Here is a 55,834-nt window from a genome sequence, read left to right as displayed (position 1 = left end):
GGCTCTCGCCGATCTTGCAGTTCCTGCAGCGGCATAGGGGATGAATGCGGACAAAGCGACGACCGAAAGTGCAAGATCGGCGAGAGCCCGGGGCTTGGGGGCTCGTGAGGGGCTGTGGGTTAGGCGGCGGAGAGCAGGACGCCGTCTCGGCCTTGGCGTTTTACCGCGTAGAGGGCCTGGTCGGCTCTTTTCAGCGTGCGGTCTGGGGTTTCGCCGGGGCGGGGGAGGGCGATGCCCACGCTGATCGTGCGGCCGATGCGTCGGGCCGCCTCGGTCAGCCGTTCGGCGATCCGGACCGCCTCCTCCGGGCGGCTCACCTCGATCACCGCGACGAACTCGTCGCCACCGATCCGGTACAACTCGTCGCCGTGCCGCAGCGCCTCCTCCAGCGCCCGGGCCAACCCGACCAGCACCCGGTCGCCGGCCTGGTGGCCGTACGTGTCGTTCACGGTCTTGAAGCCGTCCACGTCGATCGCCAGCAGGGCCGTACGGCCGGGGGTGGCCGCCGCGATCCGCTGCCCGAACGGGCCGGTGTGCCGTAACCCGGTCAGCGGGTCGGAGCTGGCCTGCTCCCGCAGCCGGGCCAGCGTGCGTAGCCGGTCCACGCTCGTCCAGGCCTGCCCGGCGAGCAGTTCCATCAGGCTGACAGTGGTCGGGTCCGGACGCAGCGCGCGTTCGTCGGCGACCAGCAACACCCCGCCGGCGTCCGTCGGCCCGACCGGTACGGCGACCAGGGTGCGTACCCCCGCCCGGGTCAGCGGACGGTAGTCCTCGGTCGGGGGATGCCCGGCCTCGCCCAGCGTGTACCCGGCGCCGTACCTGTGTGCCCGCTCGACCATCCGGTCCAGGGCTGCCGGACCCGCCCCGGCCAGTTCGGCGCGAATCCGGGTTTCCAGGTCGTTCGGCATCGCCGGGGACGGGCCGAGCTGAGCGCCGATCAGGAGCAGCGCGGTGGAGAGCGTGGAGACCTCCCGGGCGGCGCGGGCGGCCACCCCTATCACCTCCCCCTCGGTCGGAGCGGAGGAGAGCGCTGCGGCGTGCCGGAGCAACTTCTCGCTGCGGCTCTCCGCTGGTGGGCCACCGAGGGCGACGATCCGCGCGCCGAGCCCGTCGGCGAGCCGCTGCGCGGTCTCCCGCCACGGCTCCAGGTCGGTCGGCTCACTCCACTGCAGGTCGAGTACGCCGATCGCCCGACCGGTCGGGTCCAGTACCGGTACGCACAGCTCGGCGGTCACGTCCGGGCGTACCGGCAGGTAGTCCGGGTCGACCGTGACGTCCGGGACGACGGCGGGAGCGCCGGTGGCGTACACCCGGCCGACGATGCCGGTGCGTGCCGGCACGGTGGCGAAGACCTGCCAGGCTCCGGTCGCCGCCACGCAGCGCAGGCGGTCGTGGACCGCGAGCAGCACGGAGATGGTCGCCGGGGTGTGGCGGGACAGCGCGGTGACCGTCCACCGACACGCCTCCGGCGTGCTCGACGCCATCGGCAGGCGGGCGGTGACGTCACGGATGACTCGCTGATGATCCACTCGCACGTCGTTCCAGGTAGGGGAGGGGTCCGGCCGACGCCGAACCGCTCGATCAAGCGTACTCACGGTGGCTGGAACAGTCGGGTTTCGTACACACGTGCTATCCACAGGCTGTGGACGCAGCCTGTGGACGCACGCCCCCCGGGATGCCGCGCCTGGCGATAGCGTGGAGCATCCCGGCGCCGAGGAGGCGAGCCCATGCTCATCGCCCAGCTCAGTGACCCGCACCTGACCACCGGCCTGCTCGCCGCCGAACCGGCCGCCGGGTTGCACCGAGCGCTCGGCCGGGTGCTGGCGTTGCGACCCCGACCGGCCTGCGTGGTGATCACCGGCGATCTGGTCGACCACGGCCAGCCCGACGAGTACGCGGGCCTGCGCGAGGTGATCGGCCGGTTCCCGCTGCCGGTGCACCTGGCCACCGGCAACCATGACGACCGGGAGTCCCTGCTCGACGCGTTCGGGGGCACTCCGTGGCTCGGTGGCGGCTTCTCGGCCTACTACCACGTCGACCACGAGGCGGCGTCGGTCGTGGTGCTCGACTCGCTCGTCCCCGGCAGCGACGGCGGCCAACTCGGCGAGGAGCAACTCGGCTGGCTCGACGGGGTGCTGGCCGGGCGGCCCGAGGTGCCCGCCGTGCTCTTCCTGCACCATCCGCCGGTCGCGGTCGGCATCCCCGCGGCGGACTCCATCCGGCTCGCCGACGGTGACGCGCTCGCCGAGGTGATCGGCCGGCACCCCCACGTCGTACGGGTCGCCGCCGGCCACCTGCACCGCCCGGTCACCACGGCGTACGCGGGCACGGTCCTCACCGTGGCGCCCAGCACGTGGAAGCAGAGCACCCTCACCATGAGCGCCGACGAGCAGATCGGTTGGGTCAACGAGCCCACCGCCTTCCTGCTGCACTCGGTCGAGGCCGGCGGCTGCGTGACCCACACCGTGCAGGTGAGCCACTCCGCCGGGCAGACCTGCGGCTTCTGAGGGCGTCACCATGCTGGCCTGGTACGTCTCGTACGGCTCGAACATGCACGCGGCCCGACTGGGCTGGTACATCGGCGGCGGCTGCCCACCCGGCGGAAAACGGACGTACCCGGGCTGCCGCGACCGGCGGCCACCGAGCCGGTCGACGCCCGTGTCGCTGCCCGGAGGCATCTACTTCGCCGGCGAGTCCGGTGCCTGGACCGGCGGCATGGCCTTCTACGACCCGCACCTGCCGGGCGAGGCCGCGGCCCGCGCCTACCTCGTCACCCTGGAGCAGTTCACCGACATCGCGGCACAGGAGATGTACCGCCCGCCGGACGACACGACCGCACTCATCCCGGCGACCGGCACGGCCATCGACGCCGCCGTCGCCAACGGACGAGCCACGCTCGGCCCGGGACGGTACGAGACGCTGATCTGCCCGGGCAGCCGCGACGGCGTTCCGCTGCTCACCTTCACCGCCCCCGAGGGGGCGTCAGCCGTGCCGTGCCGACCACCAGCGCCGATCTATCTCGGCATGATCGCCCGGGGCCTACGCGAGTCGCACGGCTGGCCGGCCGAGCGGATCGCCACCTACCTGGCGGCCCGGCCCGGCGTGGCGGGCGCCTGGCCGCCTGACGCCGTAGCGGCTTTGGTCGAGAAGGCGCTGGTCATCAGCTGACCTGCCCAGGGCCGCCGCCCGCCGGCCGGGTGGTGCGCTGGTGGCGTCAACCGAGGAGGAACTCGCGCAGCGCGGGGGCCAGCGTCGTCGGCGGCACATCGTGGTAGCCGCCGTCGAGGCTGACGGACCGGCCACCCGGAACCGCCTCGGCCGCCGCCAGGCTCGCGTCCCGCAACCACTGTGGACTGCCGGTGCTGTCCACCGCGAGGGTCGGTGTGGTGATGGCCGCCAGCTGGCCCTCGGGGAGTCTTCCTCCGGCGGTGATGATCGCGTCGTACACCAGGGTGTGCGCGACCGCCGTCAACCCACCCCACATCGGTTGCGACCTCATCGCGGTGATCTGCTCGGCCGGCAGCCCCACCGAGGCGCTGAGGAAGGTCTCCACCGCGCCGTCCCGGTCGTCGGCGGCGATCAGCTCGATGAGCTGTGGGGTGATGTTCTTGCGGACGCCCACGTGCGAACCAACCTGGAACGGCGGCTCGAACAGGACCAGCCCGGTCACCGGCAACCCCTCAGCGGTGGCGAGGGCGGCCAGGACGGCGCCGGAGGAGATGCCGTAGACGGCGGCGGAACCACCTGCCGCCGCGATCAGGGCAGCCAGATCGTCGATCTCGCGGCCGATCTCGTACGGCGTGGTGTCGCCGCTGTGGCCCCGACCCCGACGGTCATAGCCGAAGACTGTGAAATCCGGTGCCAACGCCGCACCCAGGTCGCGGGTCGCGTTGCGATCACTGAACGCGCCGCCGACCAGGACGACCGCCGGCCCGGCACCGGACCGTTCGAACGCGATGGGTGTGCCGTCCGCCGATCGCACCTGCTCCACCACCGGAGTCGATCCGCTCACGATGCCTCCTGCCCGCGTTGGCTGTCCCGTCCTTTCTAGACCCTGGGTCCGACACTGTCCGGCAGACCGCGTCAAACGCCGATCGATTCGGGCCTCGGCGTACGCGCTGCTCCGATGTGCTGCCCGGGTCGACCGGTCGGCATCCGGATGAGAGGCTGTCGGGGCGGGGGCCATGCTCAACCGCCGCCATCCGCGACCCTTTCGACGGCGTCCGTCGGCGGCCCCGGTCGACCCACAGGCCGGGCACCGTACGCGCCGATTCTCACGAGGAGATCCATGTTCATACCCGGGATGCGTCGGGCCGCTGTCGGCCTGACCGCGCTCGCGGTGGCCGCCCTCGGCGCGGTCGCCACCAGCCCTGAGCAAGCCGACGCGCGGCCGAAGCCGGTCGACGTCACACTGCTGGCCCTCAACGACTTCCACGGCAACCTCGAACCGCCGACCGGATCCAGCGGCACCATCGCCGGGCAGCCCGCGGGTGGTGTCGAGTTCCTGGCCACCCACCTGGCCGAGCTGCGCGCCGCAGCCAAGAAGAAGAACACCATCACGGTCGCCGCCGGTGACCTGATCGGCGCGTCCCCGCTGCTCTCGGCCGCGTTCCACGACGAGCCGACCATCGAGGCGCTGAGCATGGCCGGGCTCGACTACGCCAGCGTCGGCAACCACGAGTTCGACGAAGGCGCCGCCGAGCTGCTGCGAATCCAGAACGGCGGCTGCCACCCGGTGGACGGCTGCGTCGACGGCACCCCGTACCGCGGGGCCGGCTTCCAGTACCTGTCCGCGAACGCCTTCAAGACCGCGACCGGCAAGCCGCTGATGGCCCCGTACGCGATCCACAAGGTGCAGGGCGTCAAGGTCGGCTTCATCGGCATGACCCTGGAGGGCACCCCACAGATCGTCAGCCAGCAGGGCGTCGCGGGCCTCAGCTTCGCCGACGAGGCGGACACCGCCAACCGGTACGCTCGCGAGCTGCGCCGCAAGGGCGTACAGGCGATCGTTGTCCTGCTGCACGAGGGCGGCACCCAGGCCGCGACCGGTGGGATCAACGACTGCGTCGGCATGACCGGCCCCATCGTGGACATCACCAACCGGATGGACCCGTCGATCGACGTGGTGGTCAGCGGGCACACCCACCAGGCGTACAACTGCGACATCAACGGCAAGCTGGTCACCAGCGCCAGCTCGTTCGGTCGCCTGGTCACCGACATCGACCTCAAGATCGATCGTCGGAGCGGGGACGTGCTATCCGCCGCCGCGAACAACGTCGTGGTCACCCGTGACGTCGCCAAGGACCCGCGGCAGACCGCGCTGATCAACCGGTACAAGACGGTGCTCGGCCCGGTCGCCGGACGCCAGGTCGGCGTGACCAGCCAGGCGATCACCCGGAGCCAGGAAACCCTCTTCGGTACGAGTCTGGGCGAATCGCCACTGGGCAACCTGATCGCCGACGCGCAACTCGCCGCCACCGACAACGAACAGAACGCAGTCGCCGCCCTCATGAACCCGGGCGGGGTCCGGGCCGACCTCGACGCCGGCCCGGTCACCTACGAGGAGGCGTTCACGGTGCAGCCGTTCGCCAACAACCTGGTGACACTGGACCTCACCGGCGCGCAGCTCTACTGCGTCCTGGAACAGCAGTTCGTCACCGGTCGGACCCTGTACCCGTCCGCCACCGTGGGCTACGTGGTCGACCCGAACGGCACCACCGGCACGGTCGCCGACCCGTGCGCCGGCACCCGCGTGGTCCGGGGCAGCCTCACCCTCGGCGGCACCGCCGTCGACACCGCCGCCACCTACCGGGTGACTGTGAACAACTTCCTGGCCGGCGGCGGTGACGGCTTCAGCGCCCTCACCGGCGGCACGAACCTGGTCACCGGCCAGATCGACCTGGACGCCTTCGTGGACTACCTGACCGCCCAGTCGCCGGTCTCCGCACCGACGCTGGACCGGATCCGCACCACCGCCGAGGTCCCCGCCGCCTGACGGCCGACCCCGCGATCATCGGGCCCCGGAGCACCAGCTCCGGGGCCCGACCCGTCCCAGACACCGCACCACCCGTGCCCGTGTGCGTGTGCGCGCCCGCGCCCGTGTGCGCGCCCGCGCCCGTGTGCGCGCCCGCGCCCGTGTGCGCGCCCGCGCCCGTGTGCGCGCCCGCGCCCGCACTCGCGCCGCTCCGGGCAAGATCAATGAGGAAGATCCGCGCAACATCAGGGTTGTTGGTGCCTCCCGCGCGCCCGAGGCACCAACATCCGGGAAGTTGCTCGGATCTTGGCGCGGGTCGCGGGTCGCGGGTCGCGGGTCGCGGATCGCGGGGTGTTCGAGGTCAGACGGCGGGGGCGGGCGCGGGGTTGGGGGACGCCGCGATGGTCGTCGCCAGGCCGTCCTGCTCGGTGGTGAGCAGCCGGCGCAGGGACAGCGCTACCAGCGAGGCGAGCAGGCAGCCGCCGACCACTGTCGCAACCCAGACCATGCCGTTGGCGGCGGCGAGGAGCGGGCCGGCGGTCACCGGGCCGATCACACCGCTGATGCCGAAGATCATCGAACTCATCGCGTTGTACCGGCCGCGCAGCTCGTCGGTGGCCAGCGCGTTGGTCAGAGCGGGCATCACCGGGGACAGCATCGTCTCGCCGAAGCCGAAGATCGCCGAGCAGAGCACCACGCACAGGGCGGCCAGCACAGCGTTCTCACCGCTGACCAGGCCGGCAGCGCCGAGGACCAGCCAGGCGGCGGCGAACACCGCACCCACCACGGCCAACGCCCGGGTGCGGCTGCGCCCTTCGATTCGGCGGATCACCAGCAGTTGCGCGAGCACGATCATCACGGTGTTGGCCGCGAGCGCCCAGGCAACGACCCGGGGGTTCACCTCGGCCACCCGCACCGCGTACGCGGCGAAGCCCACCTCCACTTGCGCGTACCCGCAGGTGGTCAGGATCAGCCCGAAGATCACCAGTCGCCGGAACGGGCGGTCACGGAGCACCGTCAGGTAGCCGCCGGGCGACGGTTCGTCGGCGCCTCGACGTTTGCCTAGTCGGTGGCCCACGCCGGGCAGGGTGAGCAGGATCAGCGCCGGCATCAGGTAGGTCACCGCGTCCAGCAGGTAGATCGTGTGGAAGGTGCCGGGCCGGGCGGTGTCGACGATCGCGCCCGAGGTCATCCCACCGATGCCGATGCCGAGGTTGAGCAGGGCGAAGTTCAACCCGAAGACGCGTTGCCGCTCGTCGTCGTCGGTCAACGACGCGAGGATGGTGTTCTGCCCGGACCAGATCGCCGAGCTGCCGATGGCGATCACCGTCATCACCAGCAGGGCCGAGCCGGTCGAGTGGACCAGCGCCAACGAGCCGGTGCCGATCGCCTCGATGAGCAGGCAGGGCACCACCACCCGGCGGGCGCCGATCCGGTCGATCAGCGTCCCGCCCAGCGGCGACAGGGCCAGGGTGACCACGCCGTACCAGCCGATGACGAGCCCGGCCCGGGTGTCGGTGAGCCCGCGTACGTCGGTCAGGTAGATGAACAGGAACGGCAGGGTCAGACCCCGCCCGATCGCCGACAGCAGAGTGCCGAGGAGGATCCGGCGAGCTTCCGAACGGCGGGGCAGGGCACGACGCAACATGCCCGCATTCTGTTCGGTGGGTCTGACGCCACGCGAACCGTTTTGGCCACGTCTCGCGGTCACCGGGGCCGCCGGGTGACCAACCCCACGTTGATCCACCCGCCTTGATCGCGGTCGGGCGGTGTCCGCCGGGTCTGCGATGCTGGCTCGATGACCGGCACCTGGCGACATCTGCCCGCTACCGCCCGCGCCATCGCGGTGACCGCAACGACTGCCGTCGCCGCCGCCCAGGCACGCGACGGTCAGGCGTACGACGAGGCGGTCGGCGGTCTCGCCGCGGACGAGCGTTCCGGCCTGGTGCTCGGCGCGGTGGTCCGGTTGCTGTTGGAGGAGAGCCATCCGGACGGGTTGACCGGCGACGACATCCGCCAGGTGTTGACCCGCTGCGTGCAGGAGTCGACGCGGTGGCGAACGGACGTCGACCCGCACGTGGTGCTCGTCCTGCTGGCCGGCGCGTTGGGGGTGTACGACCCCGACGGCGACGAGTCACCGCCGGACGCCTCGGCGCTGGCCCGACACGCCCCGCTGCTCGTGGCCGACCTGTTGGCGGCGACCAGCGTGCCGTTGGACGACTACCTGGCCGCCGCGTTCACGGAGATCGAGCGCACCGAGCGGCAGGACTGAGATCGCGCGTACCGACCGGCAGGACTGACCGGTTCGCGTCACCTCGAAGGGCGTGGCGCGGACGTGCGTCAGGCCGGGTCGGGGGCCCGCCGCGCCACGACCTCCAGGTATCCCGCCGGGATGCGGACCGTGGCGTCGGTGGCGCGGTTGTGGGTGCGGGCCAGCTCCACCAGATCGGCGTGCAGGTCCGGGCGTCGTTCCTCGGGCAGTGCCTCGAACGCCTTCAACGTCGGCCCGTAGTTGACCCGGAAGAAGTCGGCGAACTCCTCGGGTGTGCCGAAGCGGAAGACGAACTCCCGGCGTACCGCCCGCAGTTCACTGACGGCCGCGCCGAGCAGCTCGCGGACCCGGCCCTCGTCGCCCCACTCGGCCGGCGGGCGCAGCCCCGCCGGTGGCGGCACGTGCCGCCCCACCGTGCGGAACAGGTCGCCGATGAAGCCCTGCGGCGTCCACGCCGCCAGCGCCACCGTGCCGCCGGGCCGGCAGACCCGGACCAGCTCGGTCGCCGCCCGCTCCTGGTCCGGCGCGAACATCACGCCGACGACGGAGAGCACCGCGTCGAAGGACCCGTCGGCGTACGCCAGGCGCTCCGCGTCGCCGGTCACGAACGTGATCGGGAGTCGTTCCGCAGCGGCGCGGGCCTTGCCGCGTTCCAACAGTTCGGGTACGTAGTCGACGCCGGTCACGATGCAGCCGCAGCGGGCGGCGGCGATGGCGGCGTTGCCGGACCCTGTCGCCACGTCGAGGACGCGGGCGCCGGCCGACAGGTCGGCGGCGGTCACCAGAAGCTCGGAGATCGGGTGGATGAGCGCGGCGACCGCGCCGTAGTCACCGCTGGCCCACGTCACCTGCTGGCGTGCCTTCACGGCGATGAGATCGGGTGCGATGGTCATCGGTGGTCCCCCTCGGACATTGTGGTGTGCCGCTGACGTTAGGGGCGGCCGCCCCTCGGGGGATCGGTAGAAACACCTATATTCGCAGCTGAAGGCCGGTCGGCCTGACGTCCCTGGTCCTGCCATCGCCGAGCTTCGCGTCGATGCTCGCTACGAGCCGGCATTCGCGGTCGTCGAAACCCAGATCAGGAACACGATCGTCGCGACAACCCCGGCGACCGCGGCCAGCCCGGCCACCAGGGCCGCACGAGGCGAGTTGCGCCCGCGCAGCTCCGAAGCGGCGGTGATGGTAAACAGCAACGCGAACACTTCAAACCCAGCGAGCCCGAGCAGTCCGACGAAGCTCAGCAGACCCTCGACCATGTCGCGGCCAAGAAAGATCACCTGGGCGCTGTACGCCGCTCCCGCCCAACACACCGTCGCCAGGCCCGCCAACACGTACACGGCCAGAAAGGAGATGGCGGTGGCGCGGCCGGCCCCCGGGGTCACAAGGGGTGCCCCTGCCGGGCCGTCGGGCGGGATGAACGGTTGAGGCGTCTGAGGGTGGGTCATACGCGGACGCTAGCCACGCGGCCGTGGCACCGGAATCGGTCGACAGGGCTTGCCGCGGCAGACAAAAAGGCCAGGTGAGAGAAGATCTCACCTGGCCTTTTACCTCTGGTCGGGGTGGCCGGATTCGAACCGACGACCTCTTCGTCCCGAACGAAGCGCGCTACCAAGCTGCGCCACACCCCGAGGCGTGCCGACAAATAGTAGCCCACCCGCCCCGATGGTCAAACTCGGTACCCCTGCCGCCCGACCCCGTCCGGCGTGGCCAAGATCCGCGCAACTCCCGGGATGTTGCTGCCTCACGACACGCCGAGGCAGCAACATCCCTGATGCTGCCCGGATCTTGAAGCAGGCGGCGTGAAAGCGCGCGGCGGGGCGGTCAGCGGGGGATGAGGGTGAGGATGCTGGCCTCCGGGGGGCAGGCGAAGCGGATCGGGGCGGTCGGGTGGGTGCCGAGGCCGGCGGAGACGTGCAGCCAGGAGTCCGACCCCGGCCACCGGTGCAGGCCGCGCGCCATCGAGCGGGGCAGGCCGCAGTTGGTCACCAGCGCCCCGAAGCCCGGTACGCAGACCTGACCACCGTGGGTGTGCCCGGCCAGCAGCAGCCCGAAGCCGTCCGCCGCCATCTGGTCGAGGACCCGTGGTTCGGGTGAGTGCGTCAGCGCGATGGAGAGGTCCGCCGAGGACGACACCGCGCCGGCGACGGCAGGGTAGTCGTCCCGGCCGATGTGCGGGTCGTCGACGCCGACCAGGTCGAGCTGTCGGCCACCGGCCTTCAGCGTGGTCCGGGCGTTGTTGAGGTCCGCCCAGCCGGCGCCGGTGAACACCTCACGCAGCTCCTCGTAGGGCAGCTCGACGCCCTCGGTGTACTCCCGGTCGGGCAGGAAGTAGGTGAAGGGGTTCTTCAACACCGGCCCGGTGTAGTCGTTGGAGCCGAACACGAAGGCGCCCGGGTAGTCCAGCAGCGGTTGCAGGGCCCGCAGCACCCCGGGCACCGCGCCCGGGTGTGCCATGTTGTCGCCGGTCACCACCACCAGGTCGGGGTCGAGGGCGGCCAGCGACGCCACCCAGCGCTGCTTGCGCGCCTGGTCGGGCATCATGTGCAGGTCCGACAGGTGCAGCACGCGCAGCGGCTCCGCGTCGGCCGGGAGCACCGGCACGTCGTACCGCCGCAGGGTGAACATGTTGCGCTCGACGAGCGACGCGTACGCGAGGGTGGCCGCGCCGATCGTGGCGGTTCCGGCGGCGAGCCGGAATAGTGTGCGCTTTCGCATGGCGTTCAGGGTAGTTTGACCGTCCATGAGCACGCTGAAGGACCGCCTCACTGCCGACATGCGTTCCGCGCTCAAGGCGCGCGACGAGCTGACCACCTCCACGCTGCGGATGGCCCTGGCCGCCGTCGGCACCGCCGAGGTCGCCGGCAAGGCCAAGCGCGAGCTCACCGATGACGAGGTGCTCGCGGTGCTGACCAAGGAAGCCAAGAAGCGTCGGGAGGCGGCCACCGCCTTCGCCGACGCCGGCCGCGCCGAGCAGGCCGCGAAGGAGAGCGCCGAGGGTGAGGTGTTGGACCGCTACCTGCCCAGGCAGCTCTCGGACGCCGACCTGACCGAGCTGGTGTCGGGGGCGCTCGCCGCGGGCGGCTTCACCGGCAAGGCCCAGATGGGCCCGGCGATGAAGGCAGCCCAGGCCGCGGTGGCGGGCCAGGCCGAGGGTGGCCGGGTGGCCGCCGAGGTACGCCGACAGCTCGGTCTCTGACCCGCCAGGGCCGGCGGGGCGGCGCGACGGTTGTCGCAGCCGCTCGCCGGTCCGGACAGACGAAACGGGCGGGCACCCGAGGAGGGTGCCCGCCCGTCGTGTCCTACTCGTCGGCTCAGCCGCCGGGGCGACCACCGGGTCGACCCCCGGGCGGGCCGCCCGGAGTGCCGTCGGTGTTGCCCGGCGTGCCGCCGCCGCTGCTGACCTCGATGGTGACCACGCCATTCTTGATCGTGCGTCCGTCTGGGCTGGTGCCAGCCGCGTCACCCGCCTTGCAGGAGGACGGCACCTTCGCGCTGGAGACGACCGGCTCGAAGCCGGCGCCCTTGAGCCGGGACTTCGCGGTGTCCACCGAAACGCACTTCACGTCGGGGATGCTGCGCTGGTCACCCTGGGAGATCTTCTGACCCGGCTCCTCAAACTGGATCCGCGGTTTGCCCTTCATGGCATCCCGCAGGGTCTCGTACACCGGCGGGTTGATGCCGTCCTTCTGGGAGTGCTTCATCTTCACGTTGGTCTGCGGCCAGTCCGGGTCGGCCATGATGCCGGCCACCGAGTACTGCTTGGTCATGGCGACCAGGGCGGCCGTCTTCTCCGAGTCGGTGGTGCCGGACTTACCGGCCACCGGCGCGTCGACGATGCCCTTCACGACGGCGGCCGTACGGCTACCACCGCACTTGCTGGTGCTGGAGTTGTCGCCGACCGGGCAGCGGGCGGCATCCACGGCGGCCCGGGCCACCTCGGTGCTGAACCGCTTCTCACAGCGCGGGTTGGCGATGTCCAGCTTGTTGCCCTCCGGGTCCCGGATTTCCTGCACCGGGATCGGCTCGCAGTACTTGCCGTCCGCCGCGAGAGTCGCGTACGCGTTGGCCAGGTCGAGCGGCGTGGTGGAGGAGACACCCAGGGTGAAGGCGCCCCACTGGTGGGCGGCGTCCTTGGTCGCGGCGAACTTGGCGTCGTTGCTCGCCCGGAACTGGATGCCAGCCCGCCGGGCGGCGTCGACCACGTTCTCCGCGCCGACCTGCTGCTGGAGCGGGACGAAGTAGGTGTTGATCGACGCGCTGAACGCGCTCCACATGCTCTGCACGCCGCCGGCCTTGAGGCCGGAGTTGGTCGGGCAGTAAAAGTGGGTGCCCTTGCAGGCCGCCGGGCTGCTGCTGTCGATGATGTATTCCGACTTGAACTGCTGCGGCGCGTTCATCGTGTAGCTGAGCGGGATGCCCTTCTCCAGCGCGGCGACGATGCTGAAGATCTTGAAGGTCGAGCCGGCCTGGTATCCGGTGATGCCGTTGCCGCCGGTGAGCAGCGGGTTGACAGTCGCCGGGTAGTTGCCCCGGATCTTCTTCTTGCTCTTCGCGGGATCGCTGGAGATCTTGTTCTTCGGGTTCTTCGGGTCGTCGAGCTTGAACTGCCGGTTGACCGCGAGCGCCCGCACCCGGCCGGTGCCCGGCTCGACGACCGCGACCATTGCCGCTTCCTTGCTGTTCACGCTCTTGGCCTTACGGACCGCCTTGTCCGCGCCACGCTGCGCCTGGATGTCGATCGAGGTCACGACGGTGTAGCCGCCGCTCTTCAGCCGGCGCTCCCGGTCGTACGTGGTCGAGCCGAACGTCTCCTGATCCATCCACCAGCGGTAGAAGTAGTCGCAGAAGAAGCCCCACTCGTTGACGTTGGCGGCGACGCAGCCGTTCGGGGTGCGCTTGTCCTTCACCACCAGCTTGGCCGCCTTGGCGACGTCCGCCTCCTGCTGGGTGATGGCCTTGATGTCGACCATGTTCTGGATGACGTAGTTGCGCCGATCCAGCGCGAGCGGGTAGCCGGCCTCGGTGGTCGGGTCGTTCGTCGTCGGCGCCTTGACCATGCCGGCCAGCAACGCCGCCTCTTCGATCTTCAGCTTGCTCGGCGGCTTACCGAAGTAGACCTGGCTGGCGGCGAAGATGCCGTACGCGCCGTTGCCGAACGAGGCCAGGTTGAGGTAGCGGGTGAGGACCTCGTCCTTGGAGAACTCCTTGTCGACCTGGAGGGCCAGCTTCATCTCGCGCAGCTTGCGGGCGCTGGTGTCCTCGGTCGCCGCGACCACGTCGGCCGGGTGGGTGGCCGAGTAGGCGATGGCCAGCCGGACGTACTGCATGGTCAGCGTCGAGGCGCCCTGCTGGCCGGAGCCATCGGTCTGGTTGTTGACGAACGCGCGGGCGACGCCGTTGATGTCGACGCCGTTGTGCTTGTAGAAGTCATGGTCCTCGGCCGCGATGATGGCCTTCTGCATGAACGGCGAGATGTCGGCGAGCTTCACGTCCCGTCGGTTCTCGTCGTACATCGTCGCGAGCGGGGTCTTGCCGTCCGACGCCAGCAGGTAGCTGATCTGTGGCGCGCGGGCCACCGTCAGCTCCGTGGGCAGGGCACCGAATGTCTCGGCGCCGGCCTTCGCGGCCAGGCCGGACATCGCTACCGCGGGGAAGGCCGCCGCAGCGACCACCACGCCGGCCAGCAGGCCGCACACGAGTAGCGATGCGGCGTTGGTCAGCACATTGTGGTCACGTTTCCGCATCCAGGTCACCTCGGCATGGTACGCGAGTAGGGAACGAGGGGCGCTGGGGCGTTCTTTCCCCATTTCCTGCGCGCGCTGCCCTCGTTGTGCTAAACGCACGACCCCCGGTGCTTGGTTGCGTGTGACCTGGCGTGAGTCTCCTCCGATTCATTGAGGCGGCCCAGCGTTATCGCTGACCTCGGCGGGGTAACCGGCGGTCGAAGGCCCGGGAAGCCGGGACTGTCCGAAATGATGGATTTCGTCGACAACGTTGCGTAATCAGTCGACTACAGAGCATGATGGGGGCGGCGACAGCGCCACATGTCGTCCGTGCCGCCTTGGGGAAGGCAGGCCGGGCGATCGGGGGGAATTGCCGGCTGACGTGCATCGACGAGGTCGGTAGGTACTGCAAGGGGGGACGTGTACACATGGGCATGATCACTGACTGGCCGTCGCTGGCGGCGTGTCAGAACGGGGACCCGGACGCGTTGTTCGTACAGGGCGCCGAACAGAACGTGGCGAAGCGGATCTGCCGGAGCTGCCCAGTTCGGTACGAGTGCCTGGCCGACGCGCTGGACAACCGGATCGAGTTCGGTGTGTGGGGCGGCATGACCGAACGCGAACGGCGGGCGCTACTGCGTCGTCACCCTCAGGTGACGAGCTGGCGCAAGATGTTCGAGGCCGCGATGAAGAAGAACAGCAAGGACAAGGCCGGCAAGGACAAGATTCTGGTCAGCGCGGCCAACTGACGCCGGTCACGGCCGGCTGATCGCCGCGCCGATCGTTCGTAGCCCGTCGACGTCGTGCACGTCGGCGGGCTGCGCCGTGACCGACACCGCCGGCACGGCCGGGAACGCCTCGGTGAAGCGTGCGGCGACCTGCTGCTCGCGTACCGCCTGGCGAGCCAGCGTCGCGTGCGCCCGCAGCACGTCGGCGGTGGCCTCGTGCCCACCCAGCTCGGTCAGCCGCTCGGCGGCGACCCGGCTCTGCTCGGCGTCCAGCTTCGGAACCGCCGGGCGGTGCACCCGGTTGAGCACCAGCCCGGCCAGCGGCATCCGCTCGTCCCGCAGGCGGCCCGCGAAGTAGGCGGCCTCCCGGACCGCGTCCGGCTCCGGTGTCGCGACCAGCAGAAAGGCCGTCTCCCGCGCCTGCAGGATGCGGTACGTCTGCTCGGCGCGCTGCCGGAAGCCACCGAACATCGAATCCAGTGCCGCCACGAAGCCGGACAGGTCGGTGAGCAGCTGCGCGCCGAGCACCTTCTGCACCACCTTCGAGAACATCCCGAACGAGGCCGTGACCAGGCTGAACATGCTCCGGCCGCCGCTGCGCGCCGGGGCCAGCAGCAATCGCAGCATCCGGCCGTCGAGGAATCGGGAGAGTCGAGCCGGCGCGTCCAGGAAGTCAAGTGCCGAGCGGGACGGTGGTGTGTCCACCACGATGAGGTCCCATTCGCCCCGGGCGTGCAGCTGGCCCAGCTTCTCCATCGCCATGTATTCCTGCGTGCCGGCGAAGGTCGAGCTCATCGCCTGGTAGAACGGGTTCGCGAAGATCTCCGCGGCCTTCGTCGGGTCGGTGTGCTGCAACACGACGTCGTCGAAGGTGCGCTTCATGTCCAGCATCATGGCGTGCAACTCGCCGCCACTGCTCTCGACGTCGATGCCCTTGACCTGGCGGGGGGTGTTGTCCAGCTCGGTCAGGCCCAGCGACTGGGCCAGCCGGCGGGCCGGGTCGATGGTGAGCACCACAGTGCGCCGACCGTGGTGCTCGGCGGCCCGCAGCGCCAGCGCCGCGGCCGTGGTCGTCTTTCCCACTCCGCCGGCACCACAGCACACGACGATCCGCACGCCCGGGTCGGCGAGGATCTGGTCGACGTCCAGCTGCGGCGCCGCGTCTTCGGAAGGCACCAATCGAGCGTATCGGGCCGGTGGGTCCGCGCGCCCGTGCTGCGCTCAGGTGTGAGTCATTCGGCGCGGACGAGGGCCTGGGCCAGCGTCGCGAGCCCAGCCCGGTCCACCCCGTCGGGCAGCAACGGCAGCTCGATCATCGGCAGCCCCAACTCCACCAGGTCGGCGCGGAGCGAATCCTCCAGTTCGCGCCGGATGAGCTGGTCACGTGCCTCGTCGTGCAGCCCGGTCACGATGTCCCGTTCGGCCGGCAGCCCGGCGGCGACCAGCCCACGCCGCAACTCCGCGGCGGTGACCGCCGGCCCGGCGGGCAGCGGGGGTCGGACACCGTTGACGAGCACCCTCCCGACGCCGAAGCCGAGGGCGGTCAGGTCGGCGATCGCGTCGACCGTCTCCTGGATCGGCATCTCCTCCAGCAGCGTGACCACGTGCACCGCGGTAATCGGGGACCGCAGCAACGCGGCGACCCCCTCGCTCTGGGTCTTGATCGGGCCCACCTTGGCCAGCCGGGCGGTCTCCGCCGTCACGTTGAGGAATCGGCCGATCCGCCCGGTCGGCGGGGCGTCCAGCACCACCGCGTCGTACGCGCGCCGCTGCCCGGTGGTGCGGGTGGTGGCCTCCTTCACCTTGCCGGTGAGGAGGACGTCCCGTAGGCCGGGGGCGATGGTGGTGGCGAAGTCGATGGCGCCGAGCTTGCGCAGCGCCCGGCCCGCCGCACCCAGTTTGTAGAACATGTCCAGGTACTCGAGCAGCGCCTCCTCGGCGTCCACCGCCAGCGCGCGCACCTCACCGCCGTCCGGCGCGTCGGCGAGGTGCCGCTCCTCGTAGGGCAGCGGGTCGATGCCGAACAGCTGGGCGATGCCCTGCCGCCCCTCGACCTCGACCAGCAGGGTGCGTCGGCCACCGGCGGCGAGCGCGAGGGCCAGTGCCGCCGCCACGCTGGTCTTACCGGTGCCGCCCTTGCCGGTCACCACGTGGAGGCGGGCGGGCCAGCCGGTACCGGCCGGGTCGATCGGGCGCTCAGCTGCACACACCCGTCGAGCCTATCCAGGCGTCGCGGTCACGCGACCTCGCAGACCCACCAACCCGTCTTCTGCACCACAGTGAAGCGCAACTCCTGGTCGGCCACCTTCTCGTCGGCGGTGGTCATGGTGAGCCGGGTGGAGACGGTGGCCCGTTCCCCGGTCTGGTTGTCCACCTTCGGGCTGGTCCACCGGAAGCGCGGGTTCTGGTACGTGGAGGCGTACTTCTCCACCTCGGCCACCTTCGCGGCGATCTTGTCGTCGTCGCGGGAGGCGGCGCAGACGCGACTGGCCGCCCTGGTCGCGTCGCGATCCTTGTAGACCGCGGTGAGGAACTCGTCGACAGCGACCGTCGGCTCCTTGGCGCCCTCGCCGGTCTCGGCATCGCGCAGGGTCAGGAAGGCCACCACACCGCCGCCCACGCAGAGCACCATGATCACGACCAGTGCGATCGCCGCGATCAGCAGCCCGCGCTTCTTCTTCGGCTCGGCCGTGCCCGGGTAGGGCGGGTAGGCCGGCGGGGGCGGGGGGATCGACGAGGGGTTCGGGGCGCCCGACTGCGTCGATGCGGCGGCCGAAGTGGGCTCGCCGAGCCCTTCCGGCTGCCCGGCACCGGTGGGCTGCCCGGGGAAGGCCGGTGAGGTGGGGGCGGCGGGGAGCGCCGGCGGAGCGGGGGATGCGGGGAGGGCGAGCTGCCCGGGCGGCGGGGCGGGGGTTGGCTGGCCGGGGATGGCCCGCGCGCCGGGCTGACCGGCGGGATCCGGGTGGGCCGGCAGGTGAGCGGGTGGGCCGGCCTGGTCGCCGCTGGGCGGGTGGGTCATGTCGTTCCCCCAGGGGTGCGGCGCCCGCCGCCACCCCTGGCGTCGAGCGTGATCGAGCGGGCGGCCGGGCGCTGCGCGACCGTCCGACCGGAAGGGTAGCGGTCGATGACCGGCTCGGTGTCGCCCCTGCCGGTCGGTTGGCCCCAGCGGTCCGGTGAGCGGTACCCGCGTCGGTTTCGGTGTCAGGCCCCCGACCTGCGGTGTGTCGCATATGTGACTGTTGGTGACCTCTTGTGCGCGTCCTGCTGGCGGGACTGCGGCCACAGACCTACCTTCGTCCCGGTGCGGGGGCCGGAACGGACGAATGGGTCCGGGCCGGAAGCATGGTCCGAGAGGTACGACCGGAGGCAGTGCATGCGCGACGCGGACAACATTCCTCGCACCCAGTTCCCGACGAACGACCGGCCCCGCCGGCCCGGGTCCGTGGTCGAGGCCGGCGGGCAGGTCACCAACCAGCCGATCAACGAACGGTCGTACCGCCGGATGCCGGAGCAGGCGGAGACGGCCCAGGTGCCGAGCCAGCCCGCCGAGCGGACCCGCGACGACGACGAGCCGGGCTTCGTCATCCACCTGCCGATCCGGGTGCCGAACCTGGCGGCGGCGACAGTGCTGGCCGGCCGGGTCGCGGTGTCCCTGGGGTTCCTGCCCGAGCTGGACGCCGGCGAGACCACAGTGTCGAACGCCGACGATCAGAACAACCGGCACCGGGTCTTCTGTGACCTGCTGCTGCCCGACCGGTCCCGCTGCCCCCAGGGGTACGAGCACGAGGGGCACTGCGGGGAGCTGCCGGCCGCGCCGGAGCAGCGTCCCGTACCTCGCCCGGCCAGCGGACCGTAGGCTGTCCCACGAACAATTCCGCACCAAGAGGGAGCCCTTCAGCGATGCAGAAGTGGGAATACTCCACGGTCCCGCTGCTGGTCCACGCGACCAAGCAGATCCTCGACAACTGGGGCGAGGACGGGTGGGAGCTCGTCGCCGTGGTCCCCGGCCCGAATCCGGACCAGCTGGTCGCCTACCTGAAGCGGCCCAAGGCGTGAGTAACGGTCCGCACGCGAAGCTCGCCGAGTTGGGTCTCGAACTGCCCGAGGTCGTGCCGCCGGTGGCCAGCTACGTCCCAGCGGTGCAGTCCGGGCAGCACGTGTACGTTTCCGGCCAGCTGCCGATCGCCGAGGGAAAGCTGCTCGCGACCGGCAAGGTCGGCGCCGGAATCTCCGCCGACCAGGCGAAGGATCTGGCCCAGCGGTGCGCGCTCAACGCGCTGGCCGCGGTCGACTCGCTGGTCGGCCTGGAGAACGTGGTCAAGGTGGTCAAGGTGACCGGGTTCGTGGCCTCCGCGCCCGGCTTCACCGGTCAGCCCGCCGTGATCAACGGTGCCTCCGACCTCTTCGGCACCGTCTTCGGGGAGGCCGGCCGCCACGCGCGCAGCGCGGTAGGTGTGGCCGAGTTGCCGCTGGACGCCCCGGTGGAGATCGAACTGATCGTCGAGGTCGCCTGACGCGTCCCCAACGCCCCGCGATCTTGCACTTTCTGCCCCGACGAAAGCCCTGAACGGGGATGAATCAGGGGCCGCAAGTGCAAGATCGTGGGGTGTGGCGGGCGGGGTCGTACGATCGCAGCCATGAGCGGGCACGTGACGGGGGCGGTGGCGGCGCTTGCCGACGAACTGCCCGGCTGGGTTTCGCTGCTGCGTGCGCCCAACCCGGGGCCGATGACCCTCGACGGCACCAACACCTGGGCGCTGCGTGCCCCGGCAGCCGAGTACGCCATCGTTGTCGACCCGGGGCCGGCGCACGAGGGGCACCTGACCCGGATCGCCGAGCACGGGCCAATCGGGCTGATCCTGATCACCCACGGCCATGCCGACCACACCGAGGGCGCCGCACGCCTGAGCGAACTGCTCGGCGGGGTGCCAGTCCTCGCCGTCGACCCGGCGCACACCATCGGCGCCGAGCCGCTGACCGGGCCGGGCGAGCGCTTCGGTGACGTCGGTCTGCGCATCCGCCTGTTGCAGACGCCAGGGCACACCGCAGACTCGGTCTGCTTCCTGGTCGAGCACGACGACGAGCGGGTGGTGCTCACCGGTGACACCATCCTCGGCCGGGGCACCACCGTGGTCGCCCACCCGGACGGGCATCTCGGTGACTACCTGACCAGCCTGGAGCTGCTGTCCGCGTACCGGGGAATCCCGGCGCTGCCCGGACACGGCCCGGCTCTCGCCGACTGCGCCGCCGCCGCCGATTTCTACCTCGCCCACCGCCGGGCCCGGCTCGACCAGGTCCGGGAGGCGGTCGCCGCCGGCGCCCACACCCCCGCCGACGTGGTGGCGACGGTCTACGCGGACGTGGACCGCTCGCTCTGGTGGGCGGCCGAATGGTCGGTCCGTGCCCAACTGGAGTATCTGGGCGTCGACACCGGGGAATCCGCGCCCGGGGTCAGTGGGTTGGAGCACATGTGACCTGCCCCGTGTGTGGAACCGTTGCCGTTCCCGGCGCGCGGTTCTGCCACAACTGCGGTGCCGCGCTGCCGGCCGCCGCCACGTTGCCGGCAGCCGAGCGCCGGGTGGTCACCGTGCTCTTCGGTGACCTCTCCGAGTTCACCTCCTGGTCGGAGGACCTCGACCCGGAACGCGTCGGCGCGGTCACCGACCGGGTGCTCGCCGCCCTCGCCGGTGCGGTGAAGACGTTCGGCGGGCACGTCGACAAGCTGACCGGTGACGGCATCATGGCGGTCTTCGGCGCCCCGGTGGCGCACGAGGACGACGCCGAACGCGCCGTCCGGGCCGCCCTGTCCATGCAACGGGCCGTCCGCCGGGTGCTCGACGACGAGCGGGGCGGCGGCGCGCCGCTCGGGCTGCGGGTCGGGCTGAACACCGGCGACGTCATCGCCGGCATCCAGGCCGCGATCGAATACACGGTCATCGGCGACACGGTGAACACCGCGGCCCGGCTCGCCGACGCCGCAGCGGTCGGGGCCGTCTACGCCGGTGGACGCACCGCCGCCGCCACCAGGCACGTCTCCTCCTGGCGGGCGCTGCGCCCGCTGCGGCTCAAGGGCAAGCGTGAGCCGGTCGAGGCGTACGAGCTGTTGGGTCTGCTGGACGCGCCGGGCACCCGCTCGGGGCTCGGCGACGAGGCACCGTACGTCGGCCGGGAGACGGAGATCGGTCGGGTCGCCGGTCGGCTCGCCGAGGTGATCGACCAGGGCGACCCGCGGGTGCTGCTGATGACCGCCGAGGCGGGTATCGGCAAGTCCCGGTTCGCCGCCGAGGTGGAGCGCCTCGCCGCCGGGTACGACGTCGGTGCTGGCCGCTACGCGGCGCACACCGGCGCCCGGGTGCTCTCGGTGCGCTGTGCCGCGTTCGGTGAGCGGCGACGGCTCGCGCCCCTGGCCGACCTGGTGCGTGCCGCCGTCGGTCTGCCCAGCGACGCGTCCACCGCGCTGACCCGCCCGGCGGTGGAGGAGCGGCTGCGACGGCTCGGGCAGCGGCTCGCCCGCTCCGGTGCGGAAACCGCGCCGATCGCCACGGAGCAACTCCTCGCCCTGCTCGGCTATGCCGAACTTCCGGCGCACTCTGGCACCGACAGCGGTGAGTGGGGCGGGTCGGGCATTCCGGCCGCGGATGCCGAGGTGGTGCCGAACGCGGTCGCCGACCTGCTCAGCGGGCTCGCCTCGGAGGCGCCGCTGGTGATCGTGGTGGACGACCTGCACGATGCCACCCCCGAGACGATCAGCGCCCTCGGGTTGACCCTGTCCAGGCTCACCGGCCCGGTGCTGGTGCTGCTGCTCGGGCGCCCCGAGTTGGTGCGTACCGCCGGGGCGCTGACCCGGGTCGCGGACGCCGAGGTGCACTCGCTGCCGCCGCTGCGTGGCGCTGACGCGGCCCGACTGCTCACGACCTACCTCGGCGGCGGCAAGCTGCCACAGGCCGACGCCGACCGGTTGCTCGCCACCGCGCAGGGCAATCCGTTCTACCTGGCTGAGCTGGTCACCCTGCTGATCGAGCGGGGTGCGCTCACCACCGAATCAGTGCGCGGCGCTGCCTCGACGCGGGGTGCCGCGGGGGATCGGTCCGGCTCCGGCGAGCGGGAGCAGAGCGGGTCGGCCGGCTGGCGGTTGGTGCCGGGTTCGCTGGGCAGCCGGCTGCTCTCCCGGGACCTCGCCGCAGTGCTGGCGGCCCGGATCGACGCGCTGCCGCCGGACGCCCGGTCGGTACTGCGTGACGCGGCGGTCACCGGTGACACGGTGCCGACCGGCGCGTTGGAGGCAATGCGGGAGCAGTACGGCCGCCGGGACGGCCGACCGTCGGCAGTGGTCGCCGTGGAGCTCGACCGGGCGGTCGAGGAGTTGCTGCAACGTCGCATGCTGCACCGCTCGCGTACCGGCTACTCGTTCGCGACACCGCTGATGCGGGAGGCCGCGTACGCCGGGGTGAGCAAGGCCGAGTTGGCCGAGCGGCACGCCGCGCTGGCCCGCTGGGCGGCGCCGGTGGACGACGCCACGGCCAGCACTGTGGGCGGCTTCACCGACGAGGCCCGGGACGACTTCGTGGCGACGCATGTCGAGCGGGCCGCCACGCTCGCCGACGCGGTGAAGTTGCGCCCGGACGCGCCGGCTCGGGCGGTGGTTCCGCTCGGTGTCGCCGCGCTCGGTCGGGCCGCCCGCCGGTCGCTGTCCGCCGGTGAGCCGGCCATGGCCGTCGAGTACGCCGAGCGCGCCACCGAACTGGCCCGCGACGGGGTGCCGGCAGCCGATCGGGTGGTGCACGCTCGGGCGTTGCTCCAGGTCGGCCGCGTCTCCGACGCGTTGGCGTACGCGGAGAAGATCGCCGCTAACGCGGGGGACGAGGTCACCCGGGTCAGCGCCCTGCTGTTGGCGGGGCAGGCGCAGGAGACCCTCGGCGACCAGGGCCGGGCGGTGACCGCCTGGCAGGAGGCGTTGCAGGTGGCCACCGAGGGTCGGCTGCCCACTCAGCGGGCCACGGCGATGCGCCGGCTCGGCATGGCCGACTTCGTGGCCGGGCGGCTGAGTCAGGCGAGCAGCCGGTTGGCTGCCTCGTACCAGGTCAGCCTCGGCGCGCAGGACCGACGCGGGCAGGCGTGGTCCCTGCAGAACCTGGCCTGGGTGACCACCACCCGGGGTGACTTCGCCGGCACCGACGCGGTACTCGGCCGAGCCGCCCGGCTCTTCGCCGAGCTGAAGGACCCGTACGGGCGGGCCTGGCTGCGCGGCACCACGGCGTTCGCCCGGCTGCTCGCCGGCCGTCTGCGCGAGGCGTGTCGGATGGCGCAGGTGTTCCTGCCGTTCGGCGAGCGGGTCGGTGAGGCGTGGGCGGTGGGAACGTTGCGCGCGGTGGCGGCGTTCGCCACTGCCGAGCTGGGTGACCTGGCCGAGGCGGACCGGGAGGCCCGGCGGGCGTACCGGGAGTTCGCCGCCGCCTCCGACGACTGGGGGCGCGGGTTCGCCCTGGTGGTCCGGGCGGTGGTGGCGCGCGGGTTGGGCGAGCCGGAGCACGCGGCGGACCTGCTCACCGACGCCCTGGCGTACGCGGAGCGCACCTCGCATCCGCTGCTCACCGGGATGGCCGGGACACTGCGTGGCTTCGTCGCGTTGGACATGGGCGACTGCGAGACGGCCGAGCGGGTGGCCCGCTCGGTGTTGACCGCCGTGGAGCCGCACAACCCGCAGGCTCCGGCGCAGGTGGCACCCCGGGTGTTGCTGGCGACGGCCCGTCTCGCCGCCGGCGACTCGGCGACCGCAGTCGGGTTGCTCGCCCCGGTTGCCACGGCCGCCGCGAACGCACCGTCGTTGCTCTTCTCCCGCCGCCAGACGATGGCCCAGTACGCTGCGGCGCTGCTCGCTCACGGCCAGCGGGAGCAGGCGCTGGACTGGGCCCGCCGAGCGGTCACCGCACCGGCCGAGGACGTGCGCAGCCAGGTGATCGCGGCGAGTGTGCTGGCCGAGGCGTTGGCCGCCTGCGGGCGCCCGGCGGAGGCTCTGTCCTGTGCGCAGGAGGCGGTCCGCCTGGCGTACGCCACCGAGCAGCGCAGCGAACGCGCAGCAGCCGACGCCCTACAAGCCCGCCTAACAACCGCCCAGGTCTAACCCACCCCCACCCACCCCGTTGATCATGAAGTTATTGCCCCGACACGCCGACGCGCAGGGCAATAACTTCATGATCAGCGCGACCCCCCGGGGTGAGGTGGAGGGTTTTGCCGGTTCTGGGGATGTGGTGGTCGGGGTGAGCGGCTAGCGTGTCACCACCGCGTACGGGTCCACAGTGGTGACCGTCGCCGTGCCTGGGGAGGCCCTTCATGAAGCTGCCGCGATCCATCGCGGGCTGGACCATCGCGGTCTTCGGCGTGTTGGCGCTGGTGATGGGCGCGGTCGGGCTGCTCTGGCCGGAGGCGCAGCTGCGCATGCTCGGTTTCGAGGTGCCGGAGACGCGGGCCGTCGGTGATCACACCGGGACGTTCCTGCTGGCATCCTCGATGGCGGCCTTCAACATGGGCGTCTACTACCTGCTCGCCACGGTGACCGAGTGGCGGGTGTTCTACCGGTTCACAGTGGTCTTCCGACTTGTCACGTTCACCGTGTTCACCATCGCGGTGCTGGCCGACATCGCTCCCGACCGGTTCTTCGGGGTGGCGGCGTGGGAAGGGCTGGGAGCGGTGGCCACCGCCATCGGTCTGCGCCTGGATGCCCGCCGGGGCATCCCGGCAGGTGGGGTCGGATCGTCCGAGGGTGCCGGAACGACTGCGGTCGCCGAGGAGGGTACCGGTCCCGCCGGTGCCGCTCCGGCGGACGCGGTGCGCTGAGCCATCGGTCGGGTTGGGTATTTTCGAGCGGTGACCGACACCCCGACCGGCGGCCTGCCAGTGCCGATCGTGCCTGGCCTGACTGATTTGCGGGTCTTTGCCCGGGGCGGGTACGCGACCGTCTACCAGGCCACCCAGATCTCCGTGGGCCGCGAGGTCGCCGTCAAGGTGGAGAACCGCACGCTGGACAGCGAGCGGGACCAGGCCCGCTTCCTGCGCGAGGCGCGGGCGGCCGGCCGGATGTCCTCACACCCGCACGTGGTGGACCTCTTCGATGTCGGGGTCACCATCGACCAGCACCCCTACCTGATCATGGAACTCTGCGACGGTTCGTACGCCGAACGGATGCGCACCTCGCCGCTGGGCCCGGTGGAGGCTCGTGACCTCGGCATCAAGATCGCCGACGCGCTGGCCCACTCGCACGCCGCCGGGGTGCTGCACCGGGACGTGAAACCGGCCAACATCCTCTACTCGCACTTCAACTCGGCGGTGCTCGCCGACTTCGGGCTCGCCGTCCTCGCCGAGCACCGGGACGCCTCGGTCACCCTGGAGGTGCTCACCCCGGCGTACGCGCCGCCGGAAATGTTCAGCCACAGCCCGCCGTCCCCGGCCGTCGACGTGTACGCCCTCTGCGCCACCCTCTACGCCGTGATGCACGGCCGGCCGCCGCGCTGGCAGTCCGAGCGCAACCCGAGCCTGGTCACCGTGCTGGAGATGTTCAACCAGCCGCTCCCCGCCCTGCCCGGGGTCCCGGACGAGCTGATCGACGTGCTGCGCGTCGGCATGGCCAACGAGCCGACCGAGCGTCCCTCCGCCCTGGAGCTGCACGACCTGCTCACCAACCTGCCACTCGGCTCGACGGCGACACCTGTCAGCGGTGCTCCGGTCAGCGGTGGCGCGACGCTCTCCGGCCCGTACGCGGCAAGCCGGCCGGTGCCCCGCCCGCCCATCGAGGACACGCAGGGAACTCTGCCCACCGGTCGGCGTTGGCGGCGTTGGCTCTTCGGCGGCGCCGGGGTGCTCGCGCTGGCCGCCTCCGCGACCGCCGGGGCCTGGGTCGCCGACCGGACGCCACCAACCCCCCCGTACCCGTCGGCCACCCAGATCGCCGCACCGGCGACCGGGCCGCTGCCCGGCTGCGCGACCGGCACCGGTGCGCCCACCGCCCTGCCCGAGGGCGCCCGCTGCCTGCCCGAGCTGGAATGCTTCGGCCCGATGCGGATCCGCGGTAGCCGCGCCGAGGCGGCACGGCTGTCCTGCGCGGGCCGACACACCTGGGAGACGTACGCCGAGGGCATCCTGCCGGTGTCGCTGGTCGGCGCCGACTACGAAGAGGTGACCGCCGCCGAGCCGGTGCGGCAGGTGTGCAGCGCCACGACGTTCCGCTTGACCACCGGGATCGCCGAGGCGACCGGCTGGCACCTGGAGGTGCTACCGCCGGTCGACGGCAGCATCGACCGGACCTACCGGTGTCTGGCGGGGCGCGGCGTGGACGCGCTCACCGCGCCCACGCTCACCGGCCGCTGAGCCCGTCCGACCCGCGTCGGCGGTCACGCACCGCACGCAACGCGTCCCGGGGATCCAGGGCGTCGAGGGTGTCCGCGTCGATCCCGTACGGCATCAGCTCAGGCGGCCCGAACGCTGCCGACCGGTCCGCCGGCTCCGGATCGTCGACCTGACGAGCGGCGGAGACCGCGACCCCGGCGACCATGGTCATCAGCACGCAGAGTAGCGCGAGAACCACGCCGAGGAGATCCTGTCGGCGCCACACGACCAGCATGACCAGCGGCGCGAGGGCTCCCAGCGCGGCGAGCACCGCCACCGCGCGTGCATCGGGTCTGGACAATCGGCTCACCCGTCCAGCATGTCGTGACGAGGCCCGCTGTCAACCGCTGAGCCGACCGCCGCGCCGATCGGCGTCGATCCGAGCACCGGTCCGACATGGCCCACGGCGTCCACACGGATTGGACAAGAACGGCTACTCTCGGTGTCCCGCAGGCTCTTCCGGCAGCGAGGTCGCCCATGAGCTCAGGCAGTTCGCAACCCCGACTCCGGTCGATCGCGTCGACGCTGGCGGTCGCCCTCACCCTCGTGCTCGCCGCCGCCGCCGGTTGCGACAGCCGGAAGGAACCGGAGCTGTCCTCCGTGCAGGAGAAGATGCGCGAGACGCACATCTACGGTTCGTCGAAGCTCCGGATCGGTGTCGCCACGAACGAGCCGCTCATGGGCGATCTGCGCAACGGCCAGCACGTCGGGTTCGACGTCGAGATCGCCAGATACGTCGCGGCCTCCCTCGGCTACGAGGGCGACCAGCGGCTGGAGTTCGTGTCGGTCGCCACGGAGGACCGCATCCCGTCGCTCCAGGGCGGCACCGTCGACCTCGTGGTGTCCAGCTTCTCCATGACGGAGGACCGTAAGCAGTTGGTCAGCTTCGCCGGGCCGTACTTCGTCACCACTCAGGAGGTGATGGTGCCGGTCCGGCTCAAGGACAAGGTCCGCACCATTGAGGATCTGCGTGACCCGGCCTACAAGGTCTGCACCAGCGGCGGCTCCACCACCGAGGCCGAGTTGGAGAAGCACCAGGTCAGGACGTTCGTGGTCAAGGACGTCGGCGACTGCGTCGATGGCATCCGGAAGGGCCGGTACGACGCGGTCAGCTCCGACGAGTCGATCCTTGCCGGTTTTCTGGCCAGCTTTCCCAAGGAGTTCGAGATCGTCGACATGCCGTTCGGGACCAGCGAGTTGCTGGGCGTCGGCGTGCCGATCGGTGATCCCGCGCTGCGCGACCTGGTCGCGTACTTCCTGCAGAAGAGCTACGAGCAGGGCCGTGACGGAGATGCCAGCCCCTGGCAGACCGCGTACAACCGGACCCTGGGCCCGTGGTTGAAGGCCGAGAAGCGCCAGCCGCAGCCGCTGGAAGTGCCGAAGCTCGTCGACTTCGACGACAAGGCGCCCGCGAAGTGAGCACGGCGTCGACCGCCACCGGCGGCGACGGGCCGGTCCCGCCGCCCCGCACGTCCGCGCCCGGCGTCGCCGCCGACTCTTCGACAATCGACGGTACGGCCGCAGCAGCGCCGGTCGTCGACCGCCCGGCGGTCGGTGACGTCACCTGGCCGGCCGGCGTGCCGGTCGCCGAACCGGCCGAGCCGGTCGTCGCCGACGTCGGGCGGGTTCGCTGGGATCCGGCCGAGCGACGTGCACGGGCCAGCCAGTCGTTCTGGACGGCAGTGGTGGGCGTACCGGCGATCTTCTCGGTGCTCCGCCTCGGCGTGGAGGCCGGCGGGGAACTCCAGACCACGCTGCTGCTGGTGGCCAACGTCGGGCCGGTCAACCTGCTCGCCGGCTTCCTGACCACGGCGGCCCGGCTGCTCTCCACCGGCCTGGTCGCCATCTTCGCGCTCGGCGCGGTGCTGGCCGTCAGCGCGGATCGACTTCCGCCGGGCACCCGTCGCCGTCCGCTCTTCGCCCGCTGGGCCGACATCACCCCGGCCTGGGTGGTGCTGGCCAGCTTCCTGCTCGCCCTGATCACCTGGCCGTTGCTCTACCTTCCGCTGCTGTTGCCGGCGTTCGTGGCCGCGTTCCAACTGCGTCCCGGGCGGCTGCACGAGCGGGTCGTGCCTCGGCTGCTACTGATCGGCGCTCTGCTCGCCGGGTACGGCTGGCTGATGCTGCCCACCCTGCGTGCGGCGGTGCGGCAGGGCGACGAGTGGTTGGTGCTGGCGCTCGTCGTGGTGCCTCCGTTGCTGGCCCTGTTCATCGCGGGGCCACTGCCAGGCATGGTGATCCGGCCGCTGGCATCGGTGACCGAGGTGGCGGTGCTGGCCACCCTGGTCTGGGCCGCGGTACCGGTGATCAGCACACCTGTGTTGCCGCTGACCGTCACCACTGTCGGTCCGGAGAGTGGGCCCACCGAGGACGTACGCGGGCATGTGGTCACCACCGACGACGTCAACATGGTGATCCTTCAGGAGAAGGGCGGCGTCCGGTACGTCCCGGTCGGCCTGGTCCGCGCCCAGGTGCTCTGCCCGAGCGAGGAGGAACTGCCCCGCCACCAACTGCGCATTCACGACTTCCACGTCGAGGATTCACTGTTGGAGGGCATGGGTCGCCGGGTCCGCCCGGTGCACCGCATCGACGCCGCCTGCCGTACCCCGGCCTGAGCGCCGACGGCGCAGCTCGTGCGAGATCCTGGATGGAACGCGTCCGGTAGGCCCGGATCTTCCAGGATCTCGCGCGCCCCCGATTGGCTACCTGTACTCGATCTGCCTACTGGTCATGACGAAGCCGGGCCCCGCGCACTCGGCCCAGCTGATCCCGTTTGGCGACCGCCACGGGCCGACTCGCCAACCGCCGCCGAACCAGCCGCAGTTCCCCTTGACGCGGTACTCACCCGTGCCGCTCTGGCACTGCCCCCACGCGTCCCAGGGCAGCACATAGCCGACCGAGCAGTTGGACGGTGCGGCTTGCGCCGGACTCGCCGCCAGCACCCCGGTGGACAACGCCAGGGTCGCTACAACGGCGACCCGTAGCGCCTTGGTTCCAATGCTTGACATACGGTCCACTCCGATCGACGACGTTCTGTGGTCATGAACAGAATGGAACGCCGGGGAGCCGCCCTCATTGACGCTGAGCGCACACCCCTTGACCGTCAGCGCACTCTTCGGGTCCGACCTGCTGACGGCGATAGTCACCGGGCGGGACCCCGTACGCCTGCTTGAACGCCCGATTGAACGCGGTCGGGTCGGAGAATCCCCAGCGGGCGCCGATGGCGTGCACCGGGCGCGCGGCGAGTGCCCGGTCACGCAGGTCGCGACGACAGCGATCAAGGCGGCGCTCGCGGATCCATCCGGAGACCGTCAGCCCTTGGTCCTGGAACAGCAACTGTAGAGACCGCACGGAGATGTTGTGCGCCGCCGCGACCACCGATGGCGACAGAGCCCGATCCGAGAGCCGCTTCTCGATGAAGTCGAAGATCCTTCGTTGCAGCAGCCGTTGCCCGGCGTCCCGGGCCGCGCCACCGTTGCTGAGATGACCGGCCAGGACGGACGTGACGAGATCGACGACCACGTTCGCGAGCCGCATCCCCTCGGCCGGCTGGTACGCGTCGACCGAGCCCATCAGTTGCTGGGCGACGTTCACCATCAGGGCGCCGATCCCCCTGCCGATCGGAAGGGGGCGTGCCACGGCGGCGTTCAGCACCGACGGCTTGAACGGCAGCGCCACGCGAGGCACCTGCACGATGAGGTGCTTCACCGGCTCGCGGTTGACGACCACCCCTGGCTGTGAGGTGTCGATGACGACGAAGTGGTCGGTGTCGACCTCGGCGTCCCGGCCGACATGCCGTACGCCGAGCCGACCGCGCAGCGGCAGCGACACGTAGTAGAGGTCGGGGTCGGACCGTCGGATGATCCGGGCCGTACGGGTCGCGCGTAGTGGTGGATAGGACACCGTGGACAGCTGTACCGGGCCGAGGTCGAGCACCCTGACCGTGGCGGTGAAGTCGTTGACGCTGTCGGTGGTCACGACTGTGCTGATAAGCGCGTTGGACGTCATCTCGTGCCAGGCGTCGAAGCGATCGCCTGCCGGAAGGTCGGCTGTACGGAACTGAGCCAGCTGCACGCCCGTCTCCTCACGCGTGGCTACCCCGGCATGTACCGCTGCGCCGGACTACCTCGGAGGCTGGCAGGGCGGCCTGACCAAACCCTTACCAAGATCGACTCGGTTTTCGGGAAGTCGGGGAGTCGCCGGCCCTCGGACCCCCCCGGATTCAAGAAGACCGAGTCGATCTTGCAGTCGGCCGGCCAGGCAGCCAGGCAGGCCGGGCGGCGTCAGTACGACTTGTCCTGGCCGAGGACGTGTTGGGCCACGAAGTTGAGGATCATCTCGCGGCTGACCGGGGCGATCCGCCCGGCCCGGACCGCGCCGAGCAGGGTCGCCACCCCGTACTCGGTGGTCATGCCGGCCCCGCCGAGCACCTGGACGGCGGTGTCCACGGCGAGCGCGGCAGCCTCCCCGGCCGCGTACTTGGCCATGTTGCCGGCCACCCCGGCCTCCAGGTCGCGGCCGGCGTCGTACAGGGTGGCCGCTTTCTGGATCATGAGGCGGGCCAGCTCCACCTGCACGGCCGCGTGTGCCAGCGGATGCGACACCCCCTGGTGGGAGCCGATGCTGCGACCACCCCAGACCTTGCGGGTGGCGGTGTACTCACTGGCCCGCTCGATGGCGTACCGGCCGGTGCCGGCGCCCATCGCGGCCACCGTGATCCGCTCCGGGTTGAGCCCGGCGAAGAGCGCCGGCAGCCCGGCGTCCAGCGACTCACCGAGCAGCGCGTCGGCGGGCACCCGAACGTCGTCCAGGTAGAGCAGGAACTGGTTCTCCGGGGACACGATCTCCATGTCCAGCTTGGACCGGGTCAACCCGGCCGCGTCGGTCGGCACCAGGAACAACGCCGGCTTCAGCTTCTGCGGAGACGCATCAGCTGAACCGGCTGGGCCGTCATCGACGGCGACACGCGCCACCACCAGCACGTGACCGGCCTCGTCGACCCCGGAGATGTAGCACTTGCGGCCGTTGAGCAGCCAGCCGTCGCCGTCGCGGCGAGCCACAGTGCCGAGCCGGTGGAAGTTGGAACCGGCCTCCGGCTCGGTGATCGCGAAGACGATCTTCTGCGAGCCGTCGGCGAGGCCCGGCAGGTGCCGTTTGCGCTGCTCCTCGGTGCCGTGCCGGCTGAGGACTGTCGCCGCGATGGCGGGGGAGACCACAAGCAGCAGCAGCGGGCAACCCGCCGCCGCCAGCTCCTCGCAGACGATGGCCAGCTCGGTGATGCCGCCGCCCCCGCCGCCGTACTCGGTGGGGATGTTGACCCCCAGGTAGCCGAGCCGCCCGGCGTCCGCCCAGAGTTCGGTGGTGTGTTCGCCAGCCTTCGCCTTCTCGACGAAGTAGGCGTGGCCGTAGCGGCGGCCGAGCGCCCGCACGGCGTCGCGCAGCTGGTCCTGTTCGGGGGTGAGGTCGAAGGTCATCGGCTGTCCTTTTCGTCGACAACTGCCAACACGGCGCCCGTCTGCACCTGACCGCCGGTCGGCACCGGCAGCTCGGCGACCACGCCGTCGATCGGGGCGAGCACGGGATGTTCCAGCTTCATCGCTTCCAGCGTGAGCAGCGGATCGCCGGCCGTGACCCGCTGGCCTACCTGGACGTGCACCCGGGTCACCACGCCGGGCAGTGGCGCGAGCAGCGACCCGCTCGCCACCGCCGCGGTGGGCAGCGGGAGACGCGGCAGCTCGGCCAGGCTCGCCGCCCCGTCCGGACCGTCCACGAAGACAGCCGACCCCGCCCGGTGTACGCGGTACGCGCGCCGAACTCCGTCGACGTCGAGCACCACCCGGTCCGGGGTGACCTCCACAAGCGCCACGTCCGAGTCTCCCGCTGATTCGGCGGGGTCCCTGGTCGGTGTGCTGGACCAGTCGGCGAGCCGGCCGGTCCGGTCCAGGCGGTAGCGGATCTCGATCTCGTCACCGCCCGGCCCGACGAAGCGGGTGACCTGCGGGACGGCTGGCACGTTGCGCCAGCCGGAGGGGAGCCCGCCCAGCACCTGCGCGGTTGCTCGGCGATGGGCCGCACCCGCCAGTGCGGCGGCGAGGGCGGTGATCGGCAGCCGGTCGGCGGGGAGCAGCGGGGCGAAGACCTCCGAGTGCCGGTCCAGGAAACCCGTGTCGATCTCCACGGCGGCGAACGCGGCGCTACGCAGCACCCGGACCAGTAGGTCCCGGTTGGTGGTCACCCCGTGCAGCTCGGCCCGGGCCAGCGCACTGGCCAGCAGCCGGGTCGCCTCCGCGCGGGTACGACCCCACGCGATCACCTTCGCGAGCATCGAGTCGTAGTGCACCCCGACCACCGAACCGGCCACCACACCCGAGTCGAGCCGCAGACCCGGCCCGGCCAGCCCACCGAACTCGGTCGCCACCGCGCCAACTGTGAACCGGTGCAGGGCCCCGGTGGCCGGCCGCCAACCCGCCGCCGCGTCCTCCGCGCACAGGCGTACCTCGATCGCGTGTCCGGTGCTCTCCGGCAGGGTCGCCGGCAGCGGCTCGCCCTCGGCGACGAGCAGTTGCAAGCCCACCAGGTCCAGCCCGGTGCACAACTCGGTGACCGGGTGCTCCACCTGGAGCCGGGTGTTCATCTCCAGGAAGAAGAACTCACCGCCCGGGGCGAGCAGGAACTCCACGGTGCCCGCGCCCAGGTAGTCCACAGCGCGCCCGGCGGCCACCGCCGCCTCGTGCAACGCCGTCCGCACCCGCTCGGGCACGACCGCCGGCGCCTCCTCGACGATCTTCTGATGGCGCCGCTGGATCGAGCACTCCCGGTCACCGAGGGCCACCACCCGACCGTGCGAATCGCCGAAGATCTGCACCTCGACGTGCCGGCCGCGCTCGACGTACCGCTCGATGAAGACAGTGCCGTCGCCGAACGCGGCAGCCGCCTCCCGGCTGGCGCTCGCGGCGGCCTCGGCCAGTTCGTCGGCCTCCCGCACGATCCGCATCCCGCGCCCGCCGCCACCGGCGGACGCCTTCACCAGCACCGGGAAGTCAGTGACGTCGTCGGTGTCGGTCCAGCTCGGCAGCATCGGCACGCCCGCCTCGGCGAGCAGTGCCTTCGCCGCGAGCTTGTCGCCCATCGCGGCGATCACCTTGGCCGGCGGCCCGACCCAGGTCAGTCCCGCGTCGGTCACCGCCGCCGCGAACTCCGCGTTCTCGGCGAGGAAGCCGTAGCCCGGGTGGACCGCGTCCGCGCCGCTGCGCCGGGCCGCGTCCAGGATCAGGTCGACCCGCAGGTACGTCTCGGCCGGCGAACTCCCCGGCAGGCGTACACCCAGGTCGGCCTCGGCCACGAAGGGCGCGTCGGCGTCCGCGTCGGAATACACGGCGACGGTCTGCACGCCCATCGCCCGGCAGGTGGCGAAGACCCGGCGGGCGATCTCACCCCGGTTCGCCACGAGCACTCGGTTGATCATGAGTCGTCCGCCCCCTACATCCGGAAGACGCCGAAGCTGTCGGCGCCCTTCACCGGTCCGTTGTGGATCGCCGAGAGGCAGAGCCCGAGGACGGTCCGGGTGTCCCGGGGGTCGATCACCCCGTCGTCGTAGAGCCGACCGGAGAGGAAGAGCGCGCCGGACTGCGACTCGATCTGCTGCTCGACCATCATCCGCATCGCCGCGTCGGACTCCTCGTCGTAGTCGCGCCCCCGTGCGGCAGCCGCCTGCCGGGCCACGATCGACAGCACCCCCGCGAGCTGCGCCGGGCCCATCACCGCCGACTTCGCGTTCGGCCAGGTGAACAGGAACCTCGGCTCGTACGCCCGGCCGCACATGCCGTAGTTGCCGGCCCCGTACGAGGCGCCCAGGTTCACGGTCAGGTGCGGCACCGTCGAGTTCGACACCGCGTTGATCATCAGGGCACCGTGCTTGATGATGCCGCGCTGCTCGTACTCGGTGCCGACCATGTAGCCGGTGGTGTTCTGCAAGAAGACCAACGGGGTGTCCGAGGCGTTCGCCAGCTGGATGAACTGGGCCGCCTTCTGCGCCTCCGCGCTGAACAGCACCCCTCGGGCGTTGGCCAGCACCCCCACCGGGTACCCGTGCAGCTCGCCCCAACCGGTGACCAGCGCATCCCCGTACGCCGGCTTGAACTCGTCGAAGTCGCTGCCGTCGAGGATCCGGGCCAGCACCTCCCGGGGGTCGAACGGCACCTTCAGGTCGGCGCTGGTGACGCCGAGCAGCTCCTCCGGGTCGTACTTCGGCGGCTGCGGCACCGCCGTACGCGGCGACGGGCCCCGCTTGCGCCAGTTCAGCCGGCGGACGCACTGCCGGGCCAGCCGGATGCCGTCCCGTTCGTCCGCGGCCAGATAGTCGGCGAGCCCGGACGTGCCGGCGTGCATCGCCGCGCCACCCAACGACTCGTCGTCGGTGACCTCACCGGTCGCCATCTTCACCAGCGGTGGACCGGCCAGGTAGACCTGCGACCGGTCCCGAATCATGATCACGTGATCGGACATCCCCGGCACGTACGCGCCACCGGCCGTCGCGTTGCCGAAGACCACGCTGACAGTGGGGATGCCGGCCGCCGAGAGCCGGGTGAGGTCACGGAACACCCGACCACCGGGGATGAAGATCTCCGCCTGGGTGGGCAGGTCCGCCCCGGCCGACTCGACCAGGTTGACCATGGGCAACCGGTTGGCCAGGGCTATCTCGCCGGCCCGCCGGGTCTTGGCGAGCGACCACGGGTTGACAGCGCCCCCGCGTACCGTCGGGTCGTTGGCCACGATCAGGCACTCCACGCCCTCGACGACCCCGATACCGGTGACCACGCTGGCTCCGACCGGAAAATCCGAGCCGTACGCGGCGACGGGCGACAACTCCAGGAAGGGGCTGTCGGCGTCCACCAGCAGCTCGATCCGCTCCCGGGGGAGCAGCTTGCCGCGTGCGTGATGCCGGGTCACGTACTTCTCGCCGCCACCCGCCCGCGCCTGATCCAGCGCGGCGTCCAACTCGGCCAACCGCTCCAGCAGGGCGGCCCGGTTCGCGACGTACGAGGGTGCGGACGGATCGACCGCGCTGTCCAGGATGGTCACAGGCCGATGCCTTTCGCGATGATCTCGTTCATGATCTCGGTGGTGCCGCCGCCGATGCCGAGGATCCGCGCGTCGCGGTAGTGCCTCTCCACCTCGGCGTCGCGCAGGTAACCGAAGCCGCCGTGCAACTGCAACGCCTGGTCGACGACGTGGTCGCAGGCGGCCACCGCCACGTTCTTCGCCATCGCCACCTCGGTCACCACCGGCTCGCCGGCAGCGACCCGACCCGCGACCTCGTGCACGTACGACCGGGCCGCCTCGGCCCGCGTGTGCATCTCGGCCAACCGGTGTCGGATCAGCTGCCGGCTGGCCAGCGGACGCCCGAAGGTCTCCCGGTCCCGGCACCAGCGCACCGCCAACTCGACACAGCGCTGCGCGGTCGCGTACGCCTGCGTCGCCAGGGACAGCCGTTCCGCCGCGAAGTGCTGCATGATCGCCAGAAAGCCGGTGTTCTCCGCGCCGATCCGGTTGGTGACCGGCACCCGCACGTCCGCGAACGACAGCTCGGCGGTGTCCGAGCAGTGCCAGCCCAGCTTCTCCAACCGGCGTCCCACTGTGAACCCGGGCGACCCCTTGTCGATGACCAGCAGGGTGAGTTCACCGCTGCCGGGGAAGTCGGTACACACCGCGGTGGTCACGAAGTCGGCCCGGTGCCCACTGGTGATGTACGTCTTCGACCCGTTCACCACGTAGTGGTCGCCGTCGCGGCGGGCGGTCGTGCGGATGCCGGCCACGTCCGAACCACCGTCCGGCTCGGTGACGGCAAGCGCGCCGATCATCGTGCCGGACAGGGTGGGCCGGACGTACCGCTCGATCAGACTGTCGTCGCCCGGGGACGCGGTGCCGCCGAGTCGACCGCCCAGCGAGCCACCGGTGCGCGCACCGGCCGCCGCGACCATGTGCGGCAACGCGATGCCGTGCGTGAACAGGGCCGCCACCAGCCCGGACGAGCCGCCGGAGCGGATCAGCTCCTCGGTCACGATGATCGAGTCGAGCAGGTCACCGCCGCTGCCACCGACCGACTCCGGGAAGCCGATGCCGAGCAGGCCGAGCTTCGCGGCGGTGGCGTGCAGCGCCCGGGGCACCTCGCCGGCCCGCTCCCAGTCGTCCAGGTGCGGCAACACCTCCCGGGTCACGAACGCCCGGGTCAGCTCGCGTAGCTGCCGGCGCTCCGGGGTGTCCACGATGCTCACCGGCTTTCCCCCGTCGGAAGGTCGACCGGCAGGTCGACGATCCGGGCGCGCAGCAGCTCGCCGAGCGCCTTGGCCTGCGGGTCGAACCGGGTGGAGGCGGCCACCCCCGCGCCGAGCAGGCCCTCGATCACGAAGTTGACCGCGCGCAGGTTCGGCAACTCATAGCGCCGTACCGACAGCGGCGCGGTCTCCGGCAACAGCTCGGCCAGCCGTTCGACTGTCAACCAGGTCCGCAGCCACGCGTACCCGGCATCGGTTCGCGCCCAGACACCGAGGTTGGCGTCGCCGCCCTTGTCTCCGGAGCGCGCGCCGACCACCTCGCCGAGCGCCCCGCGCCGGGTCGGGCCGTCGACCGCCGCGTCGCCACCCGGGGCGGACTCGTCCTGCGGGGTGGGTGCGGTACGGATCGGCGGGGCGATCGGCACCCGCTCGCCACCGGGCAGCACCGCTACGTGCGCCACAGCGTCCTGCGCCACCGCGTCGGAGGTGAAGACGCCGTACGGTGTCGCGTCGCCGGGCAGCGTGGTCAGCGTGCAGCCCGGATACGAGGCCAGGGCCAGCTCCACCGCGGCGGCCGAGAACGCCCGCCCGGCCCGCGCCTTGTCGCCGTCGCGCAGGTGTACGTGCAGCAGGGCGCTGGCAGCCTCGGTGTCGGCGGCGTCCGGATGGTCGGTCCGGGCCAGCGTGAACTCCAGCCCGTCCTTGCCCACCGCCTCCTCGACCTGCCCCCGGACCAGGGCAGCCTTCGCCTCGACGTTCAGCCCGCAGAGGACGAAGGTCATCGAGTTGCGGAAGCCGCCGAGGTTGTTGACGCCCACCTTCAGCGTGAGCGGCGGCGGTGCGCCCCGAACGCCTGCGACCCGGACCCGGTCCGGCCCGTCGGGGCGCAGCGTCACAGTGTCCAGTCGGGTGACCACGTCCGGCCCGAGGTAGGACGGCCCGCCGATCTCGTAGAGCAGCTGGGCGGTGACCGTCTCCACTGTGACCGCGCCACCGGTGCCCGGATGTTTGGTGACCACGGACGAGCCGTCGGAGTGCACCTCGACGATCGGGAATCCGGGCCGGTGACCGCCGTCGGGCAACTCGGTGAAGAAGCTGAAGTTGCCGCCGGTGACCTGTGCGCCGCACTCGACGAGGTGCCCCGCGACAGTGGCTCCGGCCAGCTCGTCGAGGTCGTCGCGGCCCCACCCGTACCGGGCGATGGCAGGGCCGACCACCAGCGACGCGTCGGTGACCCGACCGGTGACCACCACGTCCGCACCGGCGTCGAGGCAGGCGGCGATCCCGAACGCGCCGAGGTAGGCGTTCGCGCTCAACGCGTCCGGTCGCTGGATCGTGTCACCCTCGACGTACCCGATCTGGGCCGGCAGCCCGAGCCGCTCGGCGAGCTTCGCGATGGCGGCGGCCAGGCCGGCCGGGTTCAACCCGCCGGCGTTCGTCACGATCCGCACCCCTCGGTCGAGGGCGGTGCCGAGGCAGGTCTCCAGTTGCCGCAGGAACGTCTTCGCGTAGCCCAGGTCGGGGTCGCGCAGGCGGTCGCGGGCGAGGATCAGCATGGTCAACTCGGCCAGATAGTCGCCGGTCAGCACGTCCAGCTCACCACCGTCGAGCATCTCCCGCCAGGCGGTGAACCGGTCGCCGTAGAAGCCGGAGGCGTTGCCAATGCGGATCATGCCCGTACCCCGTTTCCGCCGGCCGGCTTCCGGCCGTCACCCGGCGGCCCGGCGAAGGCCTGAGCCACGTCGAGCCACTCGTCGGCGACCGGCCCGGTGGCGACCAGCGCGAGGTCCGCGCGGTGTCGGCGCTGGGTGACCAGCTGGCAGAAGTCCCGGGCCGAGCCGGTGACCCGATCGCCGGCGTCCGCCGGACCCCAGGTCCACGTGTCGCCGCCGGGCCCGACCAGCTCCACCCGGACCGGCGCCGTCGGCGCCTCCCGGCCGTGCGCGGCGAAGCCGTGCCCGAGGGTACGCACACCCAGGTGCGCCACGTGCCGAAGTCGGTCGCTGTCGGGGCGAACCACGGCCAGGGCGTCGGCCACGTCCGCGCCGTGCGCCCACGTCTCCATGATCCGGGCGGTGGCCATCGAGGTGGCCGACATCCGGGTGCCGTACCAGGGCAGCTTGCCACCGGCCGGAACGGCGGCCAGTGCGTCGACGAGCGCGGTTCGCCCGGCCCGCCAGCGGGCGAGAAGGTCGGCCGGCGGGGCGAGGAATTCCTCGGCGCCGACGTCGACGAGTCGGGTCACGTCCGACGCGGCGGTCACCGTCGCGTAGAACGCCTCGGGATCGGTGGCGGCCAACAGAGCGACGTGGTCGGTCCAGGCGAGGTGGGCGATCTGATGCCCGATGCTCCAGCCCGGCGCGGGGGTCGGCCTCGCCCAGTCGTCCGCGGGCAGTGGTGCCACCAGGGCGTCCAACTGGGCGGACTCGTCGGCCAGGTCCGTGAGCAGGTCGCTGAGGTCGACCATGGTGCCTCCGGTCGGTGGTGGCCGGTGCGGCCGGCGGTCAGGGCGTGAGCAGGGTGGCGAGCTGGCGCTTCCAGGTGGTCAACAGGGCGGCCCGGCGGGCGGAGTCGTCGCTGAGCAGGTTGGCCACCCCGAGCCCGCGGAGCAGGTCGAGCGTGGCCTGCACCGCTTCGCGGACACCGGGTCGACGCTCGTCGACACCGAGCAGGGCGACGGTGAGCCGGTGCATCTCCCGCCCGACCGTCGCCTCCAGCGGCACCAGCGCGTCCCGGAGCTCCCGATCGGTGCGGGCGGCGACCCAGAGTTCCAGTGCGGCCACGAACAGCGGCCCGGTGAACGCCACGGCGAGCAGGTCGACGACCCGGTCCAACCGTTGTGGCCCAGCCGGCAGCGCCTCGGCCTCGGTGCGCAACTCGTCGGCCCGTCGCTCGGCCAGATGGGCCACGGCGGCCGTCACCAGCGCTGCCTTCGTCGGGTAGTGGTGCAGCTGCGCCCCACGCGAAACACCGGCCCGCGCCGCGACGACGGTGGTCGTGGTGCCGGACCAGCCGTGCTCGATCAGGCAGTCGACGGTCGCCTCCAGCAGCCGGGCCTGGGTGGCGCGGCTGCGTTCCTGCTGAGGGACACGCGTCGATGTGGTGGGCACGGGGACAGCCTGGGGCCTACGAAACAAACAGTCAAGACTGACTTTTTTCAGGCCCATGTCCCTCGGGTGGGCGCGGCGGGTGGACTCGCGATGGTGTGGCGGGCGCACGAGGTGGCTCGGGTGCGTTGGTCTCGCTTTGGAGCTGATGTCACAAACGAATCGCCCCTCGACCTTGCCGTCGACCTTGCCGTCGACCGCGCACCCGCTGGCCGCACCCGCTGGCCGCACCCGCTGGCCGCACCCGCTGGCCGCACCCGCTGGCCGCACCCGCTGGCCGCACCCGTCGAACTCGCCCGCCGATCACCTGCGGCTGATGCCGCAAACGATTCAGCTCCAAAGGCTTCCCGACCCATATCCCGGCTCCCGGCCCAGCGGTGCTCGGACTGCCGCCCAGTCGCGCTCGGACCGCCGGCTCAGTGGCGGTCCGACCGCTCGCTCAGCGGCCGTCCGACCGCTCGCTCAGCGGCCGTCGCGGGGGCCGAAGGCGGTCAGCGCGTCGGCGTCGCTGTGCTGGGAGCGCAGGTACTCGTCGGCCCAGGCGGCGGCGTCGGGAAAGGTCGACTCCGTCGCCACCCGGGCGCAGGCCGCGTCCACGTCGAAGGCGGTGCGGCGCAGCTGGACGCCCGACCCGAGCAGCGCCCACCACGCGCCCACACCCCCGTACGGCATGCCGATGCTGCCCGGGTTGACCACCAGACGCCGATCGACCAGCCGGGTGAAGGGCATGTGCGTGTGGCCGCAGACCACGGTGGAGACCTCGGCGGGAAGACCATCGAACACCTCGGCCCAGCGCGCCATCCGGGAGTCGACGAGCACGACCTCCTCGTCATCGCGGGGCGTCGCGTGGCAGAACAGCGTCGGCCCGAGGCCGTCGACCTCCAGCGTCACCGTCGCCGGCAGCGCGGCGAGCCGGGCGACCTGGTCGTCGCGCAGCTGCCCGGCGGCCCAGTTCGACACCTCGATCGACGCGGGGCGGCCGGTCCGGGCCTCGACCAGCTCGCGATCGGCGTTGCCGCCGACCCAGCACACCCGGTCGCCCAGGCCGGCGAGCACGTCCAGCACCTCGACCGGTTGCGGGCCCGCGGCGATGTCACCGGTGAGCACGATCAGATCGGCGGCGGCGACGTCCGGCTCGGCCAGTACAGCCTCCAGCGCCGGCAGGACGCCATGGATGTCGGAGAGCACGGCAACACGGTTCACCATGGCCCCACCCTCACCGCTGACACCGCACCCGGGCCAGCGATTCTGCGTCGGGCAGACATGGCAAACGTCCCCGCCTGCTGTTGGTGGCGGCAGGCGGGGACGTTTCGTGCTGCTCAGACGTCAGACGCGGGCGCGACGGGCCAGGCGCTCCGGGTCCAGGATGATGATGCTCTTGCCGTCCAGGCGCAGCCAGCCGCGCGAGGCGAAGTCGGCAAGCGCCTTGTTGACGGTCTCCCGGGAGGCGCCGACGAGCTGGGCGATCTCCTCCTGGGTGAGGTCGTGGGTCACCCGCAGAACGCCGCCGTCGCGGGTGCCGAAGCGGCCCGCCATCTGGAGCAGGTTCTTGGCGACCCGGCCCGGCACGTCCGTGAAGATCAGGTCGGCGAGCGAGTCGTTGGTCCGGCGCAGCCGCCGGGCGAGCACCCGGAGCAACTGCTCGGCGATCTCCGGGCGGTTGTTGAGCCACGGCCGCAGCGCCTGCTTACGCAGCCGCACCAGCCGGGTGTCGGTAACCGCGGTGGCGGTCGCCGTACGCGGACCCGGGTCGAAGAGCGACAGCTCACCGACCATGTCCGACGGCCCCATCACCGCGATCAGGTTCTGTCGGCCGTCCGCTGCGCGGCGACCAACCTTGATCTTCCCGGACAGCAGGATGTAGAGGCTGTCACCGGGCTCGCCCTCATTGAAGACGATCTCGCCCTTGCGGACTTCGATCGTCTCCATCTCCTTGGCAAGCGCCTCGGCAGCTTCCGGGTCAACACCCTGGAAGATCCCGCTGCGGGCCAGTACCTCGTCCATTGCGCACCTCCGGTTGCGCGTGCCGTCCGTCGGCCGGGGCCGCCGTCCGCTGATCCCCTCGCGCGCCGCCAAGTCTAGGCGCACGTGAGCATGAATCAGAGGTCGCCCCTGGAATCTTGATCGGTGGGCGTAACCTGCCCGACGTGCTGAGCGAGCCGATTCTGACCAGCCGCGCCGAGGACGGGCGGCACGTTCCGCTGCTCGTCTGGCGCGCGGGCGCGCCACTACGGGCGGTCAGCAGCGGCCCGCTGGGCGGTGGCATCGGGGTCCGGCGGTGGGTACTGAACGCGACAGTATCGATGTCGTACGACCGGGAGGACCCGGCGGCGCACCTGGCCTCGCTCGCCGCTGAGCTGGCCCTCGACGGGCCCGGGGTTGGTCTGCTGACCGGTGTCGACGTGACCGAGGTGGTGGCGCGGACCGACACCGGGGTGCGGGCCTGGGCGACGGTCGGGCTCGGCACGCCGGTGCCCGCGGCCGCGCCGACGCCGGCCGCGCTCGCCCAACGGGTCGGCACTGTCAACATCGTGGTGTACGTGCCGGCCCGGCTCGCCGACTCGGCACTGGTCAACGCGGTGGCGACCGCGACCGAGGCGAAGACCCAGGCGATCACCGAGCTGGGGATGCCGGGGACCGGCACGCCCACCGACGCGGTCACAGTGCTCTGCCCGGCGGTCGGGCCGGAGGCGGCGTACGGCGGCCCGCGCTCCACCTGGGGCGCCCCGCTCGCCCGAGCGGTGCACGCAGCGGTGCTCGCCGGTGGCGCCCGGTCGGTCGTGCCATGGTCCGAGCAGGTCAGGGGCGCAAAGTCCACCCGATCGGCTGTCGTTAGCGCGTTTAACGACCGGTAGGGTCGCGGGCGATGTATGCTCCCGCCCCCCTCGCGTCCCGCCCGCGCCGCCGCGTCGCCCTCGGCCTCGCCGCGCTGCTGGCCGCCCTCCTCGTGGCCGGCTGCGCCGACCCCGGTGGAGAGGCGCCCGTCTGGCAGCCCGGCGCGGGAGGTGGTGGCACCGGCGCTCCGGTGTCCACGGCCGGCCCGAAGGCCACCGGGCCCGCAGCTTCCGGTCCGGGTGGCGCGATCTCGCTCTCCGCCACCGGCGACATCATCATGGGCAACGCGCCCAGTCGGCTGCCCGCCGGCGGCGGTAAGGGCTTCTTCAACTCGGTCACCGAGGCGCTCAAGGCCGACCTGGTGATGGGCAACCTGGAGGAGCCGCTGACCGTCGACACCGGCACCGGCAAGTGCGGGGCCAACTCCACCCGTTGCTTCCAGTTCCGGGCCCCGCCGGAGTACGCCGCGCACCTGCGCGACGCCGGCTTCGACGTGCTCAACCAGGCCAACAACCACGGCTACGACTACGGGCCCAAGGGCTACGAGAACACCCAGAAGGCGCTGAAGAAGTACGACCTGGAGCACACCGGCGCACCGAACGAGATCACCGTGGTCGACGTCAAGGGCGTCAAGGTCGCCGTCGCCGGCTTCTCGTCGTACGTCTGGTCCAACAGCCTCGTCGACATCGCCAAGGCGAAGGCGGTGGTCGCCAAGGCCGCCACCATGGCCGACCTGGTCGTGGTGCAGGTGCACATGGGCGGCGAGGGTGCCGACAAGACCCGGGTGAAGCCGGGCACCGAGATGTTCCTGGGCGAGAACCGGGGCGACCCGGTGAAGTTCTCGCACGCCATGATCGACGCTGGCGCCGACCTGATCGTCGGGCACGGCCCGCACGTGCTGCGCGGGATGGAGTTCTACAAGGGGCGCCTGATCGCGTACAGCCTGGGCAACTTCGCCGGCGGCGGCAACTCGCTGAGCAACGACGGTCGCCTCGGCTGGGGCGGGGTGCTGAAGGTGTCGCTCAAGCCGGACGGCAGCTGGGCCGGCGGCTCGTTCACCTCGACGTACATGAACTCCGCCGGCAAGCCGACGATGGACCCGGACGACCGGGGTCTGGGTCTGGTCACCGAGTTGAGCCGCGCCGACTTCCCGAAGGGCGGCGCTCGCCTCGACGGGCAGGGGAAGATCTCGCCGCCGGCCGCCGGCTGACCCGAGGAGGACCGTCCGGGGTGCGACGTAGGCTGACCGTCGTGACCAGTAGCCCTGCCGGTGTCAGCGAGACCGATCTCGGGCGCAAACGCCGTGCCCGCAAGATCGGCCGGGTGCTGACCGAGACGCACCCCGACGCGCATTGTGAGCTGGACCACTCCAACGCTCTGGAGTTGGCCGTCGCCACGATCCTGTCCGCGCAGTGCACGGACAAGAAGGTCAACGAGGTCACCCCGAAGCTCTTCGCCCGCTACCCGAGCGCTGCCGCGTACGCCGGCGCCGACCGGGGCGAGATGGAGGAGCTGATCCGGCCCACCGGCTTCTACCGCAACAAGACCGACTCGCTGCTCAAGCTCGGTCAGGCCCTCCTCGACCGGTACGACGGCCAGGTCCCGGGCCGGCTCGTCGACCTGGTGACGCTCCCCGGCATCGGCCGCAAGACCGCCAACGTGATCCTCGGCAACGCCTTCGACGTCCCGGGCATCACCGTCGACACGCACTTCCAGCGACTGGTCAACAGGTGGCGGCTGACCACCGAAACCGACCCGGTCAAGATCGAGCACGCGATCGGCGCGCTGTACGACAAGCGCGACTGGACCATGCTCTCGCACCGGATCATCTTCCACGGTCGACGGGTCTGCCACGCCCGCAAGCCGGCCTGTGGCGCGTGCACCCTCGCGAAGCTCTGCCCCTCGTACGGCACCGGCCCGACCGAGCCGGCGGCCGCCGCCAAGCTGCTGAAGGGCCCCCGGGCGCGTGACCTCGCGGTTGCCGCCGGGATCGACCCGGAGCTGGTGCCGGCGCAGGCGATCACTGCGGAGGTGCCGTGAACCGCCGCCTCGCCCTCGCCGTCCTGCCGTTGTTGCTGGCCCTCACCGCGTGCACCAGCGGCACCGTCGACGACGATCCGGCACCGCGTCCGGCCGCAGCTGAGCGCCCATCCCCGTTCCAGGACTGCGCCACGCTGAGCACGGCGCCCGCGGCCGCGTCGTCCGGCTCCGGCACGGCGACCCCGGCGTCGCCGGGCTCCGACCCGACGGCCCGCGCCACTGGCGGGTCGGCGCTGCCGGAGCTGACGCTCTCCTGCTTTACCGGCGGCGCCCCCGTCGTGCTGCGGGAGGTGGCCGGGCCGGCGGTGATCAATGTGTGGGCCTCCTGGTGCCCGCCGTGCCGCAAGGAGTTGCCCGCTTTCCAACGCCTCAGCGAGCGGGCCGCAGGTCAGCTCCAGGTGGTCGGGGTCAACAGCCGGGACAGCCGCAGCGGCGCCCAGTCCATCGGTGAGGACTTCGGCGTCCGGTTCCCGATCCTGGTGGACCAGGGCGAGGCCTTACAGCGTGAGCTGAAGCGCAACGCCATCCCGCTGACCCTCTTCGTCGCCGCTGATGGTCAGGTCCGGCACATCGACGCCAGCGGCGCTCTCGACGACGCCACCCTCGCCAAGCTGGTCCGCCAGCACCTCGGCCTGGCGGTGCCGGCGTGACCCGTCGGCCACCCGAGTGGATCGAGCCGTTGCTGACCCGGCTGGGCACCGCCCGCGCCGAGGACTTCACCCGGCTGATCACCCCGGCCGAGGGCGGTCGGGAGAGCGCGGTGCTGGTGCTGCTCGGCGAGCAGCCCGGCGCGGGCCCCGACGTGCTGGTCCTGCAACGCGCCGCCACCCTGCGCAACCACGCCGGTCAGCCCGCCTTCCCCGGCGGTGCGGCCGACCCGGAGGACGCCGACGTCCGCGCCACGGCCCTGCGCGAGGCGAACGAGGAGGTGGGCCTCGACCCGGCCAGCGTGACAGTGCTGGCCGAGCTGCCGAAACTGTGGATCCCGGTCAGCGACTTCGTGGTCACGCCGGTGCTGGCCTGGTGGCACGACCCGCACCCGGTGCACCCACGGGAGCCGGCCGAGGTGGCACACGTCGCCCGTCTGCCGGTCAGCGAGCTGGTCGATCCGGCCAACCGACTGCGGGTCCGCCATCCGAGCGGCTGGATCGGGCCGGCGTTCTCGGCGCGCGGGATGCTCGTCTGGGGCTTCACCGCCGGGGTGCTCGCCACCCTGCTGGAGATGGGCGGCTGGGCCCGTCCGTGGTCGCGCGGCCGGGTGGTGGAGCTTCCGCCGACCGGGGCGACACCGGCCCCGTCCGCCGGCACCGACGACGCTGACGAGAACGCCCTGCGCTGACCGCGCGGTCACCATCCGCAAGCGGTGGTCATCCGGCGGGCACACTGCCCGTACGCTTGACCCGTGTCCGTCGTGGATCTCGTCCTGCTGCTGCTCATGCTCGTGTTCGCGATCAGCGGATACCGCCAGGGTTTCGTCATCGGCGTCACGTCGTTGTCCGGCTTCTTCCTCGGTCTGCTGCTGGGTCTCCAGCTCGGGCCGCTGTTCGCCAGACAGTTCGTGGACGCCGGCACCCGCGTGCTGATCTCGCTCGTGGCCATCTTCGGGCTGGCGGTGGTCGGGCAGGCACTCGCCGGTTGGCTCGGCTCACACCTGCGCAAGACGATCACCAGCGACGTGGGCAAACGGATCGACGACGTCGGTGGGGCGTTCGTCTCGCTGTTCGCGGTGCTCCTGCTCGCCTGGCTGGTCGCCGTGCCGCTCGGCTCGTCCTCGGTGCCCTGGCTCGCCGCCTCGGTCCGGAACAGCGCGTTGATCACGGTGGTCAACCAGGTCCTGCCGGAGAAGGCCAACCAGTTGTCCACGGCGTTGGAGGACACCGTCGACACCGACGGGTTCCCGGACGTCTTCGGTGACCTCGCGCCCACCCGGGCCCGGCAGGTCGACCCGCCGGATCCGGCGCTGGCCGGCTCGCAGGTGGTGGTCAGTGGTCGGCAGTCGGTCGTCAAGGTGCTGGGCTCCGCGCCCAGCTGCTCACGCCGGATCGAGGGTTCCGGCTTCGTGTACGCGGACGACCGGGTGATGACCAACGCGCACGTCGTGGCAGGCACCCGCTCGGTCTCCGTGGAGTTGGGCGGCGAGCGGTACGACGGCAAGGTGGTGGTCTACGACCCCAACCGGGACCTGGCGGTGCTGCTCGTGCCCGGGCTGCCCGGGCCGTCCCTGCGGTTCGCCGCCGGCAACGCGGGCAGCGGCTCCGACGCCATCGTGCTCGGCTTCCCGCTCGACGGCCCCTACAACGCGCAGTCGGCGCGGGTTCGGGACGTCGACCGGATCAAGGGCCCGGACATCTACTCCTCCAGCGACGTGACCCGGGAGATCTACACGATTCGGGCGCTGGTCCGCAGCGGCAACTCGGGCGGTCCGCTGCTCTCCGCCAACGGCCTGGTGCTCGGCGTGATCTTCGCGGCGGCGTCCGACGACCCGAACACCGGCTTCGCGGTGACGGCGGCCGAGGCCCGCCCGGTCGCGTTGGCCGGGGCCGAACGCAACCGGCAGGTTGCCACCGGTGAGTGCACCTGAGCGTCGCCGCCGGGTCAGCTCAGCCCTGAGCTGGCAGGGCGCGACGCCCGACGGTCGGTAGTTTCGCCCGTCCCCACCGCAGCCCCCGGTCGAGCACCGCACGGGCCATGATCGCGACGCACGTGCCGCCGTTGAGGAAGGACGCCAACACGTCGCTCGGGTGGTGCATCCCCCGGTACATCCGGGTCAGCGCCACGCCCAGCGGCACCATCAGCAGCAGCGTCCACCAGGCGACCTTCGCGCTGGTGCTCCGTGTCCGCAGCGCCAACAGCACGGCGATGCCGACGTAGAGCGCCACCGCCGCCGACGTGTGCCCGGACGGAAAGCTCGACGTGGGTGGCGAAACGTCCATGTGCTCCACCGCCGGCCGCTGTCGGTCGATCGCCAGCGTGGTCAGCAGGAACACCAGCGCCTGGGCGGTCACCGCCGCGCACAGGAACAGCGGCTCACGCCAGCGTTTCAGCCAGAGCCGCAGCGCCAACGCCACCAGCACGGTGACCACGACGATCATCTGGGTGCTGGCAAGCGTGCTGAACACCAGCGAGACGTTGTTCCAGTCGCCGGTACGGTCGGCGGCCAACTCCCGGTTCACCGCGTCCTCCACGGTGAACGGCCAGGTCCGGGCGAACACCCGGGTGACCAGCACCCCGAGCAGCACCATGAGCCCGAGCAGGAGGGACACCGGCAGCAGCACCCGCCGGACGATCTGGACCACGGTCTCGGACATGGGTCGGCCAGTACCCGGCCGACGTCGTCGTCACTCCTCAGGCCGCTCCCGGGTGCCGCTCGATCTCGGGCGCGACGCCGTCGCGGGTCGGCCGGACCGGCCGAAGACCGGTGTGTGCCCGCCAACTGGTGAACGCGGCGGTGGTGGCCGCGACCACTGCCACACCCAGCAGCCATCCACCCACCACGTCGCTGGTGAAGTGCACGCCGAGCGTCACCCTGCTCAGCCCGGTCACCACGGTGAGCAGCACCGCCGCGACCCAGAGCGCGCCCCGCGCCGCCCCCCGTCCGGCGTAGGGCAGGAGCACCAGCAGCAGCACCCCGGCCGCCAGTGTGGCGTTCAGCGCGTGCCCGGAGGGGAACGAGTAGCCGGCGGCACGGGCCACCGGGTCCAGCAACTCCGGCCGGTCCCGGCCGACCAAAAGCTTGAGCAGCGGACCGATTAAACCGCCGACGACAATTGTGGTGGCCGCCCAGAGGGCCAGGCGGCGGGCGCCCCGACGCAGCAACCAGACCACCAGGAGCAGTGCGACGGCGCGCAGCGGCATCGGTGCGAACACCTCGGTCCAGACCCGCATCAGCACGACCCAGGCCGGGTGGTCCTGCGCGTAGCCGTGCAGGGCGTCGGTGACCGCCGCGTCCAGCCGGTGCAGCGGCGCCCAGGTGCCGAGCACCAGCAGTGTGAGCAGCGCGAAGGGCACCAGCACCAGGAACGCCGCCGTCGCGGCCAGAGTGAGCCGCAGCCCCAGCGCCTGATCCCTGTCGAATCGGCGCTGCCGCCAGGACGGCTGGCCGGTGCGGGCGAGGACGGGCGGCCGGTGCGTACTCATGGGTCCGTTCTACCCGGCCGGGCGGCCGGTCAGGCCTGCCGGGTGGCCGGGATCAACGGGTTCGCTGGCGGAGGCGACGGACCACCAGCGCCGCACCGCCGACCAGAGCGACGAGCAGCACGACGCTGATCCACAGTTGCTCCGGCGCGGACGTGTCCTGACCGCCCGCCGCCCGAGCCGTCCACCGGCTCTGCTGACCGGATGCGGCGAGACCGAGTGGGTCGCTGCCCGCACCGGCCACCGGAGCGTCGTCGACCGAGCCGGGCGCCGGACCGAAACCGGTCACGCCCGGCGACGTCTGGTCGTCCAGCGGGTTGACGGTCACCGGCGGCACCTGAGCGGTCAACGCGGCCACCGGGTCGACCACCCCGTACCCGAAGCGGTCGTCCCGCCCGGTCGGCCCCACATCCCGGGCGGTGGCCAGCAACCGGTTGACCACCTCACCCGCAGGCATCTGCGGATAGCGGGACCGGACCAGCGCGGCGGTCGCCGCCACCAGTGGCGCGGCGAAGCTGGTGCCCTGCACCCGCCAGTACCCGCCGGGGGGCTTGGCACCGACCAGCCCGCTGGCGGGAGCGGTGAGCACCGTCGCCCGACCGGTGATCGAGCCGGACCACAGGTTGTCGCTGCTGCGTTCGAGGCCGGCGACCGCGATCACACCCGGCTCCCGAGCCGGGTACCAGACCTTGGTGCCGCTGGAGGTGGCCAGGTTGCCGGTGCAGGCGACCACGACGACGTCCCGGACGAACGCGTAGTCCAGGGCGGCGGCCAGGGCAGGGCTGTCGCCGCTGCCGCCCAGCGACAGGTTGATCACGCGGGCGCCGTTGTCGACCGCCCAGCGCACCCCCTGGGCGACGATCAGCGCGTCGTCGTAACGGTTCTCCTCGTCGAGCACGCGGACCGGCAGGATCCGGGCGTCCGGTGCCAGCCCGACCACACCCCGCTTGTCGTCGCTGCGCCCGGCGATCAGGCCGGCGACCGTGGTGCCGTGGCCCACCGGATCCGGGCCCGGAGCGCCACCGGGGCCGACCAGGTCCTTGCCGGGCAACACCTGGCCGACCAGGTCGGGGTGGGTGCCGTCCACTCCGGAGTCGACCACCGCCACTGTCACGCCCCGCCCGGTCGAGCTGCGCCACGCCGTCTCGGCCTGCAACTCGTCGAGCTGCCACTGCTCGTCGCGGACCTGGTCGGTGCGGGCGATGGTGTCACCGGGAGCGAACGCCATCGGCGCGCCGGCGAGCTGTCCGCCGTTCGTGGGCGCGGCGACGGGCAAACCCGCTGCGGTCGGGGCCACGACGGCGAGCGCCGCGGCCAGGCCGAGCAGAGCCCGGCCGGTCGCTCGTCGGGCCGCTGACGGACCGCTGTACCGCACCCCAGTCACATCCCCAGCCATTCATCCCGACGGAACCATGACGATCGGAGATTACCGGTTTCCCCACCAGTCACGGGAAGAACCGGCGAGTCAGGTCATTGTGGCGGCAGTTGCGCCAGCTGGACGAGGCGCACCCCCTCCCGCCGGGTGACCAGCCGACCACGCCCCGGCGGCAGCGGTCCGGGCCGCACCGGCCCGACGAGCGCGCCCTCCTCGGGGCTGCCCGCCATCACCAGGCCGGAAGTGGACAACTCCCGCAGCCGCTGCACGATCGGCTCGTACTGCGCCCGGCCCGCCCCACCCGACCGGCGGGCCAGTACCAGGTGCAAACCGATGTCCCGGGCGTGCGGCAGGTGCTCCTCCAGCGCGTGCAACGGGTTCGCCGGCCCCGTCGCCACCAGGTCGTAGTCGTCCACCAGCACGAACAGCTCCGGCCCGGACCACCAGGACCGGTCCCGCAGCTGTTGCGGAGTGACCTCCGGCCCGGGGGCCCGCCGCTCCAGGTAGCCGGCGGCCGACTCGACCAGGTCGGCGGTGTGTGCCGCGGCGGTGCCGTACCCGATCAGGTGTGGCGTCTCGATGGCGCCGAGCAGGCTGCGCCGGTAGTCGACGAGGATCACCCGGGCCTGCTCGGGAGTGAACCGGGTGATGATCGACGTGGCCAGCGCGCGCAGGAACGACGACTTGCCGCACTCCGAGTCCCCGAAGACCACGAAGTGCGGCTCGCTGGCGAAGTCGAGCAGCACCGGGCGCAGGTCCGCCTCCGCGATCCCGATCGGCAGCCGCAGCCCGGTCGTCGAGGTGAGGTCCAGATCGGCGTACGGCAGCACCGGCGGGAGCAGTCGTACCCGGGGCGCCGGAGGACCCGCCCACCCGTCGGCTGCCCTCTTGACCAGATCGGCGGTGTCCCCGCCGGCGGCACCGAGCTGAGGCAGCGCGGTGAGGAAGTGCAGGCCCTCCGCTGTCACCCCGCGGCCGGAGCGCTCCGGCACGTTCGCGGCCGCACGTCGGGCCACCAACGAGTCCGCCGGGTCACCGAGGCGCAGCTCCAGCCGGGAACCGAACAGATCCCGGATCGCCGGGCGGAAATCCAGCCAGCGCAGCGCGGTGGCGACCACGTGCAGCCCGTACGACAGACCCCGGGTGGCCAGATCGGTGACGAGCGGCTCCAGGTCGTCGTACTCGCCCCGGATGGTGCTCCACCCGTCGATCACCAGGAACACGTCGCCGTACGGGTCGGCGCCCGGTTGACCTGCCGTCCCCGCCGTCGCTCGGCGCTGCCGGTACGCGGCCATCGACTCCACGCCCAACTCGGCGAAGCGGCGTTCCCGGTCGACCAGCAGGGTGGTCATCTCGCCGACGGTGCGCCGTACGGCGGTCGGGTCGGCGCGGCCGGTCACCCCACCCACGTGCGGAAGGTCGCGCAGCGCGGCCAGCCCGCCGCCACCGAAGTCGAGGCAGTAGACCTGCACCTCGGCCGGTGTGTGGGTGAGCGCCAGCGCGCAGATCAGCGTGCGCAGGGCGGTGGACTTGCCGCTCTGTGGCGCACCGACCACAGCGACGTGCCCGGCAGCGCCGTCCAGCGCCAGCCAGAGCAGGTCCCGGCGCTGCTCCAAGGGTTTGTCCACGACCGCCATCGGCACGCCGAGCGCGCCGTGCAGCTCCGGGTTGCCCACTGTGAGCCCGCGCCTCGGGTGCACCTCGACCGGACCGAGCAGCTCGTCCAGGGCCGGCGGCTGGCCGAGCGGCGGAAGCCAGACCTGGTGCGCCGGCGGGCCCTGCCCGACGAGCCGGTCCACCAGCAGGTCGAGCAGTGTCTTACCGCCCTCCTCCTCCGCCACGACGGGCACGACCGGGGCCGTCGGCTCGGGTACCGGTACGACGTGGGTGGTGAAGGTGAGCAACCGCGCGCCCCCCTCGGCGGCGACGCCGCCCGACGCGGCCCGACGGCGCACGGCACCGGAGACGTACGCGGCCTTGAAACGGGCCAGCGGGTCGGTGCCGGCGCGCAGGTAGCCGTGGCCCGGCGAGCGGGGCAGCTCGTGCGCGTCCGCCACGCCGAGCACCGTCCGGGACTCCAGCGCCGAGAAGGTGCGCAACCCGATCCGGTACGAGAGGTGGGTGTCCAACCCGCGGAGGCGGCCCTCCTCCAGCCGCTGGCTGGCGAGCAGCAGGTGCACGCCGAGCGACCGGCCCAGCCGGCCGATCTGCACGAACAGGTCGATGAAGTCGGGCTTGGCGGAGAGCAGTTCCGAGAACTCGTCGCAGATCAGCAGCAGCGACGGCAGCGGTGCGAGAGGGCTGCCGGCCGCCCGGGCCCGCTCGTAGTCGCGCACGCTGGCGAAGTTGCCCGCCCGCCGCAGCAACTCCTGGCGGCGGACCAGCTCCCCGTTGATCGCGTCCACCATGCGATCGACCAGGGGTAACGCGTCGGCCAGGTTGGTGATCACGGCCGCGGTGTGCGGCAGCCGGTCGAACGAGGTGAAGGTGGCGCCACCCTTGAAGTCGACGAGCACGAGGTTGAGCTGCTCGGAGCTGTGCGTGGCGGCGAGCCCCAGCACCAGCGTGCGGAGCAGCTCGGACTTGCCGGAGCCGGTCGCCCCGATCAGCAGGCCGTGTGGGCCCATGCCGTCCTGAGCGGACTCCTTGAGGTCCAGCTCGATGGCGCCGCCGTCCGCGCCCACCCCGATCGGCACCCGCAACCGGTCCCGGGCCGAGCGCGGCAGCCAGCCCTGTTCCGCCGTAAAGCTCTCCGGGTCACCGAGACCGAGCAGCTCGGGAAGGCCCAGGTCGGCCTGGAGCGGGGCGTCCGGCCCGCGGGCCGTGCCGGCGAGCCGCAGCGGCGCCAACCGTCGGGCGACCGCCTCGGCGTCGGCCAGGTCCAACTGGTCGGCGGTGCCCACCTCGGCGTGCCCGTCCGACGACCATGAGTGCAGCCGCCGGCCGTGCAACTCCAGCAGCAGCGCGTACCGGTCCAGCAGTCGGGGCGGCGGGGTGTCCAGGTCCAGCACGGTGACCGCGTCGATGCCGCCGTCGCCGGTCAGGTCACTGGCGCCGGTCAGGTCGCCGCCGTCGAGGACCACCACCACGTGCGGGCCGTCGGTGGCTGCGCCGGCCGGGCTGAACCGGGACCGGGTGGCCAGCACGTCGGCCAGCAGCGCCTCCAGTTCGGCGGCGGAGCTGGTGACCAGCCGTACCGGGCCGAGCGCGTCGGTCCGGCCGGGATGGTGAGCGTGCGGGAGCCACTTCACCCACTCCCAGCAGGCGCGGCGCTCCGGCCCGGCGCAGACCGCGACGAGCAGCTCGTCGGGGGCGTGGAAGACCGCCAGCTGGGTCAGTACGGCCCGGACCAGCGCCTGCGCCGCCGGGTCGCCGGTGGGTGGCCCGCCGGTGGTCGGGGTGGTCGCCCGACCGCGGCCGGCGGGACGCACGTGCACCCGGGCGAAGCTGCGCAGCGACAGCGCCACCGGCAGGTCCGGCACCACGGAGTACGCGTCCAGGAAGCGGCGAAGCGCGCCGGCGGTCATCGGCTCAAGCTCCTCCAGCGGCCGGGTGACCGGTGGTACGAGTGGGGTGGCCAGGGTCTGTGGCCCGACGGCGACCCGCACCACAGCGAAATCCGGGTCGGCGGGGCGCCGCTCCCAGACCCGGTGGCTGTCCACCGTCGACCAGAGCCGACCCGGATCCGGGTGCCGGTAGTAGAGCCCGGCCCGTTGCTGGCCCGCGGTCCGCCGGACCCGCCGCCGCAGCGTGGCCAGGTGGCGCAGGTACTCCCGCCGGGCGGCCATCATCTCGGACTTCTTCGGGGTGCCGGAGGCGCTACCCCAGGACGTCACGAGCATCGCCAGCGAGGAGAGCCCGAACATGCCGCCCACCACGTACGAGTAGGCGCCGCCGCCCCGGCCGAACATCATCGCCATCGCCACCGTGCCGCCGAGCATGGGCAGCAGCATGAGCATCTGCTGCCACCGTCCGCCGGTCACGACGGGAATCTCCGGCGGTGCCTCGACCGGCAGCTCACCGGCGGGGATCCCCGGTGCTGGTCGGCGCGGCGGGCGCTTGATGACGACTGTGGACACTCGGCCTCCTGACAGCGCTGGGTAACCCGAGCCTGGCTCATGGTAGGTAAAGTCCTGTCGTCCGCGCAGCCTCCGATCCCAGTCGATATGGAGATCAGTCGATGACTACCGGGCTGGCACGCGTCACCATCAGCGCGCCGCAACGACGGGTGGACGTCGCCCTGCCGGAGCAGGTGCCCCTGGCCGAACTGCTGCCCGACGTGCTCCGGCACGCCGGTGTCGGGCTGGCCGACGACGGCGAGCAGCACGGCGGCTGGGTGCTCCGCCGCACCGACGGGGCGTTGCTGGTGACGGCACAGGCGCTGCTGCCGCAGGGGGTCCGCGACGGTGAGGTCCTGCACCTCGTGCCGGCCCGCGCGCACTGGCCCGAGTTGGAGTACGACGACGTCATCGAGGCGATCGCCGACGGTGCTCGCCGCCGCGGCGGCGCCTGGTCGCCCACCGCCACCCGGGCAGCCGGTCTGGCCGGTGCCGCCGTACCGCTCGCGGTCGGACTGCTCGCGCTGCTCGCCGGTGGCCCGACGCACCGGGCCGGTTGGCTGGTGGCCGTCGCGGTGGCGCTGGTGCTCACAGTGGCCGGGACGGTGGCCTCCCGCGCCAACGGCGACGGCGCCGCCGGGGCGACGCTCGGCGGTTACGCGCTGCCCTACGCGTTCACGGCCGGCGCCCTGGCGGTCGGCTCCGGCGACCCGGTCGGGCCGTTCGGGCCGGTCCGCTGGGTGGGCGCTCCCGAACTGCTGGCCGGCTCGGTCGCGCTGCTGCTGGTGGCCCTGATCGGTCTGCTCGGGGTGGCCAGCCGGCTGCGGGTCTTCGTGGCCGGTGTCACTGTCGGCCTGGTCGGCGCGGGGGCCGCGCTCGGTGGGCTGCTGATGACCACTGCCGGTACGGCGGCGGTGCTGCTCAGCGCACTGGTCTTCGCCGTCGGCGTGATCCCCCTGCTGGCCATCCGGCTGGGCAAGCTGCCCCTGCCGCCGATCAACCTGCCGACCTCCACCCCGGCGGAGGAGCCGGAGCGGGTCCGGGATCTGCCGGACCGGGGCCGGGTGCACGCCGCGGTGATCCGCACCGAGGAGATGCTCACCGGGATGCTGATCGGCCACGCCCTGCTGGCGGTGGCCACCGCCGTCGTACTCATGGTTGCCGGTGGCACTGCCGGGCGGGTGCTGGTGGCTGTCACGTCGGCCGTGCTGCTGCTGCGGTCGCGGCTGTTCGTGGCGCTGCGACACCGGGTGCCGACGGTGCTCGCCGGGCTGGCCGGCTACGCGGTGCTGGGTGCGGTGCTGGTCGGTCGGGCCGACGAGACCGGGCGGTTGGTGCTGGTCCTCGGTGGGGCCGCGCTGGCCCTGGTGACGGCCGCCAGCGGCACCGGGTACGCCCGCCGGCCGGTCTCGCCGTACCTCGGGAGGGTCGCGGACCTCACCGACACGGCCCTGGTGGTCGCCGTGGTGCCGATCGCCTGCGCGGTGCTCGACCTGTACGACCGGGCCCGAGGGCTGCTCGGTTGAGCGACCCTCGGGCCCGGTGCGTCAGCAGTCGTCAGTGCATGGATTCGCCGCGCGCCTCGGCGTCCCTGGCCCGCTGGTAGGAGGCGTGGATCTCGGCCTCGGCCTCGGTGCGGCCGACCCAGGTCGCGCCCTCCACCGACTTGCCGGGCTCCAGGTCCTTGTACACCTCGAAGAAGTGCTGGATCTCCAGGCGGTCGAACTCGCCCAGGTGGTGGATGTCGCGCAGGTGCTCCTGGCGGGGGTCCTCGTAGGGAACGCAGAGGACCTTGTCGTCCCCGCCCTTCTCGTCGGTCATCCGGAACATGCCGATGGTGCGGCAGCGGATCAGACAGCCCGGGAAGGTCGGCTCGGGGACCAGCACGAGGGCGTCCAGCGGGTCGCCGTCCTCGCCCAGCGTGCCCTCGATGAA

49 protein-coding genes and 1 tRNA gene (1 of these 50 cut by a window edge) are annotated in these 55,834 nt (G+C 72.0%); 22 read left to right on the top strand and 28 right to left on the bottom strand.

Annotated elements, in window-relative coordinates; all coding sequences use genetic code 11:
• Window positions 1-119 precede the first annotated feature (119 nt).
• A complete protein-coding gene (locus KBX71_RS10815; RefSeq protein ID WP_210817798.1) occupies window positions 120-1,529 on the bottom strand; it encodes a sensor domain-containing diguanylate cyclase in 1,410 nt (469 codons plus the stop codon).
• 198 nt (window positions 1,530-1,727) lie between these two features.
• On the opposite strand from KBX71_RS10815, the gene KBX71_RS10810 reads away from it, so the two are divergent.
• Together KBX71_RS10810 and KBX71_RS10805 are read left to right on the top strand one after the other, a co-directional pair.
• Window positions 1,728-2,507 carry a phosphodiesterase gene (locus KBX71_RS10810; protein WP_210817797.1) on the top strand — a complete coding sequence of 260 codons (780 nt, stop codon included), beginning with the start codon at window positions 1,728-1,730 and terminating at the stop codon, window positions 2,505-2,507.
• Between the two features lie 10 nt (window positions 2,508-2,517).
• Window positions 2,518-3,168, top strand: a complete 651-nt coding sequence (locus KBX71_RS10805) for a histone deacetylase (RefSeq protein ID WP_210817796.1) — start codon at window positions 2,518-2,520, stop codon at window positions 3,166-3,168.
• A gap of 46 nt (window positions 3,169-3,214) precedes the next feature.
• Here the strand turns inward: KBX71_RS10805 and KBX71_RS10800 are convergent, their stop codons facing one another.
• A complete protein-coding gene (locus tag KBX71_RS10800) occupies window positions 3,215-4,012 on the bottom strand; it encodes an alpha/beta fold hydrolase (RefSeq protein WP_210817795.1) in 798 nt (265 codons plus the stop codon).
• A gap of 276 nt (window positions 4,013-4,288) precedes the next feature.
• Here KBX71_RS10800 and KBX71_RS10795 point away from each other — a divergent pair, with 276 nt between their 5' ends.
• Window positions 4,289-5,995 (top strand): bifunctional UDP-sugar hydrolase/5'-nucleotidase, encoded by a 1,707-nt coding sequence (locus tag KBX71_RS10795; RefSeq protein WP_210817794.1) that lies wholly within the window; start codon window positions 4,289-4,291, stop codon window positions 5,993-5,995.
• A gap of 340 nt (window positions 5,996-6,335) precedes the next feature.
• On the opposite strand, the gene KBX71_RS10790 is transcribed toward KBX71_RS10795, so the two are convergent.
• Window positions 6,336-7,622: an MFS transporter gene (locus KBX71_RS10790; protein WP_210817793.1), complete on the bottom strand. Its 1,287-nt coding sequence runs from the start codon at window positions 7,620-7,622 to the stop codon at window positions 6,336-6,338.
• Between the two features lie 150 nt (window positions 7,623-7,772).
• Here KBX71_RS10790 and KBX71_RS10785 point away from each other — a divergent pair, with 150 nt between their 5' ends.
• Window positions 7,773-8,246 (top strand): hypothetical protein, encoded by a 474-nt coding sequence (locus tag KBX71_RS10785; protein WP_124815161.1) that lies wholly within the window; start codon window positions 7,773-7,775, stop codon window positions 8,244-8,246.
• Window positions 8,247-8,314: 68 nt separating this feature from the next.
• Here the strand turns inward: KBX71_RS10785 and KBX71_RS10780 are convergent, their stop codons facing one another.
• The 4 genes from KBX71_RS10780 to KBX71_RS10765 all read right to left on the bottom strand — a co-directional run bounded on the left by KBX71_RS10780 (window position 8,315) and on the right by KBX71_RS10765 (window position 10,961).
• Window positions 8,315-9,139, bottom strand: a complete 825-nt coding sequence (locus tag KBX71_RS10780) for a class I SAM-dependent methyltransferase (protein WP_210817792.1) — start codon at window positions 9,137-9,139, stop codon at window positions 8,315-8,317.
• Between the two features lie 150 nt (window positions 9,140-9,289).
• Complete coding sequence (locus tag KBX71_RS10775; RefSeq protein WP_210817791.1) at window positions 9,290-9,583, bottom strand: hypothetical protein; 294 nt, start codon at window positions 9,581-9,583, stop codon at window positions 9,290-9,292.
• A gap of 214 nt (window positions 9,584-9,797) precedes the next feature.
• Window positions 9,798-9,874, bottom strand: a tRNA-Pro gene (locus KBX71_RS10770).
• A gap of 193 nt (window positions 9,875-10,067) precedes the next feature.
• On the bottom strand, window positions 10,068-10,961 hold the full coding sequence (locus tag KBX71_RS10765) for a metallophosphoesterase (protein ID WP_210817790.1): 894 nt from the start codon (window positions 10,959-10,961) through the stop codon (window positions 10,068-10,070).
• A gap of 25 nt (window positions 10,962-10,986) precedes the next feature.
• Between KBX71_RS10765 and KBX71_RS10760 the strand changes: the two genes are divergently transcribed.
• Window positions 10,987-11,442 carry a GatB/YqeY domain-containing protein gene (locus KBX71_RS10760; RefSeq protein ID WP_196929129.1) on the top strand — a complete coding sequence of 152 codons (456 nt, stop codon included), beginning with the start codon at window positions 10,987-10,989 and terminating at the stop codon, window positions 11,440-11,442.
• 115 nt (window positions 11,443-11,557) lie between these two features.
• Here the strand turns inward: KBX71_RS10760 and KBX71_RS10755 are convergent, their stop codons facing one another.
• Entirely contained in the window at window positions 11,558-13,990 is a 2,433-nt protein-coding gene (locus tag KBX71_RS10755; RefSeq protein WP_210817789.1) for a transglycosylase domain-containing protein, read from the bottom strand.
• 407 nt (window positions 13,991-14,397) lie between these two features.
• On the opposite strand from KBX71_RS10755, the gene KBX71_RS10750 reads away from it, so the two are divergent.
• Window positions 14,398-14,718 carry a WhiB family transcriptional regulator gene (locus tag KBX71_RS10750; RefSeq protein WP_030328078.1) on the top strand — a complete coding sequence of 107 codons (321 nt, stop codon included), beginning with the start codon at window positions 14,398-14,400 and terminating at the stop codon, window positions 14,716-14,718.
• Between the two features lie 6 nt (window positions 14,719-14,724).
• On the opposite strand, the gene KBX71_RS10745 is transcribed toward KBX71_RS10750, so the two are convergent.
• From KBX71_RS10745 to KBX71_RS34540, 3 genes are read right to left on the bottom strand one after another with little or no spacing between them, the layout of a single operon-like run.
• Window positions 14,725-15,876 (bottom strand): ArsA-related P-loop ATPase, encoded by a 1,152-nt coding sequence (locus tag KBX71_RS10745; protein ID WP_167492914.1) that lies wholly within the window; start codon window positions 15,874-15,876, stop codon window positions 14,725-14,727.
• Window positions 15,877-15,929: 53 nt separating this feature from the next.
• Window positions 15,930-16,907 carry an ArsA family ATPase gene (locus KBX71_RS10740; protein WP_210817788.1) on the bottom strand — a complete coding sequence of 326 codons (978 nt, stop codon included), beginning with the start codon at window positions 16,905-16,907 and terminating at the stop codon, window positions 15,930-15,932.
• Between the two features lie 26 nt (window positions 16,908-16,933).
• Window positions 16,934-17,626: a hypothetical protein gene (locus KBX71_RS34540; protein WP_210817823.1), complete on the bottom strand. Its 693-nt coding sequence runs from the start codon at window positions 17,624-17,626 to the stop codon at window positions 16,934-16,936.
• Between the two features lie 444 nt (window positions 17,627-18,070).
• On the opposite strand from KBX71_RS34540, the gene KBX71_RS10730 reads away from it, so the two are divergent.
• The 7 genes from KBX71_RS10730 (at window position 18,071) to KBX71_RS10700 (ending at window position 26,058) form a co-directional block, all read left to right on the top strand.
• Window positions 18,071-18,553: a hypothetical protein gene (locus tag KBX71_RS10730; RefSeq protein ID WP_210817787.1), complete on the top strand. Its 483-nt coding sequence runs from the start codon at window positions 18,071-18,073 to the stop codon at window positions 18,551-18,553.
• Between the two features lie 44 nt (window positions 18,554-18,597).
• Complete coding sequence (locus tag KBX71_RS10725; RefSeq protein WP_007466198.1) at window positions 18,598-18,753, top strand: DUF4177 domain-containing protein; 156 nt, start codon at window positions 18,598-18,600, stop codon at window positions 18,751-18,753.
• Window positions 18,750-19,211 carry a RidA family protein gene (locus tag KBX71_RS10720; RefSeq protein ID WP_124815393.1) on the top strand — a complete coding sequence of 154 codons (462 nt, stop codon included), beginning with the start codon at window positions 18,750-18,752 and terminating at the stop codon, window positions 19,209-19,211. Before KBX71_RS10725 ends, KBX71_RS10720 begins: the two co-directional genes overlap by 4 nt.
• A 123-nt stretch (window positions 19,212-19,334) precedes the next feature.
• Window positions 19,335-20,171, top strand: coding sequence for an MBL fold metallo-hydrolase (locus KBX71_RS10715; RefSeq protein ID WP_210817786.1), 837 nt, complete (start codon window positions 19,335-19,337; stop codon window positions 20,169-20,171).
• Complete coding sequence (locus KBX71_RS10710; protein WP_210817785.1) at window positions 20,168-23,818, top strand: adenylate/guanylate cyclase domain-containing protein; 3,651 nt, start codon at window positions 20,168-20,170, stop codon at window positions 23,816-23,818. Before KBX71_RS10715 ends, KBX71_RS10710 begins: the two co-directional genes overlap by 4 nt.
• A gap of 209 nt (window positions 23,819-24,027) precedes the next feature.
• Complete coding sequence (locus KBX71_RS10705) at window positions 24,028-24,531, top strand: hypothetical protein (RefSeq protein ID WP_210817784.1); 504 nt, start codon at window positions 24,028-24,030, stop codon at window positions 24,529-24,531.
• A gap of 30 nt (window positions 24,532-24,561) precedes the next feature.
• The gene (locus KBX71_RS10700; RefSeq protein WP_210817783.1) at window positions 24,562-26,058 is read left to right on the top strand and encodes a serine/threonine-protein kinase; all 1,497 of its coding nucleotides are present in this window, start codon (window positions 24,562-24,564) and stop codon (window positions 26,056-26,058) included.
• On the opposite strand, the gene KBX71_RS10695 is transcribed toward KBX71_RS10700, so the two are convergent.
• Entirely contained in the window at window positions 26,045-26,386 is a 342-nt protein-coding gene (locus KBX71_RS10695; protein WP_210817782.1) for a hypothetical protein, read from the bottom strand. The genes KBX71_RS10700 and KBX71_RS10695 overlap by 14 nt on opposite strands.
• A 167-nt stretch (window positions 26,387-26,553) precedes the next feature.
• On the opposite strand from KBX71_RS10695, the gene KBX71_RS10690 reads away from it, so the two are divergent.
• Together KBX71_RS10690 and KBX71_RS10685 are read left to right on the top strand one after the other, a co-directional pair.
• Window positions 26,554-27,495 carry a transporter substrate-binding domain-containing protein gene (locus KBX71_RS10690; RefSeq protein WP_210817781.1) on the top strand — a complete coding sequence of 314 codons (942 nt, stop codon included), beginning with the start codon at window positions 26,554-26,556 and terminating at the stop codon, window positions 27,493-27,495.
• On the top strand, window positions 27,492-28,691 hold the full coding sequence (locus KBX71_RS10685) for a hypothetical protein (protein ID WP_210817780.1): 1,200 nt from the start codon (window positions 27,492-27,494) through the stop codon (window positions 28,689-28,691). Before KBX71_RS10690 ends, KBX71_RS10685 begins: the two co-directional genes overlap by 4 nt.
• 87 nt (window positions 28,692-28,778) lie before the next feature.
• On the opposite strand, the gene KBX71_RS10680 is transcribed toward KBX71_RS10685, so the two are convergent.
• From KBX71_RS10680 to KBX71_RS10630, 11 genes are all read right to left on the bottom strand, one after another.
• On the bottom strand, window positions 28,779-29,084 hold the full coding sequence (locus KBX71_RS10680) for a hypothetical protein (protein WP_210817779.1): 306 nt from the start codon (window positions 29,082-29,084) through the stop codon (window positions 28,779-28,781).
• A 64-nt stretch (window positions 29,085-29,148) separates the two neighbouring features.
• Window positions 29,149-30,150 carry a helix-turn-helix domain-containing protein gene (locus KBX71_RS10675; protein WP_210817778.1) on the bottom strand — a complete coding sequence of 334 codons (1,002 nt, stop codon included), beginning with the start codon at window positions 30,148-30,150 and terminating at the stop codon, window positions 29,149-29,151.
• A gap of 209 nt (window positions 30,151-30,359) precedes the next feature.
• The gene (locus tag KBX71_RS10670; RefSeq protein ID WP_210817777.1) at window positions 30,360-31,550 is read right to left on the bottom strand and encodes an acyl-CoA dehydrogenase family protein; all 1,191 of its coding nucleotides are present in this window, start codon (window positions 31,548-31,550) and stop codon (window positions 30,360-30,362) included.
• Window positions 31,547-33,541 (bottom strand): biotin carboxylase N-terminal domain-containing protein, encoded by a 1,995-nt coding sequence (locus tag KBX71_RS10665; protein ID WP_210817776.1) that lies wholly within the window; start codon window positions 33,539-33,541, stop codon window positions 31,547-31,549. Before KBX71_RS10665 ends, KBX71_RS10670 begins: the two co-directional genes overlap by 4 nt.
• A 14-nt stretch (window positions 33,542-33,555) precedes the next feature.
• Window positions 33,556-35,157: an acyl-CoA carboxylase subunit beta gene (locus KBX71_RS10660; protein ID WP_210817775.1), complete on the bottom strand. Its 1,602-nt coding sequence runs from the start codon at window positions 35,155-35,157 to the stop codon at window positions 33,556-33,558.
• On the bottom strand, window positions 35,154-36,350 hold the full coding sequence (locus KBX71_RS10655) for an acyl-CoA dehydrogenase family protein (RefSeq protein WP_210817774.1): 1,197 nt from the start codon (window positions 36,348-36,350) through the stop codon (window positions 35,154-35,156). The genes KBX71_RS10660 and KBX71_RS10655 overlap by 4 nt, the downstream gene beginning before the upstream one ends.
• Entirely contained in the window at window positions 36,347-38,023 is a 1,677-nt protein-coding gene (locus KBX71_RS10650) for an acyclic terpene utilization AtuA family protein (RefSeq protein WP_210817773.1), read from the bottom strand. Before KBX71_RS10650 ends, KBX71_RS10655 begins: the two co-directional genes overlap by 4 nt.
• Window positions 38,020-38,817: a TIGR03084 family metal-binding protein gene (locus KBX71_RS10645; RefSeq protein WP_210817772.1), complete on the bottom strand. Its 798-nt coding sequence runs from the start codon at window positions 38,815-38,817 to the stop codon at window positions 38,020-38,022. The genes KBX71_RS10650 and KBX71_RS10645 overlap by 4 nt, the downstream gene beginning before the upstream one ends.
• 37 nt (window positions 38,818-38,854) lie before the next feature.
• Entirely contained in the window at window positions 38,855-39,460 is a 606-nt protein-coding gene (locus tag KBX71_RS10640) for a TetR/AcrR family transcriptional regulator (RefSeq protein WP_210817771.1), read from the bottom strand.
• A 459-nt stretch (window positions 39,461-39,919) separates the two neighbouring features.
• Entirely contained in the window at window positions 39,920-40,663 is a 744-nt protein-coding gene (locus KBX71_RS10635) for a metallophosphoesterase (RefSeq protein WP_210817770.1), read from the bottom strand.
• 120 nt (window positions 40,664-40,783) lie between these two features.
• Complete coding sequence (locus KBX71_RS10630) at window positions 40,784-41,461, bottom strand: Crp/Fnr family transcriptional regulator (RefSeq protein WP_007466162.1); 678 nt, start codon at window positions 41,459-41,461, stop codon at window positions 40,784-40,786.
• A gap of 143 nt (window positions 41,462-41,604) precedes the next feature.
• Here KBX71_RS10630 and KBX71_RS10625 point away from each other — a divergent pair, with 143 nt between their 5' ends.
• The 6 genes from KBX71_RS10625 (at window position 41,605) to KBX71_RS10600 (ending at window position 46,913) form a co-directional block, all read left to right on the top strand.
• Window positions 41,605-42,312: an adenosylcobinamide amidohydrolase gene (locus tag KBX71_RS10625; protein WP_210817769.1), complete on the top strand. Its 708-nt coding sequence runs from the start codon at window positions 41,605-41,607 to the stop codon at window positions 42,310-42,312.
• Between the two features lie 11 nt (window positions 42,313-42,323).
• Window positions 42,324-43,502: a CapA family protein gene (locus KBX71_RS10620; RefSeq protein ID WP_210817768.1), complete on the top strand. Its 1,179-nt coding sequence runs from the start codon at window positions 42,324-42,326 to the stop codon at window positions 43,500-43,502.
• A gap of 32 nt (window positions 43,503-43,534) precedes the next feature.
• Window positions 43,535-44,332 (top strand): endonuclease III, encoded by a 798-nt coding sequence (gene nth / locus KBX71_RS10615; RefSeq protein ID WP_247683276.1) that lies wholly within the window; start codon window positions 43,535-43,537, stop codon window positions 44,330-44,332.
• Entirely contained in the window at window positions 44,329-44,982 is a 654-nt protein-coding gene (locus tag KBX71_RS10610; protein ID WP_210817766.1) for a TlpA disulfide reductase family protein, read from the top strand. The genes nth and KBX71_RS10610 overlap by 4 nt, the downstream gene beginning before the upstream one ends.
• A complete protein-coding gene (locus KBX71_RS10605; protein ID WP_210817765.1) occupies window positions 44,979-45,671 on the top strand; it encodes a CoA pyrophosphatase in 693 nt (230 codons plus the stop codon). Before KBX71_RS10610 ends, KBX71_RS10605 begins: the two co-directional genes overlap by 4 nt.
• A gap of 63 nt (window positions 45,672-45,734) precedes the next feature.
• Entirely contained in the window at window positions 45,735-46,913 is a 1,179-nt protein-coding gene (locus KBX71_RS10600; RefSeq protein ID WP_124817194.1) for a MarP family serine protease, read from the top strand.
• A gap of 19 nt (window positions 46,914-46,932) precedes the next feature.
• Here the strand turns inward: KBX71_RS10600 and KBX71_RS10595 are convergent, their stop codons facing one another.
• The 4 genes from KBX71_RS10595 to eccCa form a co-directional block, all read right to left on the bottom strand.
• Window positions 46,933-47,640: a phosphatase PAP2 family protein gene (locus tag KBX71_RS10595; RefSeq protein WP_210817764.1), complete on the bottom strand. Its 708-nt coding sequence runs from the start codon at window positions 47,638-47,640 to the stop codon at window positions 46,933-46,935.
• 37 nt (window positions 47,641-47,677) lie between these two features.
• Window positions 47,678-48,469, bottom strand: a complete 792-nt coding sequence (locus tag KBX71_RS10590) for a phosphatase PAP2 family protein (RefSeq protein ID WP_210817763.1) — start codon at window positions 48,467-48,469, stop codon at window positions 47,678-47,680.
• A 52-nt stretch (window positions 48,470-48,521) separates the two neighbouring features.
• Entirely contained in the window at window positions 48,522-49,862 is a 1,341-nt protein-coding gene (gene mycP, locus KBX71_RS10585; protein ID WP_210817762.1) for a type VII secretion-associated serine protease mycosin, read from the bottom strand.
• A 74-nt stretch (window positions 49,863-49,936) separates the two neighbouring features.
• Window positions 49,937-53,920 (bottom strand): type VII secretion protein EccCa, encoded by a 3,984-nt coding sequence (eccCa, locus tag KBX71_RS10580; RefSeq protein WP_210817761.1) that lies wholly within the window; start codon window positions 53,918-53,920, stop codon window positions 49,937-49,939.
• Window positions 53,921-54,021: 101 nt separating this feature from the next.
• Here eccCa and eccD point away from each other — a divergent pair, with 101 nt between their 5' ends.
• Entirely contained in the window at window positions 54,022-55,425 is a 1,404-nt protein-coding gene (eccD, locus tag KBX71_RS10575) for a type VII secretion integral membrane protein EccD (RefSeq protein WP_210817760.1), read from the top strand.
• A 31-nt stretch (window positions 55,426-55,456) separates the two neighbouring features.
• Here eccD and KBX71_RS10570 read toward each other — a convergent pair whose 3' ends face one another.
• Window positions 55,457-55,834, bottom strand: partial view of an inorganic diphosphatase gene (locus KBX71_RS10570; RefSeq protein ID WP_091403280.1) — the 3' portion only. The gene runs 129 nt beyond the window's last position; only the last 378 of its 507 coding nucleotides appear in the window; its start codon lies beyond the right edge, outside the window; it ends in the stop codon at window positions 55,457-55,459.

The organism is Micromonospora sp. D93 (assembly GCF_018070365.1).
Lineage (GTDB): Bacteria > Actinomycetota > Actinomycetes > Mycobacteriales > Micromonosporaceae > Micromonospora > Micromonospora ureilytica.
This window is presented reverse-complemented; position numbering and strand designations above follow the sequence as displayed.

What these genes read in the sequence shown, in the direction of transcription:
- KBX71_RS10810 (WP_210817797.1), top strand. Translation starts at nt 1,728, where the DNA reads ATGCTCATCGCCCAGCTCAGTGACCCGCACCTGACCACCGGCCTGCTC.
- KBX71_RS10805 (WP_210817796.1), top strand. Translation starts at nt 2,518, where the DNA reads ATGCTGGCCTGGTACGTCTCGTACGGCTCGAACATGCACGCGGCCCGA.
- KBX71_RS10795 (WP_210817794.1), top strand. Translation starts at nt 4,289, where the DNA reads ATGTTCATACCCGGGATGCGTCGGGCCGCTGTCGGCCTGACCGCGCTC.
- KBX71_RS10790 (WP_210817793.1), bottom strand. Translation starts at nt 7,622, where the DNA reads ATGTTGCGTCGTGCCCTGCCCCGCCGTTCGGAAGCTCGCCGGATCCTC.
- KBX71_RS10785 (WP_124815161.1), top strand. Translation starts at nt 7,773, where the DNA reads ATGACCGGCACCTGGCGACATCTGCCCGCTACCGCCCGCGCCATCGCG.
- KBX71_RS10780 (WP_210817792.1), bottom strand. Translation starts at nt 9,139, where the DNA reads ATGACCATCGCACCCGATCTCATCGCCGTGAAGGCACGCCAGCAGGTG.
- KBX71_RS10765 (WP_210817790.1), bottom strand. Translation starts at nt 10,961, where the DNA reads ATGCGAAAGCGCACACTATTCCGGCTCGCCGCCGGAACCGCCACGATC.
- KBX71_RS10760 (WP_196929129.1), top strand. Translation starts at nt 10,987, where the DNA reads ATGAGCACGCTGAAGGACCGCCTCACTGCCGACATGCGTTCCGCGCTC.
- KBX71_RS10755 (WP_210817789.1), bottom strand. Translation starts at nt 13,990, where the DNA reads ATGCGGAAACGTGACCACAATGTGCTGACCAACGCCGCATCGCTACTC.
- KBX71_RS10750 (WP_030328078.1), top strand. Translation starts at nt 14,398, where the DNA reads ATGGGCATGATCACTGACTGGCCGTCGCTGGCGGCGTGTCAGAACGGG.
- KBX71_RS10730 (WP_210817787.1), top strand. Translation starts at nt 18,071, where the DNA reads ATGCGCGACGCGGACAACATTCCTCGCACCCAGTTCCCGACGAACGAC.
- KBX71_RS10725 (WP_007466198.1), top strand. Translation starts at nt 18,598, where the DNA reads ATGCAGAAGTGGGAATACTCCACGGTCCCGCTGCTGGTCCACGCGACC.
- KBX71_RS10715 (WP_210817786.1), top strand. Translation starts at nt 19,335, where the DNA reads ATGAGCGGGCACGTGACGGGGGCGGTGGCGGCGCTTGCCGACGAACTG.
- KBX71_RS10705 (WP_210817784.1), top strand. Translation starts at nt 24,028, where the DNA reads ATGAAGCTGCCGCGATCCATCGCGGGCTGGACCATCGCGGTCTTCGGC.
- KBX71_RS10690 (WP_210817781.1), top strand. Translation starts at nt 26,554, where the DNA reads ATGAGCTCAGGCAGTTCGCAACCCCGACTCCGGTCGATCGCGTCGACG.
- KBX71_RS10680 (WP_210817779.1), bottom strand. Translation starts at nt 29,084, where the DNA reads ATGTCAAGCATTGGAACCAAGGCGCTACGGGTCGCCGTTGTAGCGACC.
- KBX71_RS10670 (WP_210817777.1), bottom strand. Translation starts at nt 31,550, where the DNA reads ATGACCTTCGACCTCACCCCCGAACAGGACCAGCTGCGCGACGCCGTG.
- KBX71_RS10665 (WP_210817776.1), bottom strand. Translation starts at nt 33,541, where the DNA reads ATGATCAACCGAGTGCTCGTGGCGAACCGGGGTGAGATCGCCCGCCGG.
- KBX71_RS10650 (WP_210817773.1), bottom strand. Translation starts at nt 38,023, where the DNA reads ATGATCCGCATTGGCAACGCCTCCGGCTTCTACGGCGACCGGTTCACC.
- KBX71_RS10645 (WP_210817772.1), bottom strand. Translation starts at nt 38,817, where the DNA reads ATGGTCGACCTCAGCGACCTGCTCACGGACCTGGCCGACGAGTCCGCC.
- KBX71_RS10635 (WP_210817770.1), bottom strand. Translation starts at nt 40,663, where the DNA reads ATGGTGAACCGTGTTGCCGTGCTCTCCGACATCCATGGCGTCCTGCCG.
- KBX71_RS10630 (WP_007466162.1), bottom strand. Translation starts at nt 41,461, where the DNA reads ATGGACGAGGTACTGGCCCGCAGCGGGATCTTCCAGGGTGTTGACCCG.
- KBX71_RS10620 (WP_210817768.1), top strand. Translation starts at nt 42,324, where the DNA reads ATGTATGCTCCCGCCCCCCTCGCGTCCCGCCCGCGCCGCCGCGTCGCC.
- KBX71_RS10595 (WP_210817764.1), bottom strand. Translation starts at nt 47,640, where the DNA reads ATGTCCGAGACCGTGGTCCAGATCGTCCGGCGGGTGCTGCTGCCGGTG.
- KBX71_RS10590 (WP_210817763.1), bottom strand. Translation starts at nt 48,469, where the DNA reads ATGAGTACGCACCGGCCGCCCGTCCTCGCCCGCACCGGCCAGCCGTCC.
- mycP (WP_210817762.1), bottom strand. Translation starts at nt 49,862, where the DNA reads ATGGCTGGGGATGTGACTGGGGTGCGGTACAGCGGTCCGTCAGCGGCC.
- eccD (WP_210817760.1), top strand. Translation starts at nt 54,022, where the DNA reads ATGACTACCGGGCTGGCACGCGTCACCATCAGCGCGCCGCAACGACGG.